Origin of the sequence: Deinococcus peraridilitoris DSM 19664, assembly GCF_000317835.1 — a bacterium.
In the GTDB taxonomy this organism is placed as follows: Bacteria; Deinococcota; Deinococci; order Deinococcales; family Deinococcaceae; genus Deinococcus_A; species Deinococcus_A peraridilitoris.
This window is the reverse complement of record NC_019793.1, coordinates 3123257-3179274: the sequence shown is the minus strand read 5'-3', so window position 1 is coordinate 3179274 and position 56018 is coordinate 3123257. Positions and strand designations below refer to the sequence as shown.

Sequence of the window (56018 nt, the reverse complement as noted above, 5' to 3'; positions counted from 1 at the left end):
CGACCCGCACTGCCAGGCGCAGGCTGAGCTCGTCCAGCCGGGCGTGCCCGCGTGTCACCAGCTCACCGACCAAATCGTCGGCCAGCCCTTCCATCATGCGCCGGTACGACGTCACGGCAGTGGGCGTGAAATAGCGGGCGGTCTGGCGGCGCATCTCGTGGTGCTGCTCGCCCTCGGCAAACAGCACCGGGTCGTTGTTCAGCACCGCGACCTCGCTCACGAGCTCCGCACCGAATCCGGCCTGCCTGACCAGTTCGCTGCGCAGTACCGCGCGGGCCGCGTCGAAGCCATGCACGTGAAAGACGCCGCTGGGATCCCGCACGATTGCAGGGCCCACGTGAGGTGCGCCTTGGTTGGTCTTTTGCTCGCCTGGCCGCGCAGCTTCGGCGGGACGGAAGGGAAACGGGCACGGGTTTTGGGTCGTGGTGGTCATCGGTCCTCCTGCAGTCGGAGAGAATGAGTGCGCAACGGACGAGACTCGCTTATAGTCTCGTGTAAACCGGTGAGAAGGCCGCCGGTCCACTTCAGCGCCCGGCCTTCATGCACTGCGTGCGGTTTCCGGCAAGGCGAATGGGCGTGGCGCTGTTTGCCACCCCGGCTGTGTCTCTCCAGCGTGCAGTACAGTCTGAGACATGGCCCTACAAGTTGGTGCTTGCGTCCCGGACGCAGTGAGCGGCGCAGAAGTGCTCCGGTTTTCCGAGTGGCGTGGTCAGTGGGTGGTGGTCTTTTTCTTTCCGCGCTCGAACACCACACATTGCCAGCTCCAGGCACGCCGTTTTCAGGCCCTGCTGCCGGAATTCGAGCACCTCCATGCTCGGCTGCTGGGAATCAGCAGTGATACGGTGGCCCAACAAGTCACGTTTCGTGAGATCTGCCGCTTGCAGTTTCCGCTGTTTACTGACAGCACCCAGCAACTGATCGAGTTGTTCGGCGTGCGCGAGGACGATCTCATCGATGGCGAGTCCACCCACCGGGCCAAACGCCAGACATTCTTGATTTCGCCTGAGGGCGTCATCGCCCACCATTGGGTACAGGTCGACCCGAATACACATGCCTCGGAAGTCCTCGAGTATCTGCGCGCACACAGTTCTGCCCGGCGGCCTGACCTGCTGGGCTGAACTGGGGCCGAGGACCCTTCGTGTGTGCAGACTGGCAGGCCGCCCAGACCAGAGAAACAGACCAGAGAAACAGGCCAGAGAAACAGGCCAGAGAAACAGGCCAGAGAAAGCCCGCGCCAATGCGCGGGCTTTCAGACACAAGAATCAGCCGGATTTTGGGACAATGGACGGGTACTACGCGGTCAGGGGTGAGCGGGCCGGGCGAACCTCGCTTGGCGAGTCCTCTCGTGCGAGGCGCTCGTGCCAATAGCTGTTGAGGGCGCGGCGGCGCGCTTCGTTTTCTTCGTGGTCGGGCAAAGCAGGAACGACGGGCAATTCGGGCGTGGTGATGTCCTTCATGTTGCGCTTCATGCGTTGCCTCCTGAACTCGAAGGAGCCGGGACCGGCTTGGTCAGGCGTAGCGGGGGTCAGGCAGCGCGAACGTACACGTACGCCGTGCGGCCACGGTGGCCACCGCTGGGCTTGGGGCGACGGGAGAGCAGACCCTCTTGCAGCAGGTACGAAGTCGAGCGGGTCGCGCTGCCCAGCTTGACTCCCAGGGCCCGCGAAATCTGGTGTACGTCGAGGTCCGCCAGGGTCGCCATGAGGCGCAGGACGCGCGACGGCAGATCTTCTTCGACGACGTCGGCCTGCTCGAACAGTTCGTCCAGGCGGTCCTCGCCGGCATACGTCAGCGCGTATCCACCGTTGACCAGCTTCAGGCGTCCGGCCTTGAGCATGGCCATCAGGGCGAACTGGGCCTCGTGCTCCAGCAGTTCACCGATCATGCCCTCTTCGGGGGTACCGTCCGCGCAGGCGCGGCTCAGCAGGTAGAATTCGAGCGCATTCGGGATACCGTCCAGCGAGCTGCTCTTGTGTGTCATGCGCACAGGTTACAAAAGCAGCTCTTGCAAAATTCTGACAAAGAAATCATTAAACTTCCGTGCCAGACGTGAGATTCTTATGATATAGAGATGAGTTTATAAGTTAATTTATGAGATGAAACTCTCCCGAAGGCACCCTGCAACGAGCGAATGTTGGCATTGTCGGCAGCGTGGCAACACTGCCACGTCAGCAGCCAGCCGGGGGCTTCCAGCGCCCGAAACGCTGCCCGGCGCGCCCGTTCAGGACCGTGGCGCGTTCCGTGTCGTTCCGTGTAACGTCATCTTCGACGGCGGTACGCGCCTCGGCGCCTTTCTAATCGCGCGTTTCGGAAACCGGCTGACCATGCAGATCACGCCGTCGACCACGCCAGTATTCAGGTAAACCGGCGCGTCAGTGTTCAGGACGGCAGCCACAGCTGGAGCGGCACCAGCACCTGAGCGCCGCGCATTCGCATTCCGCAGCCGACGCTGTCCAGCGTGCAGCTGCACGAACCCGCCTGATCGGACGGCGCGCACCTGTAGAGTCGGTCCTAGCGGGCCTGTCCCTGTTCGCTCTCAAGAGCGAACTGCAACAGGCGGCCGTCGCTCTGGTCTTTGGCGTGCAGCGCCGACTGCCGCACCAGGCGGGCCTGCTCGCGCGCGTGCAGCGCTTCGTGCGTGAAGGCTTCTCGGGGTCCTTCCTCGCCCGCTTCACCGAAGTGCCGGGCGAGGTGTTCGAGCAGCATGACGTTCTCGTCGAGGGCGCGCGCGGCACTCCACAGGGACGCTTCGACGCTGTCGCGCACCTCGGCGAGCAGCGAGGAAGGCGAGAAGGCGTGTCCGGTGTGACAGCGGAAACGGCTGGAGTTTCCTTCCTTGATCTGCACCATCACACCGTGGCACTCCGGGCAGGTAAATGGCGAGAGCGGCCCGAGCTGCAGCACGCCCAGCTCGAAGGCGTTGTCTTCGGTGGCCACGCCGAGCTCGACCTCAAGGCGTCGTCTCTGTTCGTCATCCAGCGTCACGTGTTCCTCCAGAGGGCCCGCCGCGAAGGCCCATTCGCTCAGGTGGGGGCCGATTTGCCCTGCGCCGAGCACCTCGTCGACTTCCACCTGCCGCAGGGCGCTGAGCGGCATCGAGGGTTGCGGGGCTTCTTCGGGATGCTGCACGATCACCTGCCCGCCGAGCTGCTTGATGGTCCACAGGCCCGAGGTGCCGTCGTCGAGCATGCCGCTCAGCAGCACGCCCATCACACCCGCGCCGTGCGTGTACGCTGCCGAGCGGAACAGCACGTCGATGCTGGGCCGCGCGCGGTTTTCCTTGGGGCTGCGGGTGAGGCGCAGGTGTCCGCGCTGCACCAGCAGGTGATGATCGGGCGGCGCCACGTGGATCACGCCCGCGCGCAGCGGGTCGCCGTCCCGTGCATGGCACGCTTCGAGCGGTCCGCTGTCGTTCAGGATTTGGGCCAGTCGGCTGGGAAAGTCAGGCGAAATGTGCACCACGACCAGCACCGCTGCGGGAAAATCGCGGGGCAGGTCACGAACGATGGCGCGCAGCGCGTCGAGCGCTCCGGCGGACCCACCGATCACCACGAGGCGCTCTGTCTGCATGCCTCAAGCCTGCCCGCTTTCCGTTGCCGTCAGGCGAGAGGAGGGTGGGCGAATCTTTAGGTATCCCTTTTGGGGGTGCTGTTTTGGGGGCGCCCTGCTTCAGCGACGCGAATCGCTTTGGGGTACCACAGAAATTTCACTCGGGATCGGGCAGCCTTTTAGGCAGCGAGAAGTAGAACGTCGCGCCCTGACCGACTTTGCCTTCGGCCCACACCCGCCCGCCGTGACGCAGCACGATGCGCCGCACGAGCGCGAGGCCCATGCCGGTGCCCTCGAAGTCACGCTCGCTGTGCAGCCGCTGAAACATGCTGAACAGGCGCTCTTTCTGGCGCATGTTGAAGCCGACGCCGTTGTCCTCCACGCAGATCACGTGTTCGCGCGCGGTGTCACGCACACACACGTGAATCCGGGCGGCCTCGCGGGTACGGGTGAACTTGAGGGCGTTGGCGAGCAGGTTGCTGAACACCAGCTGCAAGGTGGTGCTGTCGCCCGTCACGGTGGGGAGCGGGTCGCTGGTAAGGGCCACGTCGCGGCCTTCCAGTTCGCTCTGCAGGTCCTTGCGCACCTCGAACATGACACGGTTGAGGTCGACCGCGACGAAACGCACCCGCTGGCGGCTGGTGCGGAAGAACAGCAGCAAGGCGTTCAGCAGCTGCTCCATGCGCTCCACCGAGTTCACGATGTGCTGCGCGTGCCGCGCTTCCTGCTCGTCCGGGCTGTTCTGGTGCTTGACGAACATGTTCGTGAAACTGCGAATGTGCCGCAGGGGAACTTGCAGATCGTGCGCGACGGCGTAGACGAAGGTTTCGTGCTCCTCGCTCAGCTCGCGGATGTGCGCGGTGCGTTCCTGCACGCGCTCTTCGAGGTGGGTGTTGAGGCGCAGCACTTCTTCCTGCGCGCGGCGTTGCGCGCTGATGTCGATGATGGCGGCGCGGCACGTTTCGCCCGGACTGACGCTGCATTCCACCTGCGCGTGAAAGATCATTCCATGCGCGCCGACGAAGCGCAGTTCGGTGGTGCGTTTTTCGCCTGTTTCGAAAACCCGGCGCAGGAACAGCGCGAAGGTGCTGACATCCTGCGGCTCCAACAGCGAGGAGAGGCGACGGCGCAGCAGCGATTCGCGGCTCAGGGCGAACTGGCGGGCCGCGGTGAGGTTCGCCTGCAGAATCTGCCCGGTGCGGTCGAACGTGAGGTAACTGACCGGAGCGAAATCATACAGATCGAGGTACTCGTCGCGCGCCTGCTGCAACTCCAGGTTGGTCTGCTGCAACTGCTCCATCTGCATGCGCAGCTCCACCTGGTGCACCAGCAGTTCCTGCTGCGAACGCTTGAGCTGCCAGACCAGGGCCTGTGGATCGTTCGGGTTCTCCTGAAGCGAGCCGTCAAGCTGACCGTCGAGTTCCAGCTCGGCGCGCCGCCGCAGCTGGGCAGTCGAATCGTCGGGAAAGTCAAGTGGGTTCATAAGCAGAGAGTCATTTCGGTGATCCAGTAGGTTGCCATACGATACCGCCGCTCTCCGCGTGGCGGGTCTGCCGAGCCCGTTGCCGAAAGGGTGCCTCAAGGCAGGATGAGCGCCGGTGGGGGCGCTAGAATGACCGCAGAAAGGGAACAGCTGGTGCTCGGTGTACGTCACGTCGGGTCGTTCCTGCCGAGGTCAAGCCATGCCCGATGACAACACCATTCCCTCCCCTCCTGGCGCGGCTCCCTTTATCGTGGGGATCGGCGGTTCAGCCGGAGCGCTCGACGGCTACGAACGCTTCTTTCTGAGCCTGCCGACGGGCAGCGGCCTGGCTTTCGTGATCGTGCCGCACCTCGACGGGCACCACAAGGGCCTGATGCCCGAACTGCTCTCGCGCTGCACCGCCCTGCCGGTCGTGGAAATCGAGGATGGCCTGCAGGTCCAGCCCGATCACGTGTACGTCGTGCCGCCCGGACGGTCACTCGGCATCCTGCAGGGCATGCTGCTGCTCGGCCCGGACGGCGATCAGGGCATGCCCATCGACGCCTTTTTCGAAAGCCTCGCGGCTGACCAGGGTGAACGCGCCGCCGCGGTGGTGCTCTCGGGCGCGGGCAGCGACGGCACGCGCGGCGTCACCGCCATCAAGGAACACTCCGGTCTGGTGCTGGTGCAGGATCCCGACAGCGCCGAGTACGCCTCCATGCCGCGCGCTGCCGCCGCGACCGGTCTGGCAGATCTGGTGCTGCCTCCCGAGGAGCTCGCGCAGCGGCTGTACGCCCTCGCGACGCACACGGCGGGCGGCAGCGAACTGAGCCTCGCCGAAGGCCAGGCCGACCCCGCCCTGCAAAAAATTCTGCTGCTGGTCCGTTCGCGCACCGGGCGTGACTTCACGCAGTACAAGAAAAGCACCCTGGTGCGCCGCATCGACCGCCGCATGAAAGGCCACCGCATCACGCACGCCGCCCGTTACCTGCGCCTGCTGCAGGACCATCCGGGGGAAGTCGAGGAGCTGCTGCGCGACCTCACCATCAACGTCACCAGCTTCTTTCGGGACCCCGAAGCCTTCGAGGAACTCAAGGAACACCTGCGTGGCTACATCCTGATGAACAAGCAGGAAGTCGATCAGTTCCGGGTGTGGGTGGCGGGCTGCTCCACCGGCGAGGAAGCCTACTCGATCGCGATGCTGCTGCACGAACTGATCGATGAGCTCGGCAGCCGCCACACCCTCAAGGTGCAGGTGTTCGCCACCGACATCGACCGGGAAGTCATCGAGAAGGCCCGCTTCGCGTGGTACCCGAAAAGCATCGAGTACAACCTCACCCCGGAGCGCCTCGCGCGCTACTTCAGCGCCAAAGACGGCGGCTACGTGGTGTGCGGCGAAATTCGTGACTCGGTGATCTTCGCGCTGCACAACACCTTCGGCGATCCGCCGTTCACGCGCCTGGATCTGCTGACGTGCCGCAACATGCTGATCTACCTCAGCGGCGAGCTGCAAAAGCAGGTGATGGTGCTGTTTCACTACGCGCTGCGGCCGCACGGGCTGATGTTCCTGGGTGCCAGTGAAACCGCCGGACCGGACCGTGAGCATCAGCGCTTCACGACCCTCAACGCCCGCTGGCGCATCTACCGCCGGGGAGAAGGCGCGCCCGGCGCGCTGCCCATCGGGCAGAACCTGATGGGCCGCCCAGCCAGCGTGCCCAGCAGACCCAGCGTGCCCGCGCCAAGCCCGCGTGGTGACGTGCCGCAGATGGCGCAGAACGTGCTGCTCAGCGATTTTGCGCCGCCCGCGGTGGTCGTGAACGAACGCGGAGACATCCTGTTCGTGAACGGACGCACCGCCCGTTACCTCGAACTGCAGCCCGGCAAGGCGAACATGAACGTGCTGGAGATGGCGCGCGACGGTCTGCGCTACGAACTGCCCGCCGCGCTGCGCGAAGCCGTTGCCGAACGCCGCGAAGTCACGCTGTCCGGAGTGTACCTGAACGCCGACGGCGCTTCGTTCACACTCGACCTCATGGTGCGTCCGCTGAGCACCGTGGAGCCGCTGTTGATGATCGTGTTTCACGAGCACGCCGCGCCGCCCGACGTTCCGGGCGCCGCCCCCAACACCGATCGCACGCGCGCGCTCGAACAGGAACTCAGACATGCCAGAGAGTCCCTGCAGGCCAACATCGAAGAGATGGCCGTGTCGATGGAGGAACTCAAGAGCACCAACGAGGAACTGCAGACCACCAACGAAGAACTGCAGAGCAGCAACGAGGAACTCGTCACCTCCAAGGAAGAACTGCAGTCGCTCAACGAGGAACTGATCACCATCAACGCCGAGCACGAACGGGTCATTCACGACCTCGCGCAGGCCAACGACGACATGCGCAACCTGCTCGACAGCGCCGGCATCGCCACGGTGTTTCTCGACAACGACCTGCGCGTCAAGCGCTTCACGCCCGGCATCACGAGCGTCATCAACCTGATCGCGGCGGACGTCGGGCGGCCCATCACCGACATCAGCCTCAACCTGCGCGACGACCACTTCATCCAGGACGTCCAGCGGGTGCTCGCCACCCTTGTTCCGCTGGAGACGCAGGTACAGACGCACGACAACGCCTGGTACCTGATGCGCATCAGCCCGTACCGCACTTCGGACAACTTCATCGACGGGGTCGTGGTGACCTTCACGAACGTCGGCACCATCAAGGGGCTCGAACAGCAGCTGCAGCTGTCGCTCGCGGTCTCGCAGGCTTCCCTGAATGCCCTGAACGATCCGCTGGCCGTCTTCGACCATGACCTGAAGCTGGTCAGCGGCAACGACGCCCTCTACGCCCTGCTCGGCACCGACGCCGCGCAGGCCACCGGGCAGCGCCTGTACGACCTGGGCAACTTTGTGCTCGACACTCCCGAACTGCACCAGGAACTGCGGCACGTCATCGCCACCGAAGAGCCGCTGCTGAATTACGTGCTGAACCTCAACCTGCCGCAGCACGGTTCGCGCAAAATGAAAACCGAGGTCACGCCCGTCTTCAGTGAGGACGACCACGCCGCGCTGTACCTGCTGCGCCTTGAGGACGTGACGGAGTTGCTGCACCGCGCCGCCCTGGAGGGTGAAGACCTCTCCTGGGACGTCACGGCGAGCGACCTTCAGCAGGGCGATCCGCGCTGAGCCCACCAGGGCTCAGCGCCGTTCACACGCCTGCCCGACACCGCACCCTGGAGCGTTGGTTCGTTCCATTGATGGCGGAAAGCACTCCATCGATTCCATTCCCAAACGCTCCAGCGCCGGGTTTACTCGCTCCGCTCGGCCAGAAGCATTGATCAGAATCCGATCAATGCCTCTGACCACCGCTTTAATCCAGGGTGCGGCAGAGCGCGAGTGTTGCCCGTGAGCGCGCAAGGCGCGCCTGCGACGACGCGACCCGCTCGGCGCACTCCCGAATGGCGCTGTCCAGCGCCCGCGCACGACGCCTCAACTCGCTCAGAACCGCCCCCGACGGACCGGACAACGGCTCAGCGCACACAGTAACAGTAACTTCAGGACCTTCTGACATAAACACACCTTCTGCGGCCGAACTCTACGAGGACCCAGGAGCCATCAACGCCGTACAGCGTTGTGTGGCCCATGAAGGGTACGGTCCTACGCGGCTCCGCGAGCACGTGGGTGCCTTCGGCTGAAGGTCAGCCCCGGACACACGCGCGCGCAGCAAGGGTAAGTTCACCCTACTCCATCCCGATGTGTGAAGTGCACCTGTTCCCTGGACGTTGCCTGGATGAAGGCCGCGGTCAGCCGGGCGCACCGGGGGAGGGCAGTTCGTCCAGGCTGAACTGCTCGCTTTGCGTCAGCATCAGCTGCAACTCGCGCGAGATCCGCTCGATCTCACGGCTCTTGCTTTGCAACCAGCTCACGCGCTGCGCGTCGTGCTGCTCGCGCGCCTGACGGGCCAGCTGACCCAGCAGCAGCACGCTTTCGTTGGTGGCGCGCAGGGCCTGAAAGAGCTGCTCGGAGATGGCGCCCGTCATTTCCGAGAGCAAAGCGTTCAGGGTGTAGGCGTGCCCGGTATGACAGCGAAAACGCGTCAGGCTGCCTTCCTGAAAGCGGTGCAGCACCCCGTGGCATTCCGGGCAGGCGTAACTCGAAGGCTCGGCGAAGGAAAACAGTTCCAGCCAGCGCGCATGCTTTCCTTCCGCCAACTGTACTTCCATTTCGAGGCGCTGGCGCTCCTCTTCGTTCATGACGACCTCCGCCCCGCGGGCGCTGCTGCTTTCCGCGCGCGTGCACAGCAAGTGTGAAAGCACCCCGGCGAGTTCCCGCGCGGGCGCGACTTCATCCACTTCGACGTGCTGCAGGGCGGCTTCGGGCATCGCGCCGAACTGCGCCTCGGCCGGGTCTTGCACAAGGGCCAGCCCACCCAGGCGCTTGATGGTCCACAGGCCCGAGGTGCCGTCGTCCAGTACGCCGCTCAGCACCACGCCGATCACGTCCACGCCCCCCGTGTACGCCGCCGAGCGAAAAAGCGCGTCCACCGAAGGACGAAAGCGGTTTTCCTTCGGGCCGCGCTTCATGCCCACCTGCTCTCCCTCGATCAGCAGGTGGTGGTCGGGCCGCGCGACGTACACCCGGCCCGCCCGGATGTGTTCCCCGTCCGTGGGGTGCAGCGCGGGAAGCGGCCCGGCCCGATCGAGAATTTCGGCCAGGCGACTGGGCGCATGCGGTGCGAGGTGCAGCACCACGAACACCGCCGCCGGAAAATTTGGTGGTAGATTTGCGAGCAGCTCCTGGAGTGGCTCGAGCCCTCCGGCCGACGCGCCGACGACGATCAGGGGCAACGTGGACATGATGCTTTATTCTGACGCGCCACGGACCCTCAGGCAGCGTCCTCGTATCGAGAGCAAGTTTTCATGCAGCTCATGCTGACAAGTTCGCGCGGTGAGCGTCAGCAGCGCTTCAGACAGCTCTAATACTATGAAGGCATGAACGAAGTGGAAAGTGCGCGGCGGCTCGCCTTGCGCGCGATCGCTGAAGCGTACGTGGACGTGCGGACGCAGGAGCGTGCCGATCTTTGGCCCTCCGTACAAGGCCTGCGCCAGCGTTTCGTCCGCGCCCCTTACGCCGCCGCAACCTTCGAAACGCTCCGTGCCGAAGCGCTCACGCTGCTCGGGCGCCTGAAAAACTGATCCCCTCGCTGTCGGGCGCAGCTTCAGGTTTTGTCTGTCAGTGGTCTGTCACGCTGTTGTACCCACAGCTCTAACAAAATAAAAAACCTCGGCTCAGCCGAGGTTTTTTGGTGGGCGGTATAGGATTTGAACCTACGACCCCTCGCGTGTGAAGCGAGTGCTCTACCGCTGAGCTAACCGCCCGAAATGTGCTGGTGGGCCCTACAGGACTTGAACCTGTAACCAATCGGTTATGAGCCGACTGCTCTAACCATTGAGCTAAGAGCCCGAGGCTTTGCAGCGAAAGGGACTATAGCAATCCACCGATGCCTTGTCAAACGAACCCGATCAGCAGCGCACTTTGGCGCCGAAACTTCCAGGATGTCTGATCGTGAATGTCGCCTGACCCGCAGTGTGGGTAGACTTGGCGAATGAGCAGCGCCCTTCGCGTCTTACACGTCGCTTCGGAAGTCTTTCCGTTTTCGCGTACGGGAGGTCTGGCCGACGTCCTGGACGCCCTTCCTCGTTCTCTTTCACAGCACGGTGCCGAGGTCACGGTGCTCAGCCCGTGGTACCGTGACATTTCGCCCCGACCCACCACAGTGTTTGAGCAGGGCGAAGTGCACCTGGGCGAGGTGGTGCAGGCCGGGGTACGTTTTTTGTTTCTCGGCCTGCCCGAATTCGACCGCAGTGGCATGTACGCCAGCGATGATGTCTGGCGATTTATCCGCTTTTGCCGCTCGGCCCTGCCCACGCTCGATGCGTACGGCCTGAGCTTCGATCTGCTGCACGCGCACGACTGGGGCGCGGGGCTGCTCTGCTACTTCGCACGCGAGCGGAAACTGCCCAGCCTGTTCACCATTCACAACCTGCAGTACCAGGGCCGCTGGTCAGGGTGGGACGCATTCGCCTGGACGGGTTTGCCGCAGGAAACCTATTCACCCCAGGGCATCGAATTTCACGGTGACATCAACTTGATGAAGGCCGGTCTGGTCTATGCCGATGCGATCACCACCGTCTCCCCGACTTACGCGCGCGAAATCACCACGCCGGCCCTGGGTGAAGGGCTCGATGGAATTCTGCGGGCACGGTACGTCCGGGGGCAGCTTCACGGCATCCTGAATGGGCTCGATCTGGAACGGTGGGATCCACGCAACGACCCTGAGATCAGGCCGTTCAAGACCGCGAAGGGTAAAGCGGCCAACGTCAAGGCCCTGCGGAGCGAATTGGGTCTACGTGGCAAACCGGTGCTGGCAACCGTGACCCGCCTCGTGGAGCAGAAGGGCATCGACTTGCTGGTGGACACCTTACCCGAATTGACCCGGGATTGGGACGTCGTGGTACTGGGCAGCGGCGATCCTCGTCTGGAAGCAAGTCTGCAGGAATGGGACGGCAAGGGTGTGCGCTACCTGCGCGGAATGAACGAGCCTTTGGCCCACCGCATCTATGCCGGCGCCGACGCATTCGTGATGCCCAGCCGCTTCGAGCCGTGTGGGCTTTCGCAGATGATCGCGCTTCGCTATGGGGCAGTGCCGATTGTGCGGGACACGGGAGGGCTGCACGACAGCGTTCCACGCGACGTCGGCTTTTTGTTCCAGAAGTGCAGTTCGACCGCCCTGGCCCGCGTGGCACGACTGGCCCGCAAGGAATTTGACGATCCGGCCCTCTGGAGAACCCGGATAGAGCGCGGCATGAAGCTTGATTTCTCGTGGGACCGTGCAGCCCGGCAATATCAGGCACTGTACGCCTCGGTGACACGTTCGTCCGTGTAACTGCCGGGCAAAGGTTCGTGCAGAGGCGGACAAACGGCGAAGGGCCCCACATGGGGCCCTTCGTTGCTGCATGGTTACCGGATGGCGCGGTTCGTGCTTGCGCAGTTCAGGGTTCAGGCAGGGGCACCGATACAGATGGTGTCATCACCGTCGTTGTAACAGTACATGACCACCTCAGGCAGGGTGTGACGGAGCGCGGTGGCCAGACGTTCGTCTAGCACTGCACTGTAGCGCCCACGGCCGACGGCTTTGATCAGGTTGTTCTGGGCCGCGTACTTCCAGCGCTGCGCCAATTCAGGGTGCGCGAGTACGGCGGGGGTAACTTCAAGAGCCTCATATGCAACGTAAGTCATGACGTGAGTATACAGGGATGAACCGTTTCCATAATTGCCGTCTCTATGCGGATTATTTAGAATTCGCAAAGTCAGGATTGAATACGTATTGCGTACATTATACATCAAGCGTGCGGTAAAACGGTTCAGTGCTTAGCGCACCCTCATTTTTTTACTTTTTCATCTGAGCCAAAAAGTTCGAGTTCGACACCAGAAAAGTGCACAACGGGCCCGAACATGATGGGTTCACTTTGTTTTACAAAGCGTGAGGTAGACTGATGTCATGACGCAACTCGTTCCCCTGACCACTCCGGACGAAGTCGAGACTTTCCTTGCGCAGTTCCCCTTGGCCGCCATCTTCAAGGCCGGGACCTGCCACAAGACCATGCAGGGCTTTGGAGTGCTGGAAACCTACCTGGCGCGCCATGAACTTCCCGTCGGATTCATCCGGGTCGTGGACTGGCGTCCGGCCTCCAATCACGTGGCCGAGCGAACCGGCGTTCGTCACCACTCCCCCCAGTTTCTGCTCTTCAAGAATGGCCAGAGCGTTTTCGATGTGGACAACTGGGACATCACGCCTCAGGCCCTGGCCCCGGTGTTCGAAGCGCACGTTCCCCTGCGGACAGACACTGCCGAGGGCATTTCCACCAACATCGAGCCCTACAAGCAGTTGATGCACCAGTTTTTGAACGACGAACTGAATGAATGGCAGTTTCAGGAAGCTTACGTCAACTATTTCCGCGACGACGCCAACCTGCGGTCCCAACGTGAATTCGAACTCCTCAGCCGTCTTTTCGGTGACCCCGACGCCTACCACGGTGGCCTTCACCAGCTGGGCGCGCCCCAATCGCGCGGTGATCTGAAAACACGGGTTCAGGAACTGCTCGCGCAACTCTGAGGCGGATACCTTCACAGGGAGGGTGCCTTCGGGCACCCTCCCTTCTTGGCACTCTCACGCCCGCCGCTTGAGCTCTTCACTTGATGAGCAATAAATGCGCGCACGATGTACTCCCTTAACATGAAGGCCATGAGACCCGGTAAACTCACCCCAAGTTATGTCTCATCTTTGGCCTCAGCTCCCCCACGATCAAGCTGCATACAGTGAAATCTCTTCCGATTTCTGGCCGTGGCCGGAAGTCTTCGCCGACCTGAAAAGGCGGGACCATTTCAGCGGTGCCCTGGAGGTCCGTCAGAACGACAGGCGCGCCCGTTTCTTTTGGGCAGACGGTGAAGCCCTCGGTGGCTACAGCGACAATTCCGAGGACGATCTCGTCACGTTGGCCCTCCATTTTCCTCGTGGCTCGCTGAGCCTTTATTTGCTCGACAGTCAGGTCGCCCGTCTGGCATGGCAATGTCGCGACACAACTCTGCAAGGCGAAGAACAGCGTTGGGAGGATCTGCAGACAGGGCGCACCCTGCAGGCGTTCAGCGGCGTTATCCGTGGTCCCGCAGGGGACAGTTACTGGCATGCCGGTCAGCACCTGCACGGACCGCTCGCCCGTGCAGGCGAGCGGGTAACCCTCATCGCGGCGCCCCGCGAAGTGGTATCGACCGAAAGCGTGATCGAGTTTTACAACACCGCCCTCAACGTTGCCGCCCGGCATTTCGACGTGGCAGCACACTGGCGCGCCAGCGCGCTGGAGCTGGCCGACGATCACCTCTGCCTTGATCCCTTCGCCCGAGAAGTCGTGTATGAAAGTGGACAACTGCAACTCGTCCAGAGCGTGCCCGCCGACGAGCTGCTTGCGGCGCTGCGCGACGCGTACGCGCTGACCCTGGTGCGGGCAGGACGCCGCGCCGGGGAACTGCCGCTCGACGCCCTGCACGGCCACAGCCTCTGGGCACAGAGCGGCCTGGGCGAGCAGGCATGAACGCCACCTCGGTTCCCCTGCCGACCCCGCTGCAGGAAGACACCATGCTGCCTTTTGCACTTTGGCGGGTCGCCGACCTGATCAACGGCGAGCACAGTGTCGCGGTCATGGCCAGTCAGCTCGGGATGGCCGTAGGCGACGTACAGAGCGCCCTGAAAGCCATCGAGCAGCATCTCGGGCTGGCCCTCGCGGCGGTCGGTGACCGTGCTACCCCGGTGGAGAGCACTTCCGCCCCACTGCTGAGCGGCGAAGACCTGTTCGACTTGGTCAGCAAGACCGCCGTAGAGTTGATCGGCCCGGTGGGCGAGGTCATCGTGGAAGACGCCATCGACGAGCTGGGAGAGGATGTCGGCGCGGCCGACCTGATTCTGCGCGTCGCTCAAGACCTGCGTGAACCGCAACGCAGCGCCTTTCTGGGGCGCATTCGTGCGAAAGGACTGTCATGAAATACACCGTTGTTCTCTCCCAGATCGTTCCGAATGAATTGCGCCCCGAATTGTCCGAACGGCTCTCGACCCGTTTTGGCCTGAGCGAAGACCAGGCCATCAAGCTGGCCAGCCGCAAGCCCGGCCGCCTGCTCAAGCCCACCAGCAAAAGTCGCGCCGATACCCTGCTGTCGCTCTACGAAACCATGGGGCTCAAAGTCACCCTGGAAGAAGTCGTCGAGAACGACATCACCACGACCGTCAACGTCGTGCCGCTCGGCGAACCCACTGTGGCCCCACGTGAGGTATCACCTCCGGCAGGCGACGCGCCGACTCCCGCGCCGGTCAGCACGGTCGAACCTGCCAGTGTGGTGGCCGAGTCCGTGACTCCGGTGGCCGCCGCGCAGCCCGCCGCTTCGAGCGTGCCCGTGGCCGCACCCGCCGTTGCCGCCGCGCCGGAGCCGGTCATCACTGCAGCTCCGGTGGCCGCCATGACCCTGCCCACCAACCCCACCCTCGAGCAGACTTTTGCCGACGTTCCCGTCGTCGAAACCAAGCCGGAGCGCCGTTTCAGCTTGCGTCAGCGCGTGCTGGTCACGACCCTGCTGCCGGTCGTGCTGGCCGGGCTTGCTTCGGTGGCCGGCACCCTGCTGAGCGTTCCTCAGGCGCAGAAGCAGGTCATTCGCGAAGGCGCGCGCGCCCTGGCCGCCAGTGTCGGCACGAGCGTCGACATCAACGACGTGAACGCGCTCGACACCCAGCTCAAGACCCTGCTGCAACAGCCGGCCGTCGGCTTCGTGGCCCTCAACACGCCCGATGGACTGCAGTTCTTCCGCTCGAAAAACGAAGAAGCCGACTTTGTGCTGGGCGAGCAGGTCAACCAGTGGATGGCCACGCATCAGGGCGCCAGCAGCTTCGTCGGCCGGGACAAGCCAGCCGACCGCTACGCCCTGCAGCTGCAACAGCTCAAAGAGAGCGGCGTGGATGTCGGCAATGCCCAGGCCACCCTGGAACAGAAGGTACGCGCTCCGGAAAATCAGAAAACCACCGTCACCAGCTACGAGCTGCAGCAGATGGCCGTGTACAGCGTGACCGACGCACAAGGGGAAACGCGCAAGGTCGCCGCCGAAGTCTCGGACCAAAACTTCAAGAACAGCGAAGCGCTCTACACCATCGCCGTGGGCGTCATTGCCGACGAATCGCTGCGCGTCACCCGGCAGTCGGTGCTGATTCAGATAATGCTGATTCTGCTGGCCACGGGTGTCGCGGCCTTCTTCGCGGTGCGCACCGGACGCCGGATCGTGCAGCCCATCGAGGCCCTTGTCCAGGCTGCCGACAAGATCAGCCTCGGGCAGCTCGACACGCCCGTTACCGCCGAGCGTAACGATGAGATCGGCGACCTCGCGCAGGCCCTCGAGCGCATGCGCCTCTCCCTCGAAGCGGCCATGGAGCGCCTGCGCCGCCGCCGCAACCGCTGAGCGAACACCTTCTAAGACTCCTCAGAGAGGCCACTGCCTGCTGGCAGTGGCCTCTTTCGTTCTCTACTCAACCGCTGTCACTCACCCACCTCGTCTTCAGGGGCCGTTACGCTCAGGGTAGAATGACCGCATGTCTGTCTCCTCTTCGTGCGGCCGGGCCGCGCTCCGCACGCTTTTTGCCATCGGAAATCCGGCATGAGCGCTCCCGTGTCCCAAAATCCCGGAACGGTCGTGCTGGTCGACGGGCACGCCCTGGCATACCGCTCGTACTTTGCCATTTCCAGTTTGACCACCAGCAAGGGCGAGAGCGTGCAGGCGATTTTCGGCTTTCTGCGCCAACTTCTTCGGCTGCTGCGCAATGACGCTCAGCAGGTAATCGTGGTGTTCGACGCTCCGGCCAAGACCTTTCGCCACGAACAGTTCGAAGGCTACAAGGCCGGACGCGCCAAGACCCCCGAAGATCTGCCCGGACAGATCAACCGCATCCGCAAGCTGGTCGACCTGCTGGGTTTGCAACGCTTCGAGATGCCCGGCTACGAGGCAGACGACATCATCGGCACCATCACCCGCCGCGCCGAGGCGCAGGGTTACCAGGTGCGCATTCTGACTTCGGACCGTGACGCCTACCAGTTGCTCGACGATCAGGTGCGCGTGATCAATTCTGCCGGAGAATTGCTCGGCCCAGCGGAAATTCACGAGAAGTACGGCGTGACCGTGCGGCAATGGGTGGATTTCCGTGCGCTGACCGGAGACGCCAGCGACAACATTCCCGGCGCGAAAGGCATCGGACCCAAGACGGCGGCCAAGCTGCTGCAGGACTACGGCTCGTTGGACGCCGTTCTGCAGGAAGCACAGAACGGCACCCTCAAACCCAAGGGCGCGCAGGAGAAAATTGCCGCCAGCATCGAGGACGTCAAGTTCAGCCGCGAATTGAGCTGCATGGTCACCGATCTCGACGTAGACGTACAGATCGGCGAAAAGCGCGGAAAAATCGATCTGGAACCCTTGCTCGCCGAACTGCGCGATTTGGAGTTCAACTCGCTCGTGCGTGACGTGATGGGTCTGCTGGGCGACGGCGACGCGCCCCAGGCGACGCCCGAGCCAGAGGCGCCCACGCTGGCGCCCTGGCAGACCCCCACCGAAGGGGTCATCTGGGGCTACCGACTGACCCGTGAAGACGACCTGCAAGCCGAGCTGGCCGAGGTGGCCACCTGGGACGGCGAGGCCGCCCGGGTGCTCGAGCAGGTGGAACTGGCCGAGTTCGTCGGACAGCGCAGCGTGAACGCCATCAACGCCAAAGCGCTGGCGACCCATCTGATGGTTCGTGGCGTGAATGTGCTGCCCGGTGAGGACCCCATGCTGATGGCTTACCTGATCGACAGTGCCGTCACCACCCCTCAGCTGGCCTGCGAGAAGCACCTCGGGCACGCCTGGCCTGACCAGGCAGCAGGGCGCGCGGTGGCCGGTGGGCGCCTGCTCGACGCGCTGCAAGACAAGCTCGACGAACGGCGCCGCATTTTGTACGACCAGGTAGAAAAACCGCTCAGCAGTGTGCTGGCCAAGATGGAAGTGCACGGTATTCGTATCGACAGCGACTACTTCCGCGCGCTGAGCCTGTCGATGGGTGCGCGCATCGGCAACCTGGAAAGCGACATCTATGGTCACGCGGGCCGCGAATTTCCCATCGGCAGCCGCGACCAACTGGAAAAAGTACTTTACGACGAGCTGGGGCTGGCCAGCAGCAAGAAGACCAAGCTGACCGGCAAGCGCTCCACGGCCGTCGGTGCCCTCGAACCGCTGCGCGACGAGCACCCGATCATACCGGCACTCCTGGAGTACCGCGAACTGACCAAACTGAAAAGTACCTACCTGGACGCCATGACCCAGCTGGTCAATCCGCACACCGGGCGTCTGCACACCACTTTCTCGCAGACCTCGGTGGCGACGGGTCGCCTGTCGAGCCTCAATCCCAATTTGCAGAACATTCCCATTCGCACGGAAACCGGGCGTGAGATTCGCAAGGGGTTTGTCGCCGATTCGGGCTACTGCCTGATCAGCGCCGACTACAGCCAGCTGGAATTGCGCCTGCTGTCGCACATCGCCGACGATCCCAAAATGCAGCAGGCCTTTATCGACGGCGCCGATATTCACCGCCGGACCGCCTCACAGGTGCTGGGCGTTTCCGAGGAGCTGGTACAGCCGCAACAGCGGCGCGCCGCCAAAACCGTCAACTTCGGTGTGCTCTACGGCATGAGCGCGCACCGCCTGTCAAACGACCTCAAAATTCCTTACGCGGAAGCCGCCGGCTTTATCGAGCGCTATTTTGCCACCTACCCGGGCATCCGCGAATACATCGACCGGACGCTGGCCTTCTGCCGGGAGCACCTGTACGTCGAGACCTTGATGGGACGCAGGCGCTACGTACCCGAAATCAACGCCAGCAACAAGAATGTGCGCGAGGCTGCCGAGCGCATCGCCTACAACATGCCCATTCAGGGCACGGCAGCTGACATCATGAAGCTCGCCATGGTCCGGCTGGAAGGACAGCTGGCTGCGCTGGGCGCACGGCTGCTGGTTCAGGTGCACGATGAAATTCTGGTCGAGGTGCCGGAAGGTGTCGCGCAGGACGTCGAACAGCTGATCCGGCGCGAAATGCTGGAAGTCTACGACCTGAAAGTGCCGCTGGGCGTCGAGGTCGGCGTCGGCCCGAACTGGTACGACACCAAATAACGCGTTGCTCTTCAGCCGTGTTTAGGGCAGTCTCAACCTTCCGAGTCGGTTTGCCACCCACACTGAGGACGCACGAAAGGAGCGGCATGCACACGACACAACTTCCGCAACAGGTGGACCGTTTTTTCGCACGGCAGGACTGGCTCGACGATCACGCGGATCACCTGCAGGAGCTCATTCACGATGGCTTTTCTGCAGCCGGAGAACTGGGGCATGAAGTCGAGGACGTGCTGCACGGGAAGTTCCTCGGGCATCCCCTCCACCCGGTGCTGATCGAGCTGCCCATCGGCGCCTGGGTGACCGTCGGTGTGCTCGATTTGCTGGAAGTGCTGGGAGTGAAGGGACTTGAGAAAGGCTCGAACGCCGTGCTGGGCATCGGTCTGCTGGGTTCAGGAGCGGCCGTCGCCGCCGGCTGGACAGACTGGCACAAACTGAAACGTCTGCCACGCCGGATCGGGCTGGTGCACGGTCTGATGAACGAAACGGCCCAGGCAGTCTATCTGCTGTCGCTGATCGCGCGGCTCAAGGGCAGACGCCGCGCGGGGCGAATGCTGGCGCTGGGCGGCCTGTCGATCATCGGTGTGAGTGCTTACCTGGGGGGCCACCTGGTGTACAAACACCGCGTCGGAATGGGCGGTCCTCTTCGGTAAACGAGAACGCAATTACCGAAAACCTCGATACTGTTCTGCGCTCCAGCGTAGATCGCCTGCTTCGCGCCGAGGACCTCTATTAGAGGCTGGGGTCAGTCGGCGCTCACCTCGTCCGCAGCCTCGCGGGCACGCGCATGAAACAGGACCGGGCCGATCACGCCTGCCACGTCGCGCAGGTGCACTGGCCCGAAGTAGCGCGAATCGATGCTGTCCCCCAGCCGCCGGTTGTCGCCCAGGACATACACGCTGTTTCGAGGAACGGTTACGGGAGGCGCGTCCTGCCCGGCCTCGCCGGTAGTGTAGCTTTCCGCGAGCCGTTCACCGTTGCGTACCAGCAACCCCTCACGAATTTCGAGGCGGTCACCTTCAACCCCGACCACGCGCTTGATGAGGTAAGGCCGGTAACGCAGGCCGAGCACGCCGGTCTCGTAACTTTCCTGATGGCCGGGCGGCGCCTTGAACACGATCACCTCGCCACGTTTCGGCCAGTCGCCGCCAATACCCCAGGCGTGCAGCCAGCGCGGCGTTTTGTACAGCAAGAGTACGTCACCATGCTGGTAGGTCGGGTTCATGGAGATGCCGTCTACCCGCGCGAACATCACCACAAAGGTGGCAATCAGCCAGATGGGCAAGGCGGCACACAGCACCCAGTCGCGCAGGAAAGCGGTCAGGTACGAGCGGGTCACGCCGCGAATCTAGCAGGGCAGCACGGGAAAATGTGGTAATTACGCTCACAGCAGAACAGAGCCACGCTACACTAAAGGCGTGATTGCCTTTCTGGAAGGCCCAGTACGTGAGTTACGCGAAAACAGCGCGGTGGTGATGGCCGGTGGAGTGGGATACGAGGTTCTGTGCCCCCGCACCACGCTCGACACCCTGCAAGTCGAGACGGTGGCACAGTTGCACACGCGGCTGCAAATCCGCGAGGACGCCTGGACACTGTTCGGCTTTCATCACCCGGATCTCGCGACCCTTTTCGATTACGTCACGGGCGTCAGCGGGGTCGGTGGCAAGCTCGCCCTGGCATTGCTCTCGGCCATGCCCTCCGCTGTACTGGCGCACGCCATCCTGCAGGGCGACATCGGACTGCTGTCCAGCGTTTCGGGCGTGGGCAAAAAGACTGCCGAGCGTCTCTCGTTGGAACTGCGCAATAAGCTGCCGCCCCGGCTCGCCAACGAGGTCGCTCAGGGGGTGCGCCGCCCGGCGGGCATCACCAACAGCGCCGAACGTGACGCGGTCGACGCCCTGCTGGCCCTGGGCTACCGGGAACTGCAGGTCCGCGCAGCTGTATCCGAGCTGGTCGCCGAGAATTCCGAATTGAGTGCTGACCAGATTATCCGCAAGAGTCTGGGGCGCCTGCGTTAAAAAGTCCACCAGCGCGCCCGTCCTCCCACCCTCCGGGTCAGCCGCGCTCGCGCTCCAGCAGCACGGTTTCGATCAGGGCCAGCACCACCAGGTCAGGATCGAGGGCCGGGTCCGGCGGGGTGACCGGCTCGAGAATGAAGCGGCGCTCCACCAGTGACCGCCGCTTGCGAATGCGAAAGACCGTCTCCCCTGCCGTGTTGAGCATCAGGTAAGAGGGGTTGATGAACATACCGGCGATCCAGCCGATGACCGGGATCTCATCGATCAGGCCGTCGATCACCTTGATCCAGGGATTTTCCTCACGAATGGTCAGCACTTCGCGGTCCTGAGCGTCGGTCACGTCATAACGGGCACTCCACAAGGAGCGCAGGCCGACTGCACGCACCGCGCCGATCACCTGCTCGTCGCGCAGACGAGTGATGCGGTGCACGGCCCGGAATCCCATCACGCGGTCCGCTTTCATGCGGTAGAGCGGACGGGTTTTTTCCGCGTCGGCAAAGACGGTGGTGTCCTCGCGCAGCGTCAGCAGCTTCTGCTTGACCTGCATCAGCGTCTCTCCCTTGGCGTCGGTAACCTGCAGCTCGGGTGAAAGCGTCACGAGACGAAAAGTGGCGGTCAACGGATAGGTGTATGTCACGCCTCACCATACCGTGCGTTCGTGCCAGTGTGGAAAGCTCGAAACGCCCAAGCGCCTTGTCACTCTGCAACCGACCTCACAAAGCAGAAAGCCAAAAGCCTCGTTACTGAGAACATATGGCCACCCTGATCATTGGCGCCACAGGAGGCATCGGCTCGGCGCTTTCACGCGCTTGGCCCAAAGAGGCCTTGTGGCTTTCAGGCCGCAATTCCGATACCCTCTCCTCGCTGGCGCAGGCACTGCAGGCCACACCGGTGTTGGCTGACCTCGGGTACGAAAGTCACGTCCGGACGCTGTTCGAGGGCATCAGCCTACCGCTCGACACCATCGTGTACGCTGCCGGAAGCGTCCTGCCGGAAGTCGTGGCGATCACTTCACCCGAAGGTACGCGCCGGACTTGGAATGCCAATTACTTCGGGGTGCTCTGGACCCTCAAATACGGTCTGCCCAAGCTGAGCCAGGGTGGACGCTTCTACGTCCTGGGGGCACAGGCACAACTGGTAACAGCACGGGGCTTCTCTCAGTACGCGGCCAGCAAAGCGGCCATGGCCCGCCTGCTTGAGGTGGCGCGGCTGGAGCACCGTCAATACGTCCTGACCGTGGTCCTGCCACCCGCCGTACAAACCGGCTTGTGGGATGGACTAGGGCCAGTCCCTCCGGGAGCGCTGACACCGGAGCACGTGGCTGAGGTCATTGTCCGTGACCGTTTTGAGCAGCCTGGGCAATTCGAGCTGTCCATCTGAGGGAAAGCTCCGACGAGTGATCACAGCACCCGTAGACACCGCCCATATTCGTCTCAGGCCGCCTGCTCACGCTTCAGACATTCTTGGCACCAGCTTCAGCAAAAGAGCATTTTGTGCGTGGGTCCACAACCTGCGCCGCATTTCACCCTCCACGATAGGGCCGGTACGAACGACATTCATCGAGGAGGATGAACCATGACCAGAATTTCTGCTGTCTTTGATTCGCAAACCCACGCTGAAGCCGCCGTGACCGAACTGCGCCGTATGGGCCTCGCCGACGCCCACCTGTCTTTCGTGGGCCGCCATAATGATGAAGCTACCACCACCGGAACGAACGGTGGTGTCGAGGACGAGGGCGAACGTCGCGCCAAGAACGCCGCCGGCGGCTTGGCTGCCGGTGCCGGTCTCGGCGCCTTGTTCGGCCTGGCTGCTGCAGCGATTCCCGGTGTCGGGCCCTTTATTACGGCGGGCGCGCTGGCCTCGAGCCTGGGCGCCGCAGGCGGCGGGGCCGCAGCAGGGGCCATCGTCGGCGGCACCATCGGCGGCATCACCAACGCCCTCGCCGACGCTGGCTACAGCCGTGACGAAGCCGACTATTATGGGAACCGCGTTGAGCAGGGTGGCACGATGGTCGCCGTCGAGGATACGCACGGTATGAACGAGTCGGCCGTCTATGACGTTTTGCAGCGTCATGGTGGGCAGATCTACGGTCGCTGAGTCCAGACGGATTTGCCGCGGCACAGCGGCAAGAAGAATGGTCAGGGCGCTCCTTGGGAGCGCCCTGACCATTCTTCTTGCTGAATTTCAGCCCTTGACGGACCCCGCGAGCAGGCCACGCACAAAGTAGCGACCAAGCACCATGTACACCAGCAAGGTCGGAATGGCCGTCAGGATAGCGCCTGCCATGGGCAGATTCCAGCTGACCGCCTGACCGCCCGCCAGCTGTGCAAGCGCAACGGTGATCGGCTGGCTGGCTGGATTGGTGAGCGTCACACCGAACAAAAATTCATTCCAGGCCTGCGTGAACTGCCAGATGATGACCACCACGAACCCGGGAACCGACAGCGGAAAGATCACGCTGCGGTAAATGCCCCAGAAGCCCGCTCCGTCGATGCGCGCCGCTTCCATCAAGGCGTCGGGCACTTCCGCGTAATAATTGCGAAAGATCAGCGTGGTAATTGGCAGGCCGTACACCACGTGCACGAACACCAGACCCCACACCGAACCGTACAGCCCGATGCTTTTGATGAACTGGAACAGCGGAATCAGCACGGCCTGGTAAGGAATGAACATTCCGAACAGCATCAGCGCAAAAATCAGGTTTGAACCGCGAAAGGCCCATTTGGACAGTACGTAACCGTTCAGGCTGCCCAGCAGCGCGCTGATCGCCGTGGCGCTCACCGCCAGCACGAGGCTGTTGCGCAGGCCACCGCTCACCTTGGTCCACGCGTCCGCGAAGCTCGCCCAGTTCAGCGTCCTTGGCCATTGCCAGGTGGTGTCGAGCGAGATGAACTGCGGACTCTTGAGGGCCGTGATGACCAGCAGATAAACCGGGAGCAGGAAAAACAGGGCCGCCAGCGCCAGCCCCAGGTAAAGCAGCGGGCGCGAGGCATTCAGGCGACGGGTGCCCGGAGTGGCCGAACCGGTCGTCGGTACGGTGGTCACGATTTGGCCTCTTTCCTGAAGGTGGACGCCAGATACGGCACGATCACCGCTGCGACGAGCAGCAGCAGAATCACGCCAATTGCCGCACCCTTGGCAAACTGGTTTCCTCGGAAGGCGGTGATGTACATGGTGAGCGCCGGCACGCTGGTCTGCGTATTGTCCGGCCCGGACATAGCGAAAACCAGATCGAAGATTTTGAGGCTGATGTGACCCAGGATGATCATCGCCGAAAGGGTGATCGGGCCCAGCAACGGAAAGATCACCCGTGTGTAGACCTGACGTTCGGACGCGCCATCCACGCGCGCCGCTTCGCGCAACTCGTCTGGAATGCCGCGCAAGCCTGCGAGATACAGCGCCATAGTGTAGCCGGACATCTGCCACACGGCGGCGAGAATGATACCGGCCAGGGCCAGGTTGAAGCCGTGTGGCTCCGCATAAGGCAGCAGCCTGACGCTGGGACCGCCCAGCAGGGCCCACAGCACCAGCAGCGCCGAACTGGCGCCGGCCACTACCGCGCGGGTACGCGCGCCTTCACGCAGGGCACCGCGCGTAATCCAGGCAAAGATGACTGCCACGACCAGTGCCGTGATGAGCGGCAGCAGGTTCCAGTCGAACGACCAGATTGAAGCGCGTGAGGCCACCCAATCGAACTGTCCGGCCGGCGCGCCAAACCAGGTCGGAATCTGGTTGACACCGCCAGCAGGCTGCAGCATCCAGCGCCAGACCGTACCGGTCACGATGAACGAGAGCGCCATCGGAAACAGAAAGACCGTCCGGAAAAAGCCCTCACCGCGCGGATTGCGGTCGAGCATCATGGCAAGAAGCAGACCCAGCACCAGGCAGCCCAGCAAAAAGAAGACCGTAAAAAAGAGTGCGCTGACCAGGTCCTGACGAAAACGCACATCCAGAAATCCGGAAAAGAGGTCCTGGTAATTGGTGAAGCCGATGTAGCGAATGATCGGGTTGGACGACAGCGCCTGCGCCGGATCGCGGCCCCAGTCGGTAAGCGAGGTATAGCCAGTCTGGGCGATAAAACCGTAGACGAAGATGCCCAACAGGATCAGTGACGGCAGCAGCACCGCAAAAGCAATGAACTGGTCTCGGTTTCGCAGTGACCTCATGAAGGGCTCCAGTTCAGGCGAGCACACCGCACGTCAGCGTGCGGTGTGCTGTGCAAGGTGATGGCCAATGGAATGATGTTTCCCCTCCCAGCACAGCACCACAGATGCTCAAAAAGCAAAAGGGCAGCAAGCAAAAGGGGCGTGACTGAGCGCCACGCCCCTTCAGACCACTTACTTGCCGATGTTCGCCTGGGTGGCGAGCGCCTGAGCCTGTGCGGCTGCCGTTTGCGCGTTACGGCTGCCCACAAAGGCGTCCACGACCGTACCGAAAGAGCTCATGAAGCTTTCGGGGGCCACGGCGCCGTGCACCAGGCTGCCCACGATCTTGTTGCTCTTCCAGTCCTTGGAAGCTGACTTGGCATAGGTGTTGTACTTGCTCATATCGCTGTCAAGGCGCGCCGCGATGCTGCCCTTGAGCGGGTTGAAGGCGTCCTGGCCTTCTTTGCTGCCCAGCACCTTGAGCCAGTTGGTCGCGGCGACACGGTTCTTGGCACCCTTGGGCAGGCCGAAGGAGTCACTCAGGAACATAAAGGAGCCGGTTGTACCGGGCGCAGCCGCCCAACCAAAGCCAGTGCCGGGCTTGAGCTTGAGTGTGGTTTCCATGTAACCGGCAGCCCAGTCGCCCATGATGTTGAAGGCCGCCTGGCCCTTGGCGATGCGATCGGTGGCCTGCTGCCACGACAGCCCGCTGGCATCCTTGTTGGCGCAGTCCATGACCTTGCCGAAAGTGGTCCAGACGTTTACGGCCTTGGGATCGGTAAACTTCAGCTTGCCGGTCCACAGGTCGTTCCAGCCTTGCGCACCCAAGGCTCCCAGGGCGACGCTTTCCCACAGGTGCTGCTGTGTCCAGTCCTGACCGACCGCGAGCGGGGCGGCCAAGCCCTTGCCTTTCAGGGTCTGGCAGGTAGTCAGGAACTCATTCCAGGTTTTGGGCGCCGTGACGCCCCACTCCTTGAGCTTGGCAGGGTTGTACCACATGACGTTCGAGCGGTGCACGTTGACCGGCACGCTCCAGATACCGTCCTTGGTAGAAATCAGGGGAATGAGGTCCTTGGGGAACTTGGTCATCCAGCCTTCGCTCTTGAAAAGCGGGGTCAGGTCTTCCATGCGGCCGGCGACCACCCAGGTGCCGATGAGTTCCTGACCAGCGTGTGCCTGGAAGCTGTCAGGTGGATCGCCGCCCAGCATGCGGGTCTTCAACACGGCCTTCGCGTTGGTGCCCGCGCCACCGGTGACCGTGGCGTTGTCGACGTTCACCGAGGGGTACTTCTGCTTGTAAAGCTTGATGAGCGCTTCGAGGGCCGGACCCTCGTCACCGGACCACCACGAGAAGATTTCGAGCTTGCCTTGGGCGAGGGCCGAGGTGCCCACCATCAAGGCGGCCGTAAACAACACTGCTTTTTTCATAACTTCCTCCTGAAACGGGACGAGCGAAATGCAGAGCCTGTTCCCAGCCAGTTGAAATCGGAGTGACAAGCTTCCGAGCATGAAGAGTTCTTGAAACAGGATAGCGCGAACAGCAGCTTCTTTCACCAAGCGCCTAGATCAGCGCAATCCGAGACTGCACCCGGCAGCTCCCAAATCTTTACAACCAAAGCGCGCCTTTCGGGCTCTCAGGCAACGCGGACCGACCGTGTGCATCGCCTGCCGCAATCTGGGGCCTCGTGCGGCCCTGTTGTTCGCCTTGGTCAGAGAGAAGGAGGGCACACCAAAAAAGGATACCCGAGCGCGGTGGGAAAACCGGCCGAAATCTGCAGGAGTACGCCCAAGTGCAGGCACCGTAAAATGACGTTCTGTTCGTTCCGCCGTCAAACGAAAACGTTCGCACCGCGTTTATTCCCGGGAACGGGCGCCGGGCGCGTTTCGGGTTCAGAACCGCACATCCACCGTGCCCGGCTCGTGCGCGAACTGCTGAGGTTCGACGTGAATGATCACGCTGGTCTCGGGCAATTCCAGGTCGATTGCTTCTTCGATATGGTCGCACAGGCGGTGGGCCTCGTACAATGTCAGGGATTCGGGCAGAACCAGATGAAAATCCACGAAGGTCCGTGCGCCGGCCCGGCGGGTGCGCAGATCGTGGTACTCCAGGTAGTCGCTTTCAAAGCTTTCGATCGCCCGCCTGACTGCACGGATCTGCTCGTCAGGCAGGCGCTCGTCGAGCAGGCCTGACAGCGAACGACGCACCACGCGCCAGCCGATCCATAAGATCCCCAGCGCGACCAGCAGGCCAATCACCGGATCAAGCCAGGCCCAGCCGGTCAGCAGCACGATGGCCACGCCGAGCAGCACGGCCACCGAACTCCACACGTCCGTGAGGAGATGGTGCCCGTCGGCTTCCAGTGCCGGAGAACGGTGCACCTTGCCGGCCCGCAGCAGCAGCAGCCCGACCATCAGATTCAGCACGCTCGCCAGCACGGTCAGGCCGAGGCCCAGCCAGTTGGCTTCGGGCAACTGCGGCTCCATCAGGCGTGACAGCGTGGCCTGCACGATCAACACACCTGCCACCCCGATCAATAAGCCCTCGACAAAGCTCGAGATGTACTCGGCCTTGCTGTGCCCGTAAGGGTGATTGTCGTCGGCGGGCAGCGCGCTCACTCGCACCGTGACGCCCAGCAGCACGGCCGCCGCCACGTTCACGATACTCTCCAGGGCGTCGGATAAGATCGCCACCGACCCGGTGAGCGCGTACCCTCCCAGCTTGAGCACAAAGACCAGCAGGCCCGCCAGAAGACTCAGACGGGCAAAACGCTGGCTGACTGCGGCGCGGCCGGACATCAGTGTTTCAGTTTAGCGGCGCCTTTGAAGGTGCGGCGCGACCTACTTTTCGTCGGCACTGAGATCGAGCGCCAGGGCGGCACGCGGATTCTCGGGGCGCAGCAACGGAAAAAGCAGCACGTCACGAATCGAGTCACGGTTGGTGAGCAGCATGGTCAGGCGGTCAATGCCGATGCCCAATCCACCGGCTGGCGGCATTCCGTACTCCAGCGCCAGCAGAAAATCTTCGTCCTGCTCGTGTGCCTCGTCGTCCCCGGCGTCACGGCGCGCCAATTGCGCCTCGAAACGCGCGCGCTGGTCGAGGGCGTCGTTCAGCTCCGAAAATGCGTTTGCCAGCTCAAAACCGTTGGCGAACAGTTCAAAGCGCTCGGTCACCCCCGGGCGTGAACGGTGCGGCTTGGCCAGCGGAGAGATGGCCAGCGGATGATCCATCACGAAGGTGGGGTTGAGCAGCAAGGGCTCGACGTGCTCGCCGAACAGTTTGTCCAGCAATTTGTAGTCGGGCACCTTGCGCCACTGCGGATAGCGCTCGTCGCAGAAGGTCCGCAAGCGCGCAAGGTCAAGCGGATCGAAGTTTAGTTCAGGAACGTGCTCACGCAGCGACCCGACGTAATCTACCTGCGCGAAGGGCGGCGTGAAATCGAGTCGCCTTTCGCCGTAGGGCACCTCGTACGAACCCTTGAGGTCTTGCACCAGCGTACTGAAGAGGTCCTGCACGAGTTCCATGATGTCGCCGTAGTCGACATAAGCCCAGTACAGTTCCAGCATGGTGAATTCGGGGTTATGCGTGCGGTCGACGCCCTCGTTGCGGTAGACCCGGCCGATTTCGTAGACCTGCTCGAAGCCCCCTACCAGCAGGCGCTTGAGGTGCAGTTCGAGTGCGATGCGCAGCGAAAAGTCGTGATCGAGCGCGTTGTGGTGCGTCTGGAAAGGACGCGCTTCGGTTCCGCCCGCAACCGACTGCAAGGTCGGGCCTTCGACTTCCATGAAGCCGCGCCCATCCAGAAACTGCCGGGTCAGGCGCAGCAGACGCGAGCGCTGCTTGAAGGTCTCGCGCACCTCGGGATTGACCATCAGATCAACGTAGCGGCGCCGCGCACGCAGTTCCTCGTCAGCGAGCCCGTGGAACTTGCTGGGCAGCGGGTGCAGGCTCTTGACGAGCGGTTGCCAGTCCTGCACGTGCAAGGTCAGCTGTCCGGTCTTGGTGACGAACGGATAGCCGCGAACACCCACGATATCACCCAGGTCGAGGTTCTTGAGAGCCGCAAAACTGGCGAGGTCCTTTTTGTTGAAGTACACCTGCACAGTGCCGGCCTCGTCCTGCAGGTTGGCGAAAGCAGCTCCACCCATATGACGCAGGGTCATGATGCGCCCGGCAAGGGCGTACGTCTCTCCCTCCCAGCTCTGGCCGGCTTCCAGCGGGGCTTCGCCCTCCGCCGGATGGACAGCGAGGACCTCGACGGAACGGTGAGTCCGTTCGAAGCGGTACGGAAAAGGCTCAAAACCCGCTTCGGTCAGCGCCACCAGATTGTTCAGGCGGGCGCGGGTCTGCTCGTGAAGGACTTCGGACATGCAGAGCAGTATAGCTTTCAGACCCGTCGGCCTTTCCCGAGCTCCAGAAAACGGTATCCCGGTGCTCCTTCACTGCGGCAGGCGGATCTTTTGCTTTCTCGCTCCGCTCGACCTTGACGTTTGCCGGCCTTGACGTTTGCGCAAGGCGGCAGCTCCGGGGGCGCCAGGGGGCCAGACGTGACCAGGAACGTTTGTCCATTCCACCCTTGGAGGAAGACACGCCATCAATGCCATTGTCTTGGGCAGAACGGACGCGCGCAAGCCCTCAAACCGCTTTGAGGGCTGTCCTGCGCAAGACGCCCTGAAGGACGCCTGCCCGCGTTTTGGGCAGAACGGACGCCCTTAAGGACGCCTGCCCGCTTCCAAACGCTCCTGGTCGAGGTCACTCGCTCCCCGCGCTGACAGCGTGCCCAAAAGCGGTTTCGGGCACTGCGCTCTCTCCGCTCGGTCAAAGACATGGATCAAAAATCGATCCATGTCTTTGACAATCGCTTTAGTATTCGATGCTCTTGACCTTGTACTTCGCCTGACGCTGCCCCAGGTTGACCACAAAGGACTCGCCGACCTTGCGTCCCATGAGCTGCGTCCCGACCGGGCTGTCATCACTGATCTTGGGCAATCCTCCGCCCAGCACTGACGCCTCGGGCGCGCTGACCAGCTGAACGCGCATCTCACGCTTGCTGTTCTCATCGAGCAACACCACGATGGCCCCGAGTGCGGCTTTTCCAGTGTCCGCTTCGTGGTCGGCCATGACCATCGCGCGGGCCAGCGTGTCCTCGAGTTCGTCGATGCGTGCCTCGATGTTCATCTTTTCGCGCTTGGCGTCCTCAAGCCCGGTGTCCTCGTAGTCGGCAGCCGTTTCCATCTGTTCCTGCACGATGCGTGTCGCTTCGGCGAGCCGCTCCTGTTCGTGCTGCAGCGCCTTTTGCAGGCGTTCGTAGCCTTCCCGCGTCAGTTTGATTTCACGTGCCACGTTGCCCTCCACTGTGATGTCCAGCGCACTGAGATTACTTCTGAACCGCACAGGCGGTTCGGGAAAGGTGCAGTTCGACTGGGTCCTCGACTTCAGTCCAAGCGGTTCCAGAAAAGCCGCGCGGAAAGTACGATCGACTGCTGCTCCGCTTGACCTGCATTTTGCCGTGGTGGTCGGGTTTTGTGGCTGAAACGGCGGCAAAATACACCCGGAAAAACTTGGTCGTCACATTGTGGCACAAAGCCAACGTGCGGGCAACGAAAGCTCGCTGCCCGGCGCTAAAAGCTCAGTTTCCGTGAACCCGCTCTCAACCTGCAGGCTCAAGGAAAAAGCTGTGCCGACAACGCGGCGAGCCCTCCGTGACCGGCGCGCGCCTGACAATGGCGGGTATTCAGACAGAGGGTGACATAACGAAAACGACGGGGAGCCAGTTCGGCACGGTAAATGCCGACCTCGCTGCGCGACCGGGTGACGTGGCACAGATCACAATGAACAGCATTCTTACCTGCTGGTTCGATGGGATCGAGTTCCAGCAGCCGGTCGCCGTGCACCACGGCCAGCTTTCCGTCGGCCACCGGGAAAAGGCCCAGGGTAGCGCGCCGCGCCGACGGCTCGTGGCTGCGGCCACCCGGCTCACCGAACAGTTCGCGCGCCGTCTCCGGAAACAATTCAAGCAGCAGGTCGCGTTCGTCGTGGCCGTTCACGCCCCGAGTATAGTGTCGCGCGCCCGAACGGACCCTGAGCGAAAACACGTTGAGGCCTGACCCGCCCGCTGCCCTGGATGTTTTACGACCCAACCGGCGGTCGGCTGACCGGCTGCGCCTCACTACGTCATAAACATAACGTGCCTGTCTTACTCCGTGAAGAATGCGTGGTTGCTAGACTGGCAATGTGTCTTCCCGCCATGCCAACCGCAGCGGAATCGTCCTGAGGCGGTATGTCACGCCTGCCGGGGACGTCATTCTGACGATGCTCACGCCGCAAGGAAAACTGCGCGCCATTGCCCGTGGCGGCGCGCGAGGCGCGCTGCGCAGCAAGCTCAACTTGTTTCAGCACCTGACCCTGCAGATTTACACCACCCCGAGAAACGATCTGCCGACCATTCAGCAGATCGTGCTGGAAGGGGCCCTGCCGCGCCTCGCCGGCCCGCAGTGTTACGCCTACGTTCACCTGCTGGCCGAGCTGGCCGACGCGCTCGTTCAGGAAGGTGAGCACAGCGAGCAGGCCTTTGAGCTGTTTTCCGGCGCCCTGCGCGGCCTGAGTCACCACACCGACCCCGAGTGGGTCGCGCTGGTCATGAGCTACAAACTGCTGATCCTGGCCGGCTTCGTACCGCGCGCTGCCTCTTGCGCACGCTGTGGAGCCCCCAACCCCCGCCACCCGGACCCCCTCAGCGGGCACCTGGTGTGCGCTGCCTGTGCCGAGTTGCCTGCACTACCGCCAGAAGGCGTGGAGTTTCTGCGCAGCCTACCCCGCTCGACAGTGCGCATGCTGATGGTCTCTCCCCTGGCAGTGGAGGCACGCGCCAGTCTCTGGAAAGCCCTGGAACGCTTTGTCACGCTGCACGTGGGTGAGGTGCGTTCCTGGAGAGCCCTGCCACATGAATCCCTGCCCATGGTGCAGATGCAGTGAGTCTGGTGTCGGAGGACTCTCAGGGTGCGTGGTGCTGCTGGAGCAGCTCATCGACGATCAACGCGCTGCCCAGCACGCCCGGCAACCCACCTCCAGGGTGAACGCCTGTGCCGACCTGCCACAGCCGCGCACCCAGACGGTAGCGCTGGGGATGCAGGGGACCGGCGCGCCACGGCGCGAACACCCGACCGTAAATGGCGCCTCCTGTTGCCCCTCCCACGGCAAGATCGGCGGGTGAGATCCGCAGGGCCGTGCTCAACTCGCCGTGCAGCGAAACACCGAGCTGCTCCTCGATTCGGCGCAGCTGTCCCGCCACCCAGGGATGCTGCGCGCGGTAGGCCCCCGCACTGGCGGGGACGGTCAACAGCACGGACAGCACGCGTGCGGAGGCCTGATAGGCCTGATAGTGCTGATAGTGCACCAGGCTCAGCGTGTCAGGAGCGAGCACCCGCGCCCGCATGGCCTGCTCGAAGGATCGGTAGTCCGACGGCGCAATCACGCTGGTGGGCGGCAACGGCAATTCAGCTTCAGAGGCCGTCACACCGTAGAGGGCGAGCCCGGAGACACTGAGTACACCACGCGGCGTGGCGCGACCCAGCAACCCGGCCAGCCGGGTGGGGTCAATGGCCGAGACCAGCTGATCGTGCCGCCGCATTTCACTCCCAAGGTCCACCAGGCCCCCCCGGACGTCAAGCCGCTCGACGGGGGTGTCCGGGCGCAAGGTCACGCCACGCGCACGGGCAAAGCCACACAGCGCCTCGATCAGCGCAAACATTCCTTGGCGGGGACGCCAGACGTCGTGGGCCATCAGGGCGGGCAACAGCGCGTAAAGCGCCGAGCCAGCGTGTGGTCCTACCCCGGCGTTGAGGGTGTGGGCGGCCAGCGCGTGATGAAGCGGAGCGGGAAGCGCCCTCGCGCGCAGCCAACGCTCGGCGTTCGGGTGTGGGAGCAGCAGGCGGGCGAGTGCGCGGCTCGCCTCGACAAAACGCGGACGCGTCAGGCTGGGTGGGGTTGTCAGCAAGGTCTGGATGTGAGGTGCCAGCGGCGCGACCTCGTTGCAGTACCGGACCCAGTGTTCGTACAGCGGATGGTCCACGGGAACAGGCAAGGGCAGCTGCGCGCCGGGTACATAATGGACGCCCAGCCCGGGCAGCGGCTGCAGATCGAGGGGATCGGTCTCACTCAGCCTTGAAAGCACCAAACGCCAGACGCCTGGAAAGGTGAACAGCGACGGGCCGCTGTCGATCCAGCGCCCGGCGTGCCAGACGCGTTGCAGCTTACCTCCCAGCGGACCGCGGTCGTACACCGTGACCGCGTGACCCCGCTGCGCCAGCAGACAGGCCAGCGTCAGGCCGGCCACGCCCGCACCGATGACGCCCACCGAGCGTGTCCGCCGCACGTCAGGACGCCACGGCGCGCGCCAGCTGGTATACGAGCTGCACTCCGGCCACCGCTCCCAGCAACCAGGGGCTGAGCAGCGAAAGCGGATACAGCCTGCGGGCCGTGGCTTCTCGCGGGTCACGCAGCAAACGCAACGACAGCGCGCCACTCATCAGCCACACCGAGCACGCGCTCAGTTCGCTGACCGGCAGCAGCAGCGCTCCGGCCAGCACGAACCATCCCAGCGACCAGCGGGCCGTGGCAACCACGCCGAGCGTCGTCGCGACGGTGCGCACACCGGCCGACCGGTCGGCCGTGAGGTCTTGTACGGCGTCGAAGGCGTGTTTTCCCACCGACCACGCCATCAGGGCCAACAGCGGCCACAGCGGCCACGGCTGGCCCAGCAGCTGGGCGGGCACCAGCACTGGCAGCGCGTAGGCCACGTTGGAGAGAGAATCGAGCAGCGGGCGCGACTTGAAACGTACCGGAGGCAGCGAGTAGAGCGTGAAAAGCAACATGGCCAGCGTCAGGGTCAGCAACGCCGCAGACGGAAAAGCCAAAACGAAGTACAGCACGAAAGGTGCGTTGACGAACGGAATGGCCCACAACAACGGTCGCAGGTGCTCGGCTTCAAGACGCGCCCCCTGCCAGCCACCCTTGCGCTCGCTCACGGCATCCTCGGCGCGGTCCGAACAGTCGTTGAGGCCGTAGATCAGCAGGTTATAGGGAAAAGTCAGCCACAACAGCAAGACCAGCCAGCGCGCTTCCCAGCTCCACAAGCTGCCCGCGAGCCACAACCCCACCACGCCCACGCCCACGGTGTTGATCCACAAGGCTGGGCGTGAAACCAGCAGCAGCTGCCTGGCCAGGCGGGCTGGGGCAAGGGGCGCTGGTGGGGTGAGCGCGCGGGTGCGGTTCATCAGGCGTAATCGTATTGCAAGGCGCGCGCTCGCTCTGCGAGCACGCTCAGGTTCTCGAACGGCAGGCCGAGTGCGGGCGCGATCTGTTCGGTCGGCAGATTACCAACCAGGGTGTCCCCCGCAAAAGGGCAGCCGCCCACGCCACCCAGTGCGCCTTCAAACCAGCGGATACCGGCGTCGCGGGCCGCCAGTGCCAGCGCCACGGCCTGCTCGCTTCGCGCGTGCAGGTGCACTCCCAACTTGTCAGGACCGAAGCGGGCCACGGCCGCGCGGCACACCTCGGCAACCAGTTCGGGGGAGGCGCGCCCCACCGTGTCGGCCAGGGCGACGTCGCTCACCCCCAGATCCCGGCAGCGCGCGACGGCGTCCAAGGAGGTCTGCACCGCCCACGGCTCGCCGTCGGGATTCCCGAAACCCATCGAGAGATACACCACGAGGCGCTTGTCGGCCTCGCTTGCCAGCGCGCGCAGTTCGGCCAGCAGCGGCCATGACTCTTCAAGGGACTTTCCGGTGTTGCGCCGCTGAAAGGCATCCGACACCGAAAGCGGGTAGCCGACGCTGGTGACTTTTTCTTCTTGCGCAGCGCTTTCCAGGCCACGAGCATTGGCAATGATGCACAGGTAATCACGCGTCTCTTCATCCGCTCTGCCGGGCCGGGGGCTGGGCAGCGCCGCCAGGACCTGCCCGGTGTCGGCGAGTTGCGGAACGGCCTTGGGGCTGACAAAGGAGCCGAGATCCAGGTGGGTGAATCCGGCTTCCAGCAATGCGAGCAGATAATCGATCTTGGACTGCAGCGGAATCGGGCGGTGCAGTCCCTGCCAGGAGTCGCGAGGGCACTCGACATACGTCCAGCGGGAGTGCACGCCAGGGCTTGGCGTCATGCGCGGATTATAGGGCCTGCCGCGCACATTTCCCTGGCAAGCGTGAAGGGAAAAGGCAAGATGGGGGCTTGCTCAGGACGCACCGTCAGAGAACATACCGAAACGTGCGCGCCAAGCCTGTACAAAGGGTATTCAGGAGGGCCGGCCGGAGTGTGAAATGGCCTTTTTGGAAGGGATGACCCAAGGTATGCCAGACGCCAGCATCAGCGCCGCCACAGGGCTGTACACCGCCAGCGAGGTCGAGCAGCGCACGGGCGTGCCTGCAACCACCCTGCGGCAATGGGAGCGGCGCTACGGCACCCCGCGCCCGCTGCGCAACGAAAGTGGTTACCGTCTGTACAGCGCGACTGACCTGGCCCACATCGAGTTTCTGCGTGCCCGGCTGGCAGAGGGCATCTCGATCAGCCGGGCGGTGCAGCTGTCGCGCGGTTTCTTTCAGGCACCGTCGGGTGATCCGCCAGCACCCGCAGAGCTGCGCGAACTGATCACGGAGCTGCGCGCGTCCCTGCTGGCAGCCGATCACGCGCGCGCCGCCGAGCTGCTGTCGTGGGCCCACTCCCGCTGGACGGTGGAGGACGTGCTGATTCAAGTCATTCAGCCGGTGCTGTACGACATCGGTGACTTGTGGGCGCGCGGTGAAATCACCGTGGCGCACGAGCATCAGGCGAGCACCTTCCTGCGCGGCAAAATCGCCCAGCTTCTCGATGCGGCCGGCTCGCCACGCTGGGGTCCGGTGGTGGTGGCCGCGTGTGTTCCTGGCGAGCAGCATGAGATCGGTCTGCTGATGCTGTCGGTGGTTCTGCGGCGCGGCGGTCTGCGGGTGCACTGCCTGGGTCCCAATACCCCACTCGCTGACCTCGCGCTGTATGCCGGGCAAGTCGGCGCCGAAGCAGTGCTGCTGTCGGCCAATTCGCAAGAAGCGCTCGATGGCCTGCCCAGCCAGCAAACTGCCCTGGATTCGGTCGGGCTTCCCCTCTTTTTCGGCGGAGCGTCATTCAACGCCTGTCCCGCTCAGGCCGGCGCCCTGGGGGGACACTATCTCGGCCCGGACGCCGTGAGCGCTTCCCGGCGACTGCACGAATTTTTCGAGGAGCGTGACCGGTCGTGAGCTGTGAATCCCCATCGGGTGTCGGGTTTCGTGCCCTGCCTTACTGGAGGTCACGGTGAACGAAGGGCCCGGTCACAAGCGCCGTTATCAGCGCAGCGAAGCCATTTACCGGCAGGGCGAGCCTGCCAAACGAATTTTTCTGGCCGAAACCGGATTCGTGCGTCTCTACCAAGCAACGCCACGCGGCCGGGCGTTGACGGTCCGGCACGTGCTGCCAGGCGACTACTTCGGCGAGAGCACCTTTGTGGACGCATCGGGTGACACCGGCGTGTATTCACATTCAGCCGAAGCGCTGACGGGCGCCCTGGTCGCGTCGTTCGATCTGAACGACCTGAGCGAAGCAGAGCTGCTCTCGGTTTCTTGCAGTCTCAGCGCGCAACTGCGGCGAGCCATGAACTTCAGCGTTCACCTGCAAAGCGGTGACCTCAAACAACGGGTGGTCCGCTACATGCTGGAACTGGCCGATACTCCGCTCGGCGCCGAGGATGCCGAAGACCGGCTGTACATTCGCGCTACCCACGAGTTGCTGGCTGAAGGGAGCGCCAGTACCCGCGAGAGCGTCAGCAAAATCGTCACCGAGTTGCGCGAAGCCGGCCTGATCGAAAGCGGTTACCGTCACATCATCCTGCTGGACCTGAGCGGTTTGCAAAAACTCGCCTCGCACGGCTCCAGCGAGACCCATCCCCGTTGAAGCGCTCCCGACCATCTGATCTCACGACCGGTTGCATGCCAAAGGAGGCCCATCTGTGCGCATCTTGATCACCGGAGGCAACGGTTTTGTCGGACAGGCGGTCGCCCGGCAGTTCGTTCGGGACGGGCATGACGTCCTCTTGGGTTCCCGGCGCGGTTCGGTCCGCGGGGCGTTGCCCGAGGTTTCCGCGCTCGCGCTCGATGTCACCGACCGCACGAGCGTCCGGCAGGCCATGAGCACCGCGCGCCCCGAAGTGGTGGTGCACCTCGTGGGCATCATCGCGCAACGAGGCACGCAGACCTTCGAGCAGGTGCACGTGCAGGGAACCCGCAACCTGCTGGAGGCGTGCGCGCCGCAAACCCGATTTCTGCACATGAGCGCCCTCGGCGCGCGGGCGGACAGCGCCAGCGGCTACTCGCGCAGCAAGTCGGAGGCGGAGTCGCTGGTGCGTGCGAGCGGTTTACCGTTCACGATCTTTCAGCCCAGCCTGATCTTCGGCCCGGGTGACGACTTCTTCGCACGGGTACTCAAAAATCTGGTTTCCAGCGCGCCCATCGTTCCGGTGATCGGCAGCGGCGCTTTTCCGTTCCGCCCGGTAAGTGTGCACGACGTGGCGCTGGCCTTCTCACGCGCCCTGCAGCGGCCGACCTCGGTCTCACAGACCTACCAGCTGACCGGCCCTCAGGAATTCCGTTTCGATGACTTGCTAAAGCTCGAACTGCAGGCGCTCGGTCAGCGTAAACCGCTGTTGTACGTCCCCCTGGGTGTCATGAACCTGGCCGTGCCCCTGATGCAGATTTTGCCCCGGCCACCCATCACCCGTGATCAGTACCGCATGCTGCTGGAAGGCAACACCGCCGATCCCGAACCGGCGAGGACTGCCTTTGATCTGCCCATGCTCGAACTGCGCGAAGCGCTGCCCGGCATTCTGCGAGGAGCGGGAGCGAAGTCCTGAGGAAAAAGCAAGCACGGCGAGCAGTGGCTCGCCGTGCTTGCTTTTTGGGTTGGAATTACGCGACGCGCTGCTGGCGGTCGACAACGGCTTCCTTAAGGCGGAAGATCACCAGCGAACCCACGAAGGTACAGGAGATCAGCCCGTGCGCATTGCCAAGGCTGAGGGCAGCCATGACTTCCTCGCGGGTCATGCGCAGTTGCTCGGCCATGTGCAGGGCGCTGTCAGCGCGGCCACGCAGGTACTCGAGAACCTTCTCGGCTTCCTTGGTGAGCGGGGTAGCTTCGACGTCGGCAAGGCCGGGATCGGCGAGGCCGTACACCGCGCGGGTGCCGGTGCCCGGCAGACGGCGCACCCGGCCCTGATCGAGCAGCGACGCCAGGGCGGCACGCAGGTGGCTCAAGGCGAGGCTGGTATGACGGGCCAGTTCGGTTTCGACCCATTCGGGCTTGGATTCCAGGGCGGCGAGCACGAGCTTCTCGTTGGCACGGCGGGTCTGTTGCAGATCGTCAATGGTAGGTGGGTTGAACATGCGACGCCTCCGGCATGAAAACCCCGGCAAGCGCCGGGGAAAGAACGGTTAAGGGCTTCGCGCAATCATGCGCGCAACCTTTGTATTGTTCCATGAATGGCGCCCTTCGAACATGGCCGAAGTCACAATGATCGCTGAAGGGTGCTCAGCCCCGAACGGGAACTTCCGGGTCCTCCTGCGGGAACGCGCTTTGCAGAATACTGGAATGAACGCCGAAGTCACGTGCAATTTCACGCGCCGTCATTTTGGCCGACATCATGACCGACGGCGTGCCTGCCCCCGGCTGCGCACTCGCCCCCACCAGATACAGGTTACCGATGTCCTCGCTGCGGTTGTGGGGCCGGAAATAAGCGCTTTGCATCAAGACCGGCTCGACTCCGAAGGCATTGCCCTGGTAGCTGTCGAGTTCCTGCTCGAAGTAATCGGGCGTGACGAAGTGCTGGTAGACCAGCCGCTCACGCAGACCGGGAATGAAGCCGCGCTCTTCCAGAAAACGCAGTACCCGCTCGGTGAGTTTGGGGCCCACCTCGGTCCAGTCAAGGCCGCTGCCGTTGTGAGGCACCGGAACGAGCGTGTACGCCGCGTGATATCCGGGCGGCGCCAGCGAAGGATCGGTCAAGGTCGGCAGGTGCAGGTACTGCGAGAAGTCCTCCGCGAGCACCTTACGGTCGAAAATATCGGTGAGCAGTTCCTCATAGCGGGGTCCCAGGATGATGTTGTGGTGACGCAGATCGAGCGGCAGGCTGTCGGCACGGAACCCAAAGTAGACCACCAGCAGCGACATGCTTTGCCGGGCGAGCTTGACGCGGGCATCGCTGTTGACGCGGCGGTGTCGGCGCTCGATCAACTTGAGGTAGGTGTTGGCCCAATCACCATTGGACACCACCACGTCGGCCGCGAGGTGCTCGCCGCATTGCAGGGTCACGCCGCGGGCAAAGCGGCGTGAGAAGAGTCCGCCCATCCCGCCGCGCGCGTCCGTGACCTCGATGCGCGCCACAGGGGCGTTGTAGCGCATGGTGCCGCCCAGTTCCTCGAACTTGCGCACGAAAGCCCGCACCAGTGCGCCCGTTCCGCCCATCACATAGTGCACACCCCAGGTCTTCTCGACAAAGTGGATCATCGCGTAGATGGCCGGCACCTTGAGCGGATTGCCCCCCACCAGCAACGTCTCGAAGCTGAAGACCTGCTGCATCTTGGGATTTCTGAAGTACTTCCGGGCAAAAGAGAACAGGGTGCGCACCGCGTCGAGTTTCAGGAGATCGGGCACGACGCGCAGCATGCTGCCCAGGTCTCCGAAATGGGTGTAACCCAGTTCCAGAAAACCGCGCTCGAAGATGGCGCGGGCGTCCTCGTGAAAGCGTTCGTAGCCAGGGAGATCTTCGGGGGCGAGCACGCGAATCTGCGCGCGCGTGCCCTCCGGGTCGCCGTCGTAATCAAAAAAGCTGCCGTCGTCGAAGTAGATCCGGTAAAACGGCAGGATCGGCACGATGTCCACGTACCGTCTTGTCGCCGGTCCTCCGCTCAGGCCGCTCATGACCCGCGGCGCGCTGACCACTGCGGGCGGAAAGTCAGGGGCGAGCAAGCCTGCCTTCCCCCGTTCGAGGGAGAACAGCTCTTCGATGAAGTGAGGCACGGTGATGACTGTCGGCCCCATGTCGAAGGTGAAGCCGTCGGCCTGAAACTGGTAGGCGCGTCCACCCGGAGCGTCGCGCCGTTCCATGATGGTGGTGTCAAAGCCCAGGCTCTGCAGGCGGATGCCCAGAGCCAGTCCACCGAAACCCGCACCGATGATGACGGCCGTTTTGGATCGACCCGATCGGGAAGCCGACCGCGATTGCGCTTGAGGCGTCTGCTGTTGAGGCGTCACGATGCCCCAGCATGAAAGCCCGGCGCCGCCTGCGTCTGTAGCCGATGCGCCGATGCACGCTTCATCCCGGCGCTCCGCGCGAGCGCCACAGGACGCCCGGCAACATCAGCAGTTTGCGCGTACCGCTCACCTGTGCCCGGCGTGAGAAATTGTCAAAGTCGTTCTGCTCCAGCGCATCGAGAATTCCCTCGTACGCGGACGCGGCCGCGCCGACGGCCAGCCGGGCACGTCCGCGCAGGCGGGGAATACCCGAGCGCCCTTCGGCGTACCAGGTGCGCGCGGTGGCTACGAGGTGACGCATCAGTGCCTGATATTCGCTGCTCACGGTGGCGCCGTGGATGTCCCGCGCACGCAGCCGGTATGCGCTGAGCAGGTCTTCGGGCAGGTACAGCCGACCGCGCGCGGCGTCTTCACCCACGTCGCGCAGAATGTTGGTGAGCTGCATGGCCTGACCCAGCTTGAGGGCACGTTGCAAGGTTGCCTCTCCCCCGTCGAAACCGGCAATCGGAGCGATCATGAATCCCACCACCCCCGCCACCCGCCGGCAGTACAGTTCCAGTTCGGTCATGTCACGGTAATGGTGACCGTCCAGGTCCATGCGCAGCCCCAGATGCAGTTCCTCGAAGGCACCCCGCGGAATTGGAAAGCGCGCCACCGCCCAGCAGAGCGCCTGAAACACCGGGTCGGCGCTGGGAGTTCCGGCAAAGGCGCCCTGGACACCGTGCCACCAGGCTTCGAGACGACGCGGCGCGCTGTGCGGATCGCCCTCGTCGACGATGTCATCACCGTGGCGGCAGACCGCGTAGACCGCCCAGACCGCCTGACGTTCGGCCGGGCCAAAAAAGCGTGACCCGAAATAAAAGGTCTTGGAGTGGTCCCGGGTGACGTCGCGGCAATGCGTGATCGCGCTGCCTGGCAGTTTGGCTGTAAGATCTGACGGCGCCATCTCGCTCCCCTGTTCGAAGTGTAAGCAAGCGGCAAGCAGCGAACCTCCGGTTTTCTTACAAAACGCCTAATTTGAACTGGCAGTATAGTCGCCACCCCAGGACAGTACGGCACAGCGGTACCGTCCCGGCCACTCGTTCAGGTCCGGCGGACATAGAGCTCGAAGGTCACCGAGCGGCGCACGTCCGCCGCCACCCGGTCGCACCCGAAGAGGGCCCGGCGGACCTGTGCACGGTCGGCGAACGTGAGGCCAGCGTACTTTGACAGGAGGCTCTGCACCGCTCCTCCGCCGCGCGAAAGGTACATCAGCCACAAGCGTCCGCCAGGAGCCAGCAGACGCTGCATTTCACCGAGCGCCCGCCACGGTCTCGCGGTCTCGTTGAGGGTCGCCCCGACGGCGATTCCATCGAAACAGCCGTCCGGCAGTCCACTCTCCTCGATGTCGATCAGGGCCCAGTCGACGCGTGCTGATTGGTCCGGATGCCGATCAAGGCGGGTTCGCGCGACCTTCAACATTGAGGGCGCGATGTCGATGGCCAGGATGTCCGCGCCCGCACGCGCCAGGACGCCGGCATAAAAACCGCTGCTGGTGCCGACGTCCAGCCAGCTTTCACCGGGTCGAGGCTGTGCCAGCGTTGTAAACAGACGTTCCTCGTTCTGCAAGGTCAGCCGGCTGCCTGAGAGCAGGCCCAGCGACACCTCACGCCAGGTCTGATAGCCCCATGCGACGCCAGGCACGAAGTTGCTGCGCTGGGCCGGGGTCCGCTGAAGCGGGTATTTTAGGGCTTCTTTAGGTACATTACTGCTTCTCACCCGAACCATTATGCTGATCCTCGATTCCGGGGTCTGTTCGATCTGGTTCTCTTGTGAGGCGGTAACTATGCAACCACATCCACAAAAAAGTATAGGAGGCGCACTCGTCGACGTCTTTGACGCAGCACTTTCGCTCGTCAAAACCGAGCTGCGTTTGCTCTCGCGCCGTGTCGGTAACGTCGTCAAGGCCAAGGGCATCGGGGTCGTGCTGCTGCTCGCGGCGGTCGCGCCGCTCAGCCTCGCGCTGATCTTTCTGATTCTGGCGCTCTTTTATGCCCTGCTGCTGGTGCTGCCGGCCTGGGCGAGCGCGCTGATCATCGCACTGCTGGCCCTGGTGGTCACGGGCGTGCTGGTGATGCTCGGCATCAAGCGGCTGTCGGCTGAGGTCAAGGACGACGCCCAGAGTTCAGAGGAACTGGCGCGTGAGGAAGTGCAGCACGCCGAAAAGCAGCTCGAAAAAGCCGAGAAACAGACTGAAAAGGACCACAAGAAGGTCGAAAAAGCCGAGGAGAAGCTCGCTCGAGCCGAGGCCGACCTGCGCCGCGAAACGTCGGGCCAGAGCAACTCAGGCCAGAGTGGCAAGGGAACTTCTGTTGCCGGCACGGGTGCGCAAGCGACCACCACGGTGTACAGCGCCCCCAGCAGCGGCAGCGCGTCAGGGGCTACGCTGCAACCCGACGGCATTCCAGTGAGTACCCGACCTGAAATCACCGAGGAGGACCGCAAGTGACCGAAAAGCGTGATGCCCGTGAGGAGCTGCGTCGTTCGGTCGACGCGCTGGCTTACCGCACCAACCTGTATGCCCAGATGCAAAAGGACCCGATGAAACTGATCGGCGGGGCCAGCGGCCTCGGCCTGCTGCTGGGCTTGCTGGTGGGTCGGCGCTTTCCCCGGACCCGCACGGTGTACCTGCGGCCCGACATGAGCCCCAGAGAACAAAAAGCGTACACCAAGGCGCAGATGCGCCTGTACAAGGCCCAGCAGAAAGCCTCCAAGGGCGGCATCGGCGGGGCCCTGACGGCCGCAGTGATGACCATTGCCGTGAAGGTGCTTCAGGAGCGGGTATTGGCTCCTCAGATCGAGCGCCTTGCCGATCAGTTGAATCAGAAGGCCGAGCAGGCCCGGCAGCCGTCGGCAACCACGGTGCGGATCGAGTCCGATCCTCGCCGCCCGATGTAACGCACCAGACCGGAAATCAAAAGCGCCCGCGGTGCGCGGGCGCTTTTGATTTCCGGTTATCAGTGTTAAAATAGCGCGTGACCCAGCGCCAGACCCGACAACGCGACGCCATTCTGCGGGTACTGGAAGGGGCGCCCGGGCCCCTCAGCGTCCCCGAACTGCTGGAGCGCGCCCAGGAAGAGCTGCCCGCGCTGGGCATCGCCACGGTGTACCGCACCCTCAAACTGCTGCAGGAAGACGGCCGCGTTCGGGCGCTGTCACTGGACGGCGAATCACGCTTTGAGCGGGCCGATCTGGGTCACCATCATCACTTTGCCTGCCGCAAGTGTGGCGGCGTCTTCGATCTGGCGCTGTGCCCGGTCAGCCTGCCCAGCGGCACCGTCTATCCGGGCGGCTTCGTGGTTGAGGCGCACGAGGTCACCTTGTACGGCCTGTGTCCCCGATGTGCGGCCTGAGCGCCGTTCTTGTCGATAACGCAAAAAGGAGCGGGGTTATACCCCGCTCCTTTGTTGCTCAGGCCGTACGGTCAGTAGAACTTGGTGATGCGGTCCGTGCTGTGGCGGTGGTGCGGAAAACCCTCATGGGCGCGGCGGCCGATGGGCAGCAGGGCGGCGATCTGTGCATGGGCGGGCAGGCCAAGCAGCTCGCGCACCTTGTCAGGCTGGAAGCCCAGCATGGGCACGGTGTCGTAGCCCAGACCACGTGCGGCAATCATCAGGTACCCCAGGGCAATGTTGGCCTGGGCGTTGGCCCAAGCGGCGCGCTGCTCGACGCTCATGGCGCCGAAGGCATTCTGAAAGGTCTGCTCCTGCTGCGCCGCGCCTTCTTCACCCATACCAGGATGCGCGGTTTCCCGGGCAGTCGCCAGGACTTCTTCCATGTCGGAGTACAGCACGATCACGGCCGGTGCACTGGTGACCTGAGGCTGACCGTAGGCGGCTTCCTGGAGTTGCGCCCGCAGCTCGGGGCTCTGCACGACTGCAAAGCGCCAGGTCTGGGCGTTCCAGGCACTGGGAGCGAGCCCAGCCAGGCGCAGAATCTCACGCAGATCCCCCTGGTCGAGTGGGGCCTGCTCGAACTGACGAATTGAGCGGCGCGTTTCGATGGCTTCTTGAACGGACAGCGTTTTGGTCGAGGCTTGCGTCATGCCCATATACTACCCGAAGTGCTTCGGTAAGTAAAGCGGTATGAATAACACATTACCGCTTCATGCTTGTGGGCGTATACTAAGTCATGTCAAACGATGGCCATGCAAGCTTTTGCCCGGTGCATCGGGCAATTGGCATCCTGCAGGAAAAATGGGTGATGCACATCATTCGGTCCCTGCTTCACGGCGACAAGGGATTCAATGAGCTGTCACGCTCGGTGGGCGGCTGCAACCCGGCTACCCTGGCGCAGCGCCTCGACCACCTCGAAAAGTTGGGCCTGATCTCCAAAACGGTCACTTCGGTGATGCCCCCCCGCACGCACTACGCCCTGACGGCCTCGGGGCGCGAACTGCAGACGGTCATCGACGCCGTCGACGGTTGGGCACGCACCTATCTGCCCGAAGAAGCCGTGTTGCAGCCCTGACACTGCTGAGACCTTCAGACGGAGCGGCTATTCGCGCTCCGTCTTTTCGTGTATACTGGACACTTGCGTGCCCACACGGCACCCCGCCGCTGTCTGCGGCCCAGTTCAAGCATTCGTACATTCCAGGCACCACGAGTCAAGCAAAGCAGTACCAGGAGAGTATCCTACCCGGCTGGGTTCGCACACGGCGATGCCCGAGTTACGCTGAAGTGAAGCGTCAGAGCCCGAGTACGGGGGAACGCTCTCCCAGAAAGGGATTCAATGCAATTTACTGACCTCATCGCTCCGCACCTCGCGGAGGCGCTCGCCGCGCGTGGTATCTCCGCGCCGTCACCCATTCAAATCGAAAGCCTGCCCCACACCCTCGCGGGACGCGATCTGATCGGCCGCGCGCGCACGGGCACCGGCAAGACGCTCGCCTTTGTGCTCCCCATCACCACCCGCCTGGAAGCCAGCCGCCAGAGCGGACGCGGACCGCGCGCCATCATCCTGGCGCCCACCCGTGAACTCGCCAAGCAGGTCGCGGCCGAGGCAGAGCAAAGTGCGCGCCACCTCACCACCGTCACGGTCTACGGCGGCGCCGCCTACGGCCCGCAGGAAAAAGCCTTGATGCGCGGGGTGGACATCGTTGTCGGCACGCCTGGACGCATCATCGATCACCTGGAACGTGGCAACCTGAGGCTTGACGACGTGCAGATCGCCGTGCTCGACGAAGCCGACGAAATGCTCAGCGTGGGCTTCGCCGACGCCATCGAGCAGATTCTGCGCTCGGCTCCCAAGGACCGCCAGACCATGTTGTTCTCGGCCACGCTTCCCAGCGGCGTCGAGCGCCTGGCGCGTCAGTACCAGCGCGATCCCGTGCTGGTGGACCTGGTCGGTGAGCGCGCCTCGCAGGCCTCCCAGACCGTCACGCACCTGGCCATCAAAGTCGGACGCGTTCGTACACGGGTGCTGGCCGACCTGCTGACCGTCTACAACCCCGAGCGGGCCATCGTCTTCACCCGCACCAAACGCGAAGCCGACGAACTGTCGCTGGAACTCATTCACCGGGGCATCGAAGCCGAAGCGCTGCACGGCGACCTGGCCCAAAGCCAGCGTGAACGCGCCCTCGGTGCCTTCCGGGCCGGGCGGGTGCGGGTATTGGTCGCCACCGACGTCGCGGCGCGCGGTCTCGACATTCCCGAAGTCGACCTGGTTGTGCAGTACCACATGCCCAACGACACCGAAGCGTACGTGCACCGCTCGGGCCGCACGGGCCGAGCAGGACGCGAAGGCACCGCCATCGTGCTGTACGGTGACCGCGAGGGACGCGAGCTTTCCAACCTGGAGCGCGCTACTGGTGTCCGCTTCACTCCCCGCGCCGTCCCGACGGCCAAGGAAGTTCGTGAAGCCAGCGCACGTACCGCAGCCGACGCGGTGCGTCACATCGAAAACGATCTGGGTGCCAGCTTCAAAGAAGAAGCCGAGAAACTGTTCGCGGAACTGGGCGTCGATGCCCTGGCGCGTGCACTCGCCAAAATTGCCGGCGTGACCGCCCCGGCCACGAGTGCGTCGCTGCTCTCCGGCGAGGAAAACATGACGACCGTCATTCTGCACGCCGAGCGCATGAGCGTCGCGCGCGCGGTGGCCCTCATCGCCCGCGGCCTCGACATCGAGTCCCGCAGCCTGGGCAAGGTCCGCTTGTGGCGCGGTGGTGCCGTGGCCGACATTCCCGCCGCCAACATTCCCACGCTGCTGGAAAAAAGCCCGCTGGAAGGCGAGGTGCGCGTCGAGGTGGCCGACGAGCTTCCCGAACTCTTCGACATGCCCGAACGGGAAAGCCGTGGTGGACGCTACGGTGACCGGGACGGTCGCGGCGCACGCTCGGACAGCCGGGGCCGTGGCGGCTACGCTTCGCGTGACGGCGAGTCACGAGGCGGATCGCGCGACGGACGCGGCGCCCGCCCCCGCTCGGACAGCCGCGACCGCCGCTGATCGACCAACACAGAAATGCAAGCGAAAGGAGCCTCATCTGAGGCTCCTTTCGCTTGCACTGCACACCAGTCATACCAAGTTGCGTTGACGACTGAGCAAAGCGAAGCAGTCGCCGCCGAACGGGGCGTCCACGCAGCAGCGAGGTTGCGGCAATGCAGGAGCACCTGAGTGGTGTTTTCAGGTGCTCCGAAATGAACGCAAGTGCGTATCAGGCCACAGGACTATTGAGGATGCGTTTGAACTGCAGCAACTGCTCTTCGGTGGATACGGCAAAGCGGTGCTGCCGTCCCCCGTCGGTAAAGCTCACATACGCCTGAGGGTCGTCACGCACAAAGGCGGCGAGGCTGTTGCGGCTCCATTGCCAGTTGCGCGGGTTGAGGCTTTCACCCTGGCCACAGCGCACCTGCGATTGCTGTCCGTGCTGGTCACGGACGTGCAGCACGACGGTCAGGCCTTGACGTTCGACGTTGAGTAACCGGGGGGTTGATGTGGCCACTCTGCACATCCTTCCTGAGCGACTGCTGTTCAGACGCGCCCTCGCTCATGGGTCAAGTATGCTCAGGGCGCCTGACAACAGGCTGACAGCACCCCGGTCAAACACTCATACAAGGTCATTTTCCCGTCAGCTTGCCATCAACGGGCCACGGTTCAACGCGTCACGGCGTGATGCACCCGGCAGCGCGCCTCATAGCTTTCCTGCGCCCCGACCAGCACCACCGCGTCGTCATAGCGCGCGGGCCGACCAGCGATCAGGCGTTGGGTGCGCGTAGCGGGTGCGCCGCATTCCACGCACACCGCCGTCAGCTTCTCAACGCTCTCCGCGCGGGCCAGCAGGTCGGGCATCACGCCAAAGGGCTCCCCGCGAAAATCGAGATCAAGTCCGGCCATCACCACGCGCACCCCTGCGTGAGCCAGCTCCAGGGCCAGGGGCACCAGACCGGCATCGAAGAACTGCGCCTCGTCAAAGCCCACGACGTCAGGCAGTTCGACCTCACCGCTGAGGAGGGGAGTCTCCCCTCGCAGCAGCTGGCGCACTTCCTCGGAGGAACGCACCGCGTGGGCCTCGACGCTGCGTCCGCTGTGGCTGGCAACGTGGGTGGCGTGGTAGCGGTCATCGATGGCCGGCTTGAAAACCGCGACGCGCTGCCGGGCAATGACCGCTCGGGTGACACGGCGAATGAGTTCTTCGCTTTTTCCGCTGAACATCGGACCGACGATCACTTCCAGGTGACCGCCGTGATAAGGAGAGCGCAACATGGACGGGCTCGATTCTACTGCCAAGGCAGGGGTAATGATGCAGGAGCTTCGCCGGTCACCCGCAGCACGGGGGGCGCGACTGCACGAAATTACGACGTTCAGTCCGGCGCTGCCCAACGCGCCTCCGTCCACTTTCGCTCGCTCTGCGCGCTCTCAACGGCTTTCTCGATGAAATGCACGCCGCGCGCGCCGTCCTCGAGGGTGGGAAAGTCAGCCAGCAGCGGATCGGGGGCGCGTCCCTCCGCGTGGGCACGCATGGCTTCGGCGGCGCCCAGGTACACGTTGGCGAACGCTTCCAGAAACGCTTCCGGATGGCCGGCAGGAAGGCGTGTCGCGCGTTGGGCAGCAGCGGACAGGTAGGCGTTCCCGCGCCGCAGGACCTGCTCCGGACCATCCGCCGGAAAGAACTGCAGCGCGTTGGGGTCCTCCTGATGCCAGGTCAGGCTGCCGCGCGTTCCGTACACGCGCAGACGCAGATCGTTCTCACTCCCGATCTGAACCTGTGAGGACCACAACAGTCCGCGTGCACCGCCCTGAAACTGCAGCAGCATGTTGGCGTCGTCATCGAGCCGGCGACCCGGCACGAAGGTCGTGAGGTCGGCGCACAAGGCTTCGAGTTCCAGACCCGTCACGGTGGTCATGAGGTTCTCGGCGTGCGAGCCGATGTCACCGAGGGCGCCTGCAATGCCGCTGCGCGAAGGATCGGTGCGCCAGTCGGCCTGCTTGTTGCCGCTTTCCTCCAGCTGCTGGGCCAGCCAGCCCTGGTTATACTCCACGATCACCTTGCGGATGTCGCCCAGTCTGCCCGAGCGCACCAGTTCCCGCGCTTCCCGCACCATCGGATAGCCGGTGTAGTTGTACGTCACCGCGAAGACCACACCCGAGCGCTTCGTGACGCGCAGCAGGTCGCTCGCCTGCTCGCTGGTATGCACCAGCGGTTTGTCGCAGACGACGTGAATGCCGGCTTCCGCGAAAGCGCGCGCGACCGGGTAATGCATGTGGTTCGGCGTCACGATACTTACGAAGTCGATGCGCTCACCCTGCGGTCGGGCGCGCTCACGCTCCAGCATTTCCTCCCACGACCCGTAGTTGCGCTCAGCGGACAGGCCGAGCGCCCGCCCGGAAGCGCGCGCTTTGTCCGGCGTGCTCGACAAGGCGCCGGCAACAAACTCGATCTGCCCGTCCAGCGCGGCTGCGTGACGGTGCACCGCGCCGATGAAGGCCCCTTGCCCGCCTCCCACCATGCCCATGCGCAGTTTTCTCATGTCCTCGGCGGCCACGTCAGTTCCCGGCCTTTCCGGACGCGTCCGCCTTGGAGAACGCCGCGTCGAAGGCGCCCGCTGCAGGCGTGAAGTCCAGACGGCGCAGAAAGGCCGCACTCTCGGAGGCGCCGTGCACCCGGTCCATGCGTGAATCTTCCCACTCGACGCTCAGAGGGCCCTGGTAACCGATGTCGTTCAGGGCCACGATGATTTCCTCGAAGTTGATGTCACCGCGCCCCACACTGCGGAAATCCCAGAAGCGCCGGTGGTCGCCGAAGCTCACGTGGCCACCGAAGACGCCCACCTCCCCGTTGCCGTGGCCCCACCAGACGTCTTTCATGTGCGCGTGGAAGAGGCGGTCTGCGAAGCGGCGGATGAAGCCCACGTAATCAACGCCCTGATAGCCCAGATGGCTCGGATCGTAGTTGAAGCCAAAGCGCTTGTGACGGCCGATGGCGTCGAGTGCCCGCTCGGCTGAGGCGATGTCAAAGGCGATCTCGGTGGGGTGGACTTCCAGGCCGAAGTTCACGTTCACCTCGTCGAAGGCGTCCATGATGGGCAGCCACCGGCGCGCGAAATCATCGAAGCCCGCCTGCCAGTAGTCCTGGCTGGTGGGAGGAAAGGCGTACAGGCTGTGCCAGATGCTGCTGCCGGTAAAGCCGTTGACGACGCTGACGCCCAGCCTGGCGGCGGCGCGGCCGGTGTCGATCATCTCCTGCGCGGCACGCCGGCGCACACCTTCGGCGTCGCCGTCACCCCAGACGTGCGCGGGCAGGATGTCGCGGTGACGTTCGTCGATGCGGTCACATACCGCCTGCCCGACCAGGTGGTTGCTGATCGCAAAGACCTGCAGACCGTGGCTGCCCAGCAGCTCCCGTGTTTGCGACACGTAGGACTCGTCCGAAAGCGCGCGCTGCACGCCGAAGTGATCTCCCCAGCAGGCGAGCTCCAGACCGTCGTAGCCCATTTCCCGGGCCATCGGGGCGAGTTCGGCCAGGGGAAGGTCGGCCCATTGGCCGGTGAACAAGGTAATCGGTCGTGTCATGCATCCTCCATTGGGCGTTCAAGGGTCGGTGTTCGGCGCCCAGCAGCAAAAGTTTCCTGTCTGAGCACTGAACACCGGACGCGCTTCAAGTCTCTCTCGTTCACAAGTCTCTCTCGTTCAAACGTCCAACTCCGGCCAGGAACGCCTTCTCGAACTTAACCGGGAGCGCCTTAGAAGGGTGAGTTGGGGAAGTAGCAAGAATCTTCATCAGCGTGCTCTTGCCCGCTCCGTTCTCACCGATCAACGCGTGCACTTCCTGAGCATGAATGTCGAAGCTAATGTCGTACAGCACCTGCACCGACCCGAACACCTTGCTGACCCTGCGAAATTCGATGTAGGGAGCCGCGCCCCTCATGCGCTTCCCCGAATTTGTCGTTTCCGGGTCAGTTCCATTGGCACGGAAAACCGAGCGGCGCGCAGGGTGCTGAGCATCGCGAGCGTGGCTGCTCCTACGAGGCCCGCACGCTCGTCACCGCTGCCGCAACGGATTTCCAGGTGGCGTGTGGACATGCCAGCGAACGCTGATACACGCTCTGGCGAATGGAAGCCAGCCAGAGCAGGCCGGTTTTCGTGATGCCTCCAGTCAGGATGATGTGGGAGGGGTTGTAAAAGTTCACGAGCGCGGCCAGCATCTGACCGATCAGTTGGCCGGATTTCTGAATGATGGCGTTGGCGACCGGGTTAGCTTCACGGCTGGCACGCGCGACGTCGAGGGGTGTCGTCAGGTTTCCAGCGCGCAGCCACTGTGACAGCAGTGCGCTCTCCCCGGACTCGGCGGCCGTGCGGGCGGTGCGGGCGATGGCCGGCCCGGCCGCCACCGCCTCGACACACCCGACATTCCCGAAGTAGATGACGCCCAGACCATCGTGGACCCTCAGACCTTCCGGTTTGCGGCGGCCTGTCGAACGTTGCTCACCCGATTCGCAAAGCAGACCGGACATCAGCAGCGACGCGACGGCTCCGTTGAGCTTGCTTTTTGAGAACTGCACTTGCAGCGCCAGGGCGCTGCGTGGCACACCAGGCTCCCAGAAGACGGCTTCGAGCACCACGCGTTCTGCACTGGACAGCTCGTTCCAGCAGGCCTGTGACTGCACGACCCTGCACCTCCCGACTGCTCGCGGACTTCGTAAGATGAAGTGATTAACTTAGCGTGAGTGTAGGCTCGGGCCTTCGATCCGTCAAGATCAAACTTCGTCCAGAGTCAGGTCAAAGCTCGAGGGCTCCAAACAAAAGAAAACCCCGCCGAAGCGGGGGTCAGTCTGAGGATAGTTACTTCTTACGGCGGTAGCTGTCACCGAAGCGCTTGTTGAACTTGTCGATGCGGCCCTCGGTGTCCATGAAGCGGGTTTCGCCGGTCCAGAACGGGTGCACACCGCTCCACACTTCCACGTGGATTTCGGGTTTGGTCGATAGGGTCTCCATCACGACTTGGCCCTGGTAGATGATCTTGCAGGGGACGGCTTTCGGGTGAATGTCCTTCTTCATGGTGTCCTCCGCCGCCACCCTCCGGGCGCCCACCTGATGTAGGGCCTCGTGCGTAGCGGGCAACTTTGCCAGTATAGCACCAGGCATGCTCAAAGGGAAAGCCGTCCAAGCCAGGGTTACTTGTCCTGGCTGAGCGCGAAGCCTTTGCTGAACTGCTCTTGCAGCAAGGTGAAGATCAGGAGCGGTGGAATGATCGTCACGATGGCGCCCGCCATCACGGCACCCCAGTCGGTCTGACCGCCCACGTCGATCAGCTTGCGCAGACCGACCTGCACCACCTGCTTTTCGTCGTTTTGCATGATCACCAGCGGCCAGAGATACTGGTCCCATACGAACACGAATTGAATCACCGCCAGCGCGCCGATGGTGTTGGTGCTCATAGGAATCAGCACGTGCCACAGAAAGCGCAGCGGACCACAGCCGTCAATGCGCGCAGCGTCGGCAAGCGAGTCGGGAATGCTCATGAAGTGCTGGCGGAACAAAAACGTTCCCGTCGCGCTGGCCAGGAACGGGACGATGATCGCCAGATACGAGTTGGCCCAGCCGAGCGTCTGCCCCACCAGATCAAAGAGCGCCACGATGAGCAGCTCCGTCGGCAGCATCAGCGTGAAAAGAACCAGCGCAAAGGCGAGACTCTTGAGCGGAAAACGAAAGTACACGAACGCCAGGGCAGCCAGGACGGAGAGCAGGGTTTTGCCGATCGTCACGCTGGTGGCCACGATCAGCGAGTTGATCATGTAACGCCCCAGGTTGGCGTCGGTCCAGACCGAACGGACGTTGTTGATGAAGTCTCCACCCGGAATCAGCCGTGGCGAGATGACGTCGTTGCTTGCCTGGGTGGCCTTGATCAGGGCAAACAACAGCGGACTGGCGATCAGCAGAATCGCCATGATCAGCGTGGCGTGAATGAAAAAAAGCTTGAGGGGCGTGGCCCGCATCGTTTTAGCCGCCATAGTGCACCTTCCGCCCGTTCAGTCTGAACTGAAGAATCGTGATACCCGCCACCAGAATCAGCAACAGCACTGCCTGCGCAGCGGCGAGGCCGGTCTTGAAGTTGGTGAAACCGTCGAGGTAGAGCTGGTACACCAGAAACGTCGTGATGCCAGCCTGTCCGAACACCGGCCCACCCTTGGTCAGGATGTCGACCAGGCCAAACGAATCGAAAAGCGCGTACACCACGTTCACGAACACCAGAAAGAACGTCATGGGCGACAACAGCGGCAGCATGATCTTCATAAAGGTCTGCATGGGTGTCGCGCCGTCGATCTCGGCGGCTTCCATGACCTCGGTAGGCAGATTCTGAATGGCCGCAAGGTAAAAGACGACGTTGTACCCCAGTCCTTTCCAGACCGCCGCCAGGGTCACCAGCCCGAAGGCCAGAATGGGATCATCCAGCCAGCGTGGCTTGAGCCCCGCGACGGACATCAACAGCTGGTTGACCACGCCAATTTCGGGATTGAATAAAAAAAGCCACAGGGTGCCCGCGATGGCCGGGGACAGGGCGTAGGGATAGATCAGCATCAGGCGGTAGAACCGCCCTCCATGAATGGGGCGGCTGGCCAACCAGGCCAGGCTGAGGGCAGTGGTCAACCCCAGAATGACCACCAGGCCGGCAAAGATCAGGGTCTGCACGAACACCTGATGGTAGACGGGGCTGGTCAGCAGCTCCACCATATTTTCCATGCCAACGAAGTATTCGTTCCCCAGCACGATGTTGCTGCGAAAGACACTCAGCCGCAACGTCTGCAGGGCCGGGTAGTACAAAAAGAGCGCCAGAATGACAAACGTCGGCAGCAGGAACAGCCAGGGAAAGAAACGGCCACGGAACACCGCACCGTCGCGCTGCCCTTCCTGAACTTCCCGTTTGACGCGCGGTCTGCCCCGCTTCAGACCACGCGGGGTGGGAATTTGCATACTTTCTCCTTCAAAGGTCTAACCCCCCTTTAACAGGGGGGCAGGCACAAATGGCCAAAACTGTAATTGTTCGGTTCGGCAGTGCACTCACTACAGTTCAGGCACGTACACGTTTACCGGAAATTCTTGTTGTAGTCGCTCAGCGCTTTGTCGACACGCGCCTTGGTGTCCTTCACGGCGGCGTCGACGCTCTGGCCACCCACGACTTTTTGCAGGCCTTCCTCGACGATCTTGCGGGTTTCGATGGCCGCGCCGTTGAGACCGCCCGCGCTGGCCGGGTTGGAGACCGTCTTGGTGAGCTGGTTGAAGGCCACGAGTTGCAGCGGGGACTTGCTGAACCAGCCTTCCTTGCGCAGCAGGTCAATCGAGCTGTTGCGCACCGGGTAATAACCGGTCAGCTTGTGCCAATCGGCCATGTTCTTGGTGTTGGTCATGTAGAGCGCGAAGTCAAGCGCCCCCTCAGCCTGCTCCTTGCTGATATTCTTGGCGATCCACAGGCTCGCTCCGCCAATGACCACACCGTTGCGCTTGGTGCCGTCGGGAATCGGCAATACGCCGATGCCAAGCTGGAAGCCCGATTTCTGGGCTGCGTCGGTCACGTTGCCGATGTCCGCCGTGGAGTTGATGTGAAACACCGACTTCTGATTGGTGAAGATGGCGTTGCTGCCGTCGGTATCGGCCAGCTTGCCGGTGTAGGTGTAGTACCCCTTGTCCTGCATGTCCTTGTGGAACTGGAAGATCTTGCGGGCCGCCGCGCTATCCAGGTTGCTCTCGGTGGCACGCGCCTGCCGACCGTTACCGTTGTTCACGATGGTGGCGTTCTGCTGGCTCATCCACTGCTCGACAAACCAGCCGTATAGCGGCGCGCCGAAGCACTTGGCGTCGAGCTTCGCGGCCACGATCTTCGCGCAGGCCTTCTGCAGGGCACCGAAGGTGGTCGGCGGATTCTTGGGATCGAGGCCGGCCTTGCGCATCAAGTCCTGGTTGTAATAGAGCACCGGGCTCGACGAGTTGAAGGGCAGGCTGTTGACCTTGCCGTTGATGGTGTAGTAGTTGATGACCGGCTTGATGTAATCGCTGAAGTCGACGTTCTTGATGTTACTTACCGGCTGGAACACGCCGCTGTCGAGCGAAAGCTGGCTGCCGACCTCGAAGATCTGCACCAGGGCGGGCGCCTTGTTCTGCCGGGCGGCCAGAATCGTCGCCTGCAGCGAATCGTTGTAGCCGCCCTTGAACGACGGTACCACCTTGATCGAAGGGTTTTGCTTGTTGAACTCGTCGGCGCGCGCCTGAATCCAGCCGCCGCGCTTGGCGTCCCCGAAAGAGTGCCAGAACTCGACCGTGGTCTGCGCTCCGGCCGTACCTGCCAGCGCCAGGGCCAACATCAGTTTCTTCATGTTTGCTGCGTTCATAACCAACCTCCAGAAGCACGGCGACCGTCGCGGACGCACGGACCAGTGTTGAAAAGTGTTTCTACATATAAGCACAAATGAGCGTTTGGTAGTCACGGGTGGCTCACCATCTATCCATGGTGACACCACCCGAAGTCTAGGGAAGTGGTGTCAGGCCGGGGTCAATTGAGGTGACGGCCAGCGGCACCCAGTAACACTCGCGGCAAATCGCCGATGAGGGCGTCCACACCAAGACCGATCAATCGGGCGGCCTCCTGTTCCTCGTTGACGGTCCAGGTATTGACACGCCAGCCGTGACGACGCGCCGACGTCATCAGAATTGGTGTCACCAGTCGCCAGTGCGGATGAAGTGCCGAGACGTCGAGCACGCGGCCCACGGCCACCGGACCGTCCAGTGCGCCCCACTGGTAAGGCTTGTAAAACAGAAATCCCCGTTCGATGCTGGGCGCCTTTTGCCTGAGTGCGGCGAGAATCAGCGGGTTGAAGCTCGACACGATGCAACGCTGCTGCAGCCCGAACTGCTGCAGCAGCGTTGCCGTTTGCTCCACACGGTCGTCGGGCCAGCTGGATTCGTACTTGATCTCGACGTTCAGATAAGCGCCGGTGTCGGCAGCCCAGGAAAGCACCTCGGGCAAGGTCGGCACCGGGTGGGGCCGCAGTTCATGCGCGAGCAGCTGCGCGATCGGCCGTCCGTCGAACAGCGCTGCATCGTGGTGCACGACCAGCGTGCCGTCCGCGCAGCGCCGCACGTCGAGTTCTACGCCGTCGAGGCCCGCGTCTCGCGCTGCCTGGAAGCTGGCAAGAGTGTTTTCACGATGCACACGGGGGCTTCCTCGGTGGCCGAGCAACAATGGACGCTTCACGCTGGTATCGTAACGGTTAAAAGTGACCGAACGTCGGCGTCACAGGCTCTT

Annotated in this window: 57 protein-coding genes and 2 tRNA genes (1 of these 59 cut by a window edge); 22 read left to right on the top strand and 37 right to left on the bottom strand. The window is 63.3% G+C overall.

Translation table 11 applies throughout. The features are described from left to right. A protein-coding gene (locus tag DEIPE_RS15535; protein ID WP_015236920.1) for a cytochrome P450 crosses the window boundary here: on the bottom strand, window positions 1-433 show its 5' end (the start). 794 nt of this gene lie to the left of the window's left edge; only the first 433 of its 1227 coding nucleotides appear in the window; its start codon is at window positions 431-433; the stop codon falls past the left edge of the window. Window positions 434-632: 199 nt separating this feature from the next. On the opposite strand from DEIPE_RS15535, the gene DEIPE_RS15530 reads away from it, so the two are divergent. Beyond that, complete coding sequence (locus DEIPE_RS15530) at window positions 633-1118, top strand: peroxiredoxin (RefSeq protein WP_015236919.1); 486 nt, start codon at window positions 633-635, stop codon at window positions 1116-1118. 174 nt (window positions 1119-1292) lie between these two features. On the opposite strand, the gene DEIPE_RS24120 is transcribed toward DEIPE_RS15530, so the two are convergent. The 4 genes from DEIPE_RS24120 to DEIPE_RS15515 form a co-directional block, all read right to left on the bottom strand. Then, window positions 1293-1469, bottom strand: coding sequence for a hypothetical protein (locus DEIPE_RS24120; protein ID WP_015236918.1), 177 nt, complete (start codon window positions 1467-1469; stop codon window positions 1293-1295). Between the two features lie 56 nt (window positions 1470-1525). Then, window positions 1526-1981, bottom strand: a complete 456-nt coding sequence (locus DEIPE_RS15525; protein WP_015236917.1) for a helix-turn-helix domain-containing protein — start codon at window positions 1979-1981, stop codon at window positions 1526-1528. Between the two features lie 530 nt (window positions 1982-2511). Continuing rightward, the gene (locus DEIPE_RS15520) at window positions 2512-3570 is read right to left on the bottom strand and encodes a chemotaxis protein CheB (protein WP_015236916.1); all 1059 of its coding nucleotides are present in this window, start codon (window positions 3568-3570) and stop codon (window positions 2512-2514) included. Window positions 3571-3706: 136 nt separating this feature from the next. Beyond that, complete coding sequence (locus tag DEIPE_RS15515) at window positions 3707-5032, bottom strand: sensor histidine kinase (RefSeq protein WP_015236915.1); 1326 nt, start codon at window positions 5030-5032, stop codon at window positions 3707-3709. 199 nt (window positions 5033-5231) lie between these two features. Here DEIPE_RS15515 and DEIPE_RS15510 point away from each other — a divergent pair, with 199 nt between their 5' ends. Beyond that, window positions 5232-8186 carry a CheR family methyltransferase gene (locus DEIPE_RS15510; RefSeq protein WP_015236914.1) on the top strand — a complete coding sequence of 985 codons (2955 nt, stop codon included), beginning with the start codon at window positions 5232-5234 and terminating at the stop codon, window positions 8184-8186. A 617-nt stretch (window positions 8187-8803) separates the two neighbouring features. On the opposite strand, the gene DEIPE_RS15505 is transcribed toward DEIPE_RS15510, so the two are convergent. Further along, window positions 8804-9856 carry a chemotaxis protein CheB gene (locus tag DEIPE_RS15505; protein ID WP_015236913.1) on the bottom strand — a complete coding sequence of 351 codons (1053 nt, stop codon included), beginning with the start codon at window positions 9854-9856 and terminating at the stop codon, window positions 8804-8806. 135 nt (window positions 9857-9991) lie between these two features. Between DEIPE_RS15505 and DEIPE_RS15500 the strand changes: the two genes are divergently transcribed. Continuing rightward, entirely contained in the window at window positions 9992-10195 is a 204-nt protein-coding gene (locus DEIPE_RS15500; RefSeq protein WP_015236912.1) for a hypothetical protein, read from the top strand. A gap of 108 nt (window positions 10196-10303) precedes the next feature. Here DEIPE_RS15500 and DEIPE_RS15495 read toward each other — a convergent pair. Then, window positions 10304-10378, bottom strand: a tRNA-Val gene (locus DEIPE_RS15495). A 9-nt stretch (window positions 10379-10387) separates the two neighbouring features. Then, a tRNA-Ile gene (locus tag DEIPE_RS15490) sits at window positions 10388-10463 on the bottom strand. A 142-nt stretch (window positions 10464-10605) separates the two neighbouring features. Here DEIPE_RS15490 and DEIPE_RS15485 point away from each other — a divergent pair. Continuing rightward, on the top strand, window positions 10606-11946 hold the full coding sequence (locus DEIPE_RS15485; protein ID WP_015236911.1) for a glycogen synthase: 1341 nt from the start codon (window positions 10606-10608) through the stop codon (window positions 11944-11946). A 113-nt stretch (window positions 11947-12059) separates the two neighbouring features. On the opposite strand, the gene DEIPE_RS15480 is transcribed toward DEIPE_RS15485, so the two are convergent. Then, window positions 12060-12299 carry a hypothetical protein gene (locus DEIPE_RS15480; protein ID WP_157448897.1) on the bottom strand — a complete coding sequence of 80 codons (240 nt, stop codon included), beginning with the start codon at window positions 12297-12299 and terminating at the stop codon, window positions 12060-12062. 262 nt (window positions 12300-12561) lie between these two features. Here DEIPE_RS15480 and abxC point away from each other — a divergent pair, with 262 nt between their 5' ends. The 6 genes from abxC (at window position 12562) to DEIPE_RS15450 (ending at window position 19432) form a co-directional block, all read left to right on the top strand. Beyond that, on the top strand, window positions 12562-13176 hold the full coding sequence (abxC, locus tag DEIPE_RS15475; RefSeq protein ID WP_015236909.1) for a monothiol bacilliredoxin AbxC: 615 nt from the start codon (window positions 12562-12564) through the stop codon (window positions 13174-13176). 157 nt (window positions 13177-13333) lie between these two features. Then, the gene (locus tag DEIPE_RS15470; protein ID WP_015236908.1) at window positions 13334-14149 is read left to right on the top strand and encodes a hypothetical protein; all 816 of its coding nucleotides are present in this window, start codon (window positions 13334-13336) and stop codon (window positions 14147-14149) included. Next, the gene (locus DEIPE_RS15465) at window positions 14146-14595 is read left to right on the top strand and encodes a DUF8082 domain-containing protein (RefSeq protein ID WP_015236907.1); all 450 of its coding nucleotides are present in this window, start codon (window positions 14146-14148) and stop codon (window positions 14593-14595) included. The genes DEIPE_RS15470 and DEIPE_RS15465 overlap by 4 nt, the downstream gene beginning before the upstream one ends. Further along, the gene (locus DEIPE_RS15460; protein WP_015236906.1) at window positions 14592-16052 is read left to right on the top strand and encodes a HAMP domain-containing protein; all 1461 of its coding nucleotides are present in this window, start codon (window positions 14592-14594) and stop codon (window positions 16050-16052) included. Before DEIPE_RS15465 ends, DEIPE_RS15460 begins: the two co-directional genes overlap by 4 nt. A gap of 195 nt (window positions 16053-16247) precedes the next feature. Beyond that, window positions 16248-18782 carry a DNA polymerase I gene (gene polA, locus DEIPE_RS15455; protein ID WP_015236905.1) on the top strand — a complete coding sequence of 845 codons (2535 nt, stop codon included), beginning with the start codon at window positions 16248-16250 and terminating at the stop codon, window positions 18780-18782. 86 nt (window positions 18783-18868) lie between these two features. Beyond that, complete coding sequence (locus DEIPE_RS15450; protein WP_015236904.1) at window positions 18869-19432, top strand: DUF2231 domain-containing protein; 564 nt, start codon at window positions 18869-18871, stop codon at window positions 19430-19432. Window positions 19433-19524: 92 nt separating this feature from the next. On the opposite strand, the gene lepB is transcribed toward DEIPE_RS15450, so the two are convergent. Further along, window positions 19525-20118, bottom strand: coding sequence for a signal peptidase I (lepB, locus tag DEIPE_RS15445; RefSeq protein ID WP_015236903.1), 594 nt, complete (start codon window positions 20116-20118; stop codon window positions 19525-19527). 79 nt (window positions 20119-20197) lie between these two features. Here lepB and ruvA point away from each other — a divergent pair, with 79 nt between their 5' ends. After that, window positions 20198-20797 carry a Holliday junction branch migration protein RuvA gene (ruvA, locus tag DEIPE_RS15440; protein WP_015236902.1) on the top strand — a complete coding sequence of 200 codons (600 nt, stop codon included), beginning with the start codon at window positions 20198-20200 and terminating at the stop codon, window positions 20795-20797. 37 nt (window positions 20798-20834) lie between these two features. Here ruvA and DEIPE_RS15435 read toward each other — a convergent pair whose 3' ends face one another. Beyond that, window positions 20835-21416, bottom strand: coding sequence for an LURP-one-related/scramblase family protein (locus DEIPE_RS15435; RefSeq protein WP_157448896.1), 582 nt, complete (start codon window positions 21414-21416; stop codon window positions 20835-20837). Between the two features lie 134 nt (window positions 21417-21550). Between DEIPE_RS15435 and DEIPE_RS15430 the strand changes: the two genes are divergently transcribed. Further along, window positions 21551-22177 carry an SDR family NAD(P)-dependent oxidoreductase gene (locus DEIPE_RS15430; protein WP_015236900.1) on the top strand — a complete coding sequence of 209 codons (627 nt, stop codon included), beginning with the start codon at window positions 21551-21553 and terminating at the stop codon, window positions 22175-22177. Between the two features lie 195 nt (window positions 22178-22372). Continuing rightward, the gene (locus tag DEIPE_RS22435) at window positions 22373-22894 is read left to right on the top strand and encodes a hypothetical protein (RefSeq protein ID WP_015236899.1); all 522 of its coding nucleotides are present in this window, start codon (window positions 22373-22375) and stop codon (window positions 22892-22894) included. A gap of 87 nt (window positions 22895-22981) precedes the next feature. On the opposite strand, the gene DEIPE_RS15420 is transcribed toward DEIPE_RS22435, so the two are convergent. The 7 genes from DEIPE_RS15420 to DEIPE_RS15390 form a co-directional block, all read right to left on the bottom strand. Further along, complete coding sequence (locus tag DEIPE_RS15420; RefSeq protein WP_015236898.1) at window positions 22982-23842, bottom strand: carbohydrate ABC transporter permease; 861 nt, start codon at window positions 23840-23842, stop codon at window positions 22982-22984. After that, on the bottom strand, window positions 23839-24963 hold the full coding sequence (locus DEIPE_RS15415) for a carbohydrate ABC transporter permease (protein WP_015236897.1): 1125 nt from the start codon (window positions 24961-24963) through the stop codon (window positions 23839-23841). Before DEIPE_RS15415 ends, DEIPE_RS15420 begins: the two co-directional genes overlap by 4 nt. Window positions 24964-25134: 171 nt before the next feature. Beyond that, window positions 25135-26370, bottom strand: coding sequence for an ABC transporter substrate-binding protein (locus tag DEIPE_RS15410; protein WP_015236896.1), 1236 nt, complete (start codon window positions 26368-26370; stop codon window positions 25135-25137). Window positions 26371-26832: 462 nt separating this feature from the next. Next, a complete protein-coding gene (locus DEIPE_RS15405) occupies window positions 26833-27738 on the bottom strand; it encodes a cation diffusion facilitator family transporter (RefSeq protein ID WP_015236895.1) in 906 nt (301 codons plus the stop codon). 42 nt (window positions 27739-27780) lie between these two features. After that, window positions 27781-29310 (bottom strand): lysine--tRNA ligase, encoded by a 1530-nt coding sequence (gene lysS / locus DEIPE_RS15400; RefSeq protein WP_015236894.1) that lies wholly within the window; start codon window positions 29308-29310, stop codon window positions 27781-27783. 493 nt (window positions 29311-29803) lie between these two features. Beyond that, window positions 29804-30283 carry a GreA/GreB family elongation factor gene (locus DEIPE_RS15395; RefSeq protein WP_015236893.1) on the bottom strand — a complete coding sequence of 160 codons (480 nt, stop codon included), beginning with the start codon at window positions 30281-30283 and terminating at the stop codon, window positions 29804-29806. 320 nt (window positions 30284-30603) lie between these two features. Further along, window positions 30604-30987: a hypothetical protein gene (locus DEIPE_RS15390; RefSeq protein WP_041230938.1), complete on the bottom strand. Its 384-nt coding sequence runs from the start codon at window positions 30985-30987 to the stop codon at window positions 30604-30606. Window positions 30988-31174: 187 nt separating this feature from the next. Here DEIPE_RS15390 and recO point away from each other — a divergent pair, with 187 nt between their 5' ends. After that, window positions 31175-31915, top strand: coding sequence for a DNA repair protein RecO (gene recO / locus DEIPE_RS15385; protein WP_015236891.1), 741 nt, complete (start codon window positions 31175-31177; stop codon window positions 31913-31915). 19 nt (window positions 31916-31934) lie between these two features. Here recO and DEIPE_RS15380 read toward each other — a convergent pair whose 3' ends face one another. From DEIPE_RS15380 to DEIPE_RS15370, 3 genes are read right to left on the bottom strand one after another with little or no spacing between them, the layout of a single operon-like run. Further along, complete coding sequence (locus DEIPE_RS15380) at window positions 31935-33314, bottom strand: phytoene desaturase family protein (protein ID WP_157448895.1); 1380 nt, start codon at window positions 33312-33314, stop codon at window positions 31935-31937. A 1-nt stretch (window position 33315) separates the two neighbouring features. Next, a complete protein-coding gene (locus tag DEIPE_RS15375) occupies window positions 33316-34215 on the bottom strand; it encodes a UbiA family prenyltransferase (protein ID WP_015236889.1) in 900 nt (299 codons plus the stop codon). Continuing rightward, complete coding sequence (locus DEIPE_RS15370; RefSeq protein ID WP_052326722.1) at window positions 34215-35096, bottom strand: beta/alpha barrel domain-containing protein; 882 nt, start codon at window positions 35094-35096, stop codon at window positions 34215-34217. The genes DEIPE_RS15375 and DEIPE_RS15370 overlap by 1 nt, the downstream gene beginning before the upstream one ends. Before the next feature lie 175 nt (window positions 35097-35271). On the opposite strand from DEIPE_RS15370, the gene DEIPE_RS15365 reads away from it, so the two are divergent. From DEIPE_RS15365 to DEIPE_RS15355, 3 genes are read left to right on the top strand one after another with little or no spacing between them, the layout of a single operon-like run. After that, window positions 35272-36204, top strand: a complete 933-nt coding sequence (locus tag DEIPE_RS15365) for a MerR family transcriptional regulator (protein ID WP_245557544.1) — start codon at window positions 35272-35274, stop codon at window positions 36202-36204. A 55-nt stretch (window positions 36205-36259) separates the two neighbouring features. Beyond that, on the top strand, window positions 36260-36895 hold the full coding sequence (locus DEIPE_RS15360; RefSeq protein WP_015236886.1) for a Crp/Fnr family transcriptional regulator: 636 nt from the start codon (window positions 36260-36262) through the stop codon (window positions 36893-36895). Between the two features lie 55 nt (window positions 36896-36950). Further along, a complete protein-coding gene (locus tag DEIPE_RS15355; RefSeq protein ID WP_015236885.1) occupies window positions 36951-37850 on the top strand; it encodes a complex I NDUFA9 subunit family protein in 900 nt (299 codons plus the stop codon). Between the two features lie 55 nt (window positions 37851-37905). Here the strand turns inward: DEIPE_RS15355 and DEIPE_RS15350 are convergent, their stop codons facing one another. The 4 genes from DEIPE_RS15350 to DEIPE_RS15335 form a co-directional block, all read right to left on the bottom strand. Next, on the bottom strand, window positions 37906-38379 hold the full coding sequence (locus DEIPE_RS15350) for a hypothetical protein (RefSeq protein WP_015236884.1): 474 nt from the start codon (window positions 38377-38379) through the stop codon (window positions 37906-37908). A gap of 145 nt (window positions 38380-38524) precedes the next feature. After that, window positions 38525-40246, bottom strand: coding sequence for a phytoene desaturase family protein (gene crtI, locus DEIPE_RS15345; protein WP_015236883.1), 1722 nt, complete (start codon window positions 40244-40246; stop codon window positions 38525-38527). Between the two features lie 61 nt (window positions 40247-40307). Then, complete coding sequence (locus tag DEIPE_RS15340) at window positions 40308-41192, bottom strand: phytoene/squalene synthase family protein (protein ID WP_015236882.1); 885 nt, start codon at window positions 41190-41192, stop codon at window positions 40308-40310. A 137-nt stretch (window positions 41193-41329) separates the two neighbouring features. Next, window positions 41330-41929, bottom strand: a complete 600-nt coding sequence (locus DEIPE_RS15335; RefSeq protein ID WP_157448894.1) for a class I SAM-dependent methyltransferase — start codon at window positions 41927-41929, stop codon at window positions 41330-41332. 142 nt (window positions 41930-42071) lie between these two features. Here DEIPE_RS15335 and DEIPE_RS22430 point away from each other — a divergent pair, with 142 nt between their 5' ends. From DEIPE_RS22430 to DEIPE_RS15320, 3 genes are all read left to right on the top strand, one after another. After that, complete coding sequence (locus DEIPE_RS22430; RefSeq protein WP_015236880.1) at window positions 42072-42734, top strand: phage holin family protein; 663 nt, start codon at window positions 42072-42074, stop codon at window positions 42732-42734. After that, the gene (locus DEIPE_RS15325; protein ID WP_052326721.1) at window positions 42731-43183 is read left to right on the top strand and encodes a hypothetical protein; all 453 of its coding nucleotides are present in this window, start codon (window positions 42731-42733) and stop codon (window positions 43181-43183) included. Before DEIPE_RS22430 ends, DEIPE_RS15325 begins: the two co-directional genes overlap by 4 nt. A gap of 77 nt (window positions 43184-43260) precedes the next feature. Further along, window positions 43261-43638: a Fur family transcriptional regulator gene (locus tag DEIPE_RS15320; protein ID WP_015236879.1), complete on the top strand. Its 378-nt coding sequence runs from the start codon at window positions 43261-43263 to the stop codon at window positions 43636-43638. 71 nt (window positions 43639-43709) lie between these two features. Here DEIPE_RS15320 and DEIPE_RS15315 read toward each other — a convergent pair whose 3' ends face one another. Beyond that, on the bottom strand, window positions 43710-44330 hold the full coding sequence (locus tag DEIPE_RS15315) for a nitroreductase family protein (protein ID WP_041231617.1): 621 nt from the start codon (window positions 44328-44330) through the stop codon (window positions 43710-43712). An 86-nt stretch (window positions 44331-44416) separates the two neighbouring features. Here DEIPE_RS15315 and DEIPE_RS15310 point away from each other — a divergent pair, with 86 nt between their 5' ends. Together DEIPE_RS15310 and DEIPE_RS15305 are read left to right on the top strand one after the other, a co-directional pair. Then, a complete protein-coding gene (locus DEIPE_RS15310; RefSeq protein ID WP_015236877.1) occupies window positions 44417-44755 on the top strand; it encodes a winged helix-turn-helix transcriptional regulator in 339 nt (112 codons plus the stop codon). 261 nt (window positions 44756-45016) lie between these two features. Then, window positions 45017-46729: a DEAD/DEAH box helicase gene (locus DEIPE_RS15305; protein ID WP_015236876.1), complete on the top strand. Its 1713-nt coding sequence runs from the start codon at window positions 45017-45019 to the stop codon at window positions 46727-46729. Between the two features lie 208 nt (window positions 46730-46937). Here the strand turns inward: DEIPE_RS15305 and DEIPE_RS15300 are convergent, their stop codons facing one another. The 11 genes from DEIPE_RS15300 to DEIPE_RS15250 form a co-directional block, all read right to left on the bottom strand. Beyond that, complete coding sequence (locus tag DEIPE_RS15300; protein ID WP_041230936.1) at window positions 46938-47225, bottom strand: hypothetical protein; 288 nt, start codon at window positions 47223-47225, stop codon at window positions 46938-46940. Window positions 47226-47377: 152 nt separating this feature from the next. Then, a complete protein-coding gene (locus tag DEIPE_RS15295; protein ID WP_015236874.1) occupies window positions 47378-47986 on the bottom strand; it encodes a thymidine kinase in 609 nt (202 codons plus the stop codon). Window positions 47987-48084: 98 nt separating this feature from the next. Beyond that, window positions 48085-49251 (bottom strand): Gfo/Idh/MocA family protein, encoded by a 1167-nt coding sequence (locus DEIPE_RS15290; protein ID WP_015236873.1) that lies wholly within the window; start codon window positions 49249-49251, stop codon window positions 48085-48087. 16 nt (window positions 49252-49267) lie between these two features. Next, window positions 49268-50293: a sugar phosphate isomerase/epimerase family protein gene (locus DEIPE_RS15285; RefSeq protein WP_015236872.1), complete on the bottom strand. Its 1026-nt coding sequence runs from the start codon at window positions 50291-50293 to the stop codon at window positions 49268-49270. A 100-nt stretch (window positions 50294-50393) separates the two neighbouring features. Continuing rightward, window positions 50394-50648 (bottom strand): ATP-binding cassette domain-containing protein, encoded by a 255-nt coding sequence (locus DEIPE_RS25295; RefSeq protein WP_015236871.1) that lies wholly within the window; start codon window positions 50646-50648, stop codon window positions 50394-50396. A gap of 94 nt (window positions 50649-50742) precedes the next feature. Further along, complete coding sequence (locus DEIPE_RS22425) at window positions 50743-51387, bottom strand: ROK family protein (protein ID WP_015236870.1); 645 nt, start codon at window positions 51385-51387, stop codon at window positions 50743-50745. Between the two features lie 175 nt (window positions 51388-51562). Then, entirely contained in the window at window positions 51563-51778 is a 216-nt protein-coding gene (rpmE, locus tag DEIPE_RS15270) for a 50S ribosomal protein L31 (RefSeq protein ID WP_015236869.1), read from the bottom strand. A gap of 116 nt (window positions 51779-51894) precedes the next feature. Then, a complete protein-coding gene (locus DEIPE_RS15265) occupies window positions 51895-52731 on the bottom strand; it encodes a carbohydrate ABC transporter permease (RefSeq protein ID WP_015236868.1) in 837 nt (278 codons plus the stop codon). After that, window positions 52721-53692, bottom strand: a complete 972-nt coding sequence (locus tag DEIPE_RS15260) for a carbohydrate ABC transporter permease (RefSeq protein ID WP_015236867.1) — start codon at window positions 53690-53692, stop codon at window positions 52721-52723. The genes DEIPE_RS15265 and DEIPE_RS15260 overlap by 11 nt, the downstream gene beginning before the upstream one ends. Window positions 53693-53805: 113 nt before the next feature. Beyond that, complete coding sequence (locus tag DEIPE_RS15255) at window positions 53806-55104, bottom strand: ABC transporter substrate-binding protein (protein WP_015236866.1); 1299 nt, start codon at window positions 55102-55104, stop codon at window positions 53806-53808. Between the two features lie 161 nt (window positions 55105-55265). Next, window positions 55266-55967 (bottom strand): glycerophosphodiester phosphodiesterase, encoded by a 702-nt coding sequence (locus tag DEIPE_RS15250; protein ID WP_015236865.1) that lies wholly within the window; start codon window positions 55965-55967, stop codon window positions 55266-55268. Window positions 55968-56018: the final 51 nt, after the last annotated feature.

Excerpts from the sequence above, each read along its gene's own strand:
- DEIPE_RS15265 (WP_015236868.1), bottom strand. The coding sequence starts at position 52,731 with ATGGCGGCTAAAACGATGCGGGCCACGCCCCTCAAGCTTTTTTTCATT.
- DEIPE_RS15340 (WP_015236882.1), bottom strand. The coding sequence starts at position 41,192 with ATGGCGCCGTCAGATCTTACAGCCAAACTGCCAGGCAGCGCGATCACG.
- DEIPE_RS15315 (WP_041231617.1), bottom strand. The coding sequence starts at position 44,330 with ATGACGCAAGCCTCGACCAAAACGCTGTCCGTTCAAGAAGCCATCGAA.
- DEIPE_RS15415 (WP_015236897.1), bottom strand. The coding sequence starts at position 24,963 with ATGAGGTCACTGCGAAACCGAGACCAGTTCATTGCTTTTGCGGTGCTG.
- DEIPE_RS15460 (WP_015236906.1), top strand. The coding sequence starts at position 14,592 with ATGAAATACACCGTTGTTCTCTCCCAGATCGTTCCGAATGAATTGCGC.
- DEIPE_RS15375 (WP_015236889.1), bottom strand. The coding sequence starts at position 34,215 with ATGAACCGCACCCGCGCGCTCACCCCACCAGCGCCCCTTGCCCCAGCC.
- DEIPE_RS15370 (WP_052326722.1), bottom strand. The coding sequence starts at position 35,096 with ATGACGCCAAGCCCTGGCGTGCACTCCCGCTGGACGTATGTCGAGTGC.
- DEIPE_RS15310 (WP_015236877.1), top strand. The coding sequence starts at position 44,417 with ATGTCAAACGATGGCCATGCAAGCTTTTGCCCGGTGCATCGGGCAATT.
- DEIPE_RS15410 (WP_015236896.1), bottom strand. The coding sequence starts at position 26,370 with ATGAAAAAAGCAGTGTTGTTTACGGCCGCCTTGATGGTGGGCACCTCG.
- DEIPE_RS15500 (WP_015236912.1), top strand. The coding sequence starts at position 9,992 with ATGAACGAAGTGGAAAGTGCGCGGCGGCTCGCCTTGCGCGCGATCGCT.
- DEIPE_RS15255 (WP_015236866.1), bottom strand. The coding sequence starts at position 55,104 with ATGAACGCAGCAAACATGAAGAAACTGATGTTGGCCCTGGCGCTGGCA.
- DEIPE_RS15515 (WP_015236915.1), bottom strand. The coding sequence starts at position 5,032 with ATGAACCCACTTGACTTTCCCGACGATTCGACTGCCCAGCTGCGGCGG.
- abxC (WP_015236909.1), top strand. The coding sequence starts at position 12,562 with ATGACGCAACTCGTTCCCCTGACCACTCCGGACGAAGTCGAGACTTTC.
- DEIPE_RS15260 (WP_015236867.1), bottom strand. The coding sequence starts at position 53,692 with ATGCAAATTCCCACCCCGCGTGGTCTGAAGCGGGGCAGACCGCGCGTC.
- DEIPE_RS15470 (WP_015236908.1), top strand. The coding sequence starts at position 13,334 with ATGTCTCATCTTTGGCCTCAGCTCCCCCACGATCAAGCTGCATACAGT.
- DEIPE_RS22435 (WP_015236899.1), top strand. The coding sequence starts at position 22,373 with ATGACCAGAATTTCTGCTGTCTTTGATTCGCAAACCCACGCTGAAGCC.
- lysS (WP_015236894.1), bottom strand. The coding sequence starts at position 29,310 with ATGTCCGAAGTCCTTCACGAGCAGACCCGCGCCCGCCTGAACAATCTG.
- DEIPE_RS15290 (WP_015236873.1), bottom strand. The coding sequence starts at position 49,251 with ATGAGAAAACTGCGCATGGGCATGGTGGGAGGCGGGCAAGGGGCCTTC.
- DEIPE_RS15295 (WP_015236874.1), bottom strand. The coding sequence starts at position 47,986 with ATGTTGCGCTCTCCTTATCACGGCGGTCACCTGGAAGTGATCGTCGGT.
- DEIPE_RS15525 (WP_015236917.1), bottom strand. The coding sequence starts at position 1,981 with ATGACACACAAGAGCAGCTCGCTGGACGGTATCCCGAATGCGCTCGAA.
- DEIPE_RS22430 (WP_015236880.1), top strand. The coding sequence starts at position 42,072 with ATGCAACCACATCCACAAAAAAGTATAGGAGGCGCACTCGTCGACGTC.
- DEIPE_RS15505 (WP_015236913.1), bottom strand. The coding sequence starts at position 9,856 with ATGTCCACGTTGCCCCTGATCGTCGTCGGCGCGTCGGCCGGAGGGCTC.
- DEIPE_RS25295 (WP_015236871.1), bottom strand. The coding sequence starts at position 50,648 with ATGAGGGGCGCGGCTCCCTACATCGAATTTCGCAGGGTCAGCAAGGTG.
- DEIPE_RS15510 (WP_015236914.1), top strand. The coding sequence starts at position 5,232 with ATGCCCGATGACAACACCATTCCCTCCCCTCCTGGCGCGGCTCCCTTT.
- DEIPE_RS15450 (WP_015236904.1), top strand. The coding sequence starts at position 18,869 with ATGCACACGACACAACTTCCGCAACAGGTGGACCGTTTTTTCGCACGG.
- DEIPE_RS15485 (WP_015236911.1), top strand. The coding sequence starts at position 10,606 with ATGAGCAGCGCCCTTCGCGTCTTACACGTCGCTTCGGAAGTCTTTCCG.
- DEIPE_RS15430 (WP_015236900.1), top strand. The coding sequence starts at position 21,551 with ATGGCCACCCTGATCATTGGCGCCACAGGAGGCATCGGCTCGGCGCTT.
- DEIPE_RS24120 (WP_015236918.1), bottom strand. The coding sequence starts at position 1,469 with ATGAAGCGCAACATGAAGGACATCACCACGCCCGAATTGCCCGTCGTT.
- DEIPE_RS15480 (WP_157448897.1), bottom strand. The coding sequence starts at position 12,299 with ATGACTTACGTTGCATATGAGGCTCTTGAAGTTACCCCCGCCGTACTC.
- DEIPE_RS15530 (WP_015236919.1), top strand. The coding sequence starts at position 633 with ATGGCCCTACAAGTTGGTGCTTGCGTCCCGGACGCAGTGAGCGGCGCA.
- DEIPE_RS15285 (WP_015236872.1), bottom strand. The coding sequence starts at position 50,293 with ATGACACGACCGATTACCTTGTTCACCGGCCAATGGGCCGACCTTCCC.
- DEIPE_RS15405 (WP_015236895.1), bottom strand. The coding sequence starts at position 27,738 with ATGTCCGGCCGCGCCGCAGTCAGCCAGCGTTTTGCCCGTCTGAGTCTT.
- polA (WP_015236905.1), top strand. The coding sequence starts at position 16,248 with ATGAGCGCTCCCGTGTCCCAAAATCCCGGAACGGTCGTGCTGGTCGAC.
- DEIPE_RS15350 (WP_015236884.1), bottom strand. The coding sequence starts at position 38,379 with ATGTTCAACCCACCTACCATTGACGATCTGCAACAGACCCGCCGTGCC.
- rpmE (WP_015236869.1), bottom strand. The coding sequence starts at position 51,778 with ATGAAGAAGGACATTCACCCGAAAGCCGTCCCCTGCAAGATCATCTAC.
- DEIPE_RS15465 (WP_015236907.1), top strand. The coding sequence starts at position 14,146 with ATGAACGCCACCTCGGTTCCCCTGCCGACCCCGCTGCAGGAAGACACC.
- DEIPE_RS15305 (WP_015236876.1), top strand. The coding sequence starts at position 45,017 with ATGCAATTTACTGACCTCATCGCTCCGCACCTCGCGGAGGCGCTCGCC.
- DEIPE_RS15365 (WP_245557544.1), top strand. The coding sequence starts at position 35,272 with ATGACCCAAGGTATGCCAGACGCCAGCATCAGCGCCGCCACAGGGCTG.
- DEIPE_RS15520 (WP_015236916.1), bottom strand. The coding sequence starts at position 3,570 with ATGCAGACAGAGCGCCTCGTGGTGATCGGTGGGTCCGCCGGAGCGCTC.